52 protein-coding genes, 3 tRNA genes and 1 riboswitch (1 of these 56 only partly in view) are annotated in these 55,569 nt (G+C 66.6%); of the genes, 18 read left to right on the forward strand and 37 right to left on the reverse strand.

Annotated elements, in window-relative coordinates; genetic code table 11:
• The 4 genes from aspS to clsB all read left to right on the forward strand — a co-directional run.
• On the forward strand, window positions 1-1,796 hold a 1,796-nt coding region (gene aspS / locus WAQ08_RS04015; RefSeq protein ID WP_422189348.1), incomplete at its 5' end, for an aspartate--tRNA ligase.
• Window positions 1,797-1,912: 116 nt separating this feature from the next.
• Window positions 1,913-2,404, forward strand: a complete 492-nt coding sequence (gene nudB, locus WAQ08_RS04020; protein ID WP_422189349.1) for a dihydroneopterin triphosphate diphosphatase — start codon at window positions 1,913-1,915, stop codon at window positions 2,402-2,404.
• Between the two features lie 110 nt (window positions 2,405-2,514).
• On the forward strand, window positions 2,515-3,327 hold the full coding sequence (locus tag WAQ08_RS04025; protein ID WP_422189463.1) for an endonuclease/exonuclease/phosphatase family protein: 813 nt from the start codon (window positions 2,515-2,517) through the stop codon (window positions 3,325-3,327).
• Entirely contained in the window at window positions 3,327-4,661 is a 1,335-nt protein-coding gene (gene clsB / locus WAQ08_RS04030; RefSeq protein ID WP_422189350.1) for a cardiolipin synthase ClsB, read from the forward strand. The genes WAQ08_RS04025 and clsB overlap by 1 nt, the downstream gene beginning before the upstream one ends.
• Window positions 4,662-4,711: 50 nt before the next feature.
• On the opposite strand, the gene WAQ08_RS04035 is transcribed toward clsB, so the two are convergent.
• Genes WAQ08_RS04035 through WAQ08_RS04080 form a run of 10 tightly spaced genes read right to left on the reverse strand, consistent with a single transcriptional unit; the run spans window position 4,712 to window position 14,619 of the window.
• Window positions 4,712-5,278: a histidine phosphatase family protein gene (locus WAQ08_RS04035; protein ID WP_422189351.1), complete on the reverse strand. Its 567-nt coding sequence runs from the start codon at window positions 5,276-5,278 to the stop codon at window positions 4,712-4,714.
• Window positions 5,278-6,171, reverse strand: coding sequence for an adenosylcobinamide-GDP ribazoletransferase (locus tag WAQ08_RS04040; RefSeq protein WP_422189352.1), 894 nt, complete (start codon window positions 6,169-6,171; stop codon window positions 5,278-5,280). Before WAQ08_RS04040 ends, WAQ08_RS04035 begins: the two co-directional genes overlap by 1 nt.
• A gap of 23 nt (window positions 6,172-6,194) precedes the next feature.
• A complete protein-coding gene (gene cobT / locus WAQ08_RS04045) occupies window positions 6,195-7,247 on the reverse strand; it encodes a nicotinate-nucleotide--dimethylbenzimidazole phosphoribosyltransferase (protein ID WP_422189353.1) in 1,053 nt (350 codons plus the stop codon).
• Between the two features lie 34 nt (window positions 7,248-7,281).
• Complete coding sequence (locus WAQ08_RS04050) at window positions 7,282-8,814, reverse strand: cobyric acid synthase (RefSeq protein ID WP_422189354.1); 1,533 nt, start codon at window positions 8,812-8,814, stop codon at window positions 7,282-7,284.
• A gap of 15 nt (window positions 8,815-8,829) precedes the next feature.
• Window positions 8,830-9,399 (reverse strand): cob(I)yrinic acid a,c-diamide adenosyltransferase, encoded by a 570-nt coding sequence (gene cobO / locus WAQ08_RS04055; RefSeq protein ID WP_422189355.1) that lies wholly within the window; start codon window positions 9,397-9,399, stop codon window positions 8,830-8,832.
• Between the two features lie 42 nt (window positions 9,400-9,441).
• A complete protein-coding gene (locus tag WAQ08_RS04060) occupies window positions 9,442-10,233 on the reverse strand; it encodes an ABC transporter ATP-binding protein (protein ID WP_422189356.1) in 792 nt (263 codons plus the stop codon).
• A complete protein-coding gene (locus WAQ08_RS04065; protein WP_422189357.1) occupies window positions 10,230-11,225 on the reverse strand; it encodes a FecCD family ABC transporter permease in 996 nt (331 codons plus the stop codon). The genes WAQ08_RS04060 and WAQ08_RS04065 overlap by 4 nt, the downstream gene beginning before the upstream one ends.
• Window positions 11,225-12,106, reverse strand: a complete 882-nt coding sequence (locus tag WAQ08_RS04070) for an ABC transporter substrate-binding protein (RefSeq protein ID WP_422189358.1) — start codon at window positions 12,104-12,106, stop codon at window positions 11,225-11,227. The genes WAQ08_RS04065 and WAQ08_RS04070 overlap by 1 nt, the downstream gene beginning before the upstream one ends.
• Window positions 12,103-12,684 carry a bifunctional adenosylcobinamide kinase/adenosylcobinamide-phosphate guanylyltransferase gene (cobU, locus tag WAQ08_RS04075; protein WP_422189359.1) on the reverse strand — a complete coding sequence of 194 codons (582 nt, stop codon included), beginning with the start codon at window positions 12,682-12,684 and terminating at the stop codon, window positions 12,103-12,105. Before cobU ends, WAQ08_RS04070 begins: the two co-directional genes overlap by 4 nt.
• Before the next feature lie 9 nt (window positions 12,685-12,693).
• Window positions 12,694-14,619 (reverse strand): TonB-dependent receptor, encoded by a 1,926-nt coding sequence (locus WAQ08_RS04080; RefSeq protein ID WP_422189464.1) that lies wholly within the window; start codon window positions 14,617-14,619, stop codon window positions 12,694-12,696.
• A gap of 107 nt (window positions 14,620-14,726) precedes the next feature.
• Window positions 14,727-14,966, reverse strand: a riboswitch (cobalamin riboswitch).
• Window positions 14,967-15,087: 121 nt separating this feature from the next.
• Here WAQ08_RS04080 and WAQ08_RS04085 point away from each other — a divergent pair.
• A complete protein-coding gene (locus tag WAQ08_RS04085) occupies window positions 15,088-15,330 on the forward strand; it encodes a DUF904 domain-containing protein (protein WP_422189360.1) in 243 nt (80 codons plus the stop codon).
• On the forward strand, window positions 15,327-15,659 hold the full coding sequence (locus tag WAQ08_RS04090) for a cell division protein ZapA (RefSeq protein WP_422189361.1): 333 nt from the start codon (window positions 15,327-15,329) through the stop codon (window positions 15,657-15,659). Before WAQ08_RS04085 ends, WAQ08_RS04090 begins: the two co-directional genes overlap by 4 nt.
• A 372-nt stretch (window positions 15,660-16,031) precedes the next feature.
• On the opposite strand, the gene WAQ08_RS04095 is transcribed toward WAQ08_RS04090, so the two are convergent.
• Window positions 16,032-17,027, reverse strand: coding sequence for a GGDEF domain-containing protein (locus WAQ08_RS04095; protein ID WP_422189362.1), 996 nt, complete (start codon window positions 17,025-17,027; stop codon window positions 16,032-16,034).
• 169 nt (window positions 17,028-17,196) lie between these two features.
• Here WAQ08_RS04095 and WAQ08_RS04100 point away from each other — a divergent pair, with 169 nt between their 5' ends.
• On the forward strand, window positions 17,197-18,090 hold the full coding sequence (locus WAQ08_RS04100) for an NAD(P)-dependent oxidoreductase (protein WP_422189363.1): 894 nt from the start codon (window positions 17,197-17,199) through the stop codon (window positions 18,088-18,090).
• A 58-nt stretch (window positions 18,091-18,148) separates the two neighbouring features.
• Window positions 18,149-18,224 (forward strand) — tRNA-Ala (locus WAQ08_RS04105).
• A gap of 91 nt (window positions 18,225-18,315) precedes the next feature.
• Here WAQ08_RS04105 and WAQ08_RS04110 read toward each other — a convergent pair.
• From WAQ08_RS04110 to WAQ08_RS04120, 3 genes are all read right to left on the reverse strand, one after another.
• Window positions 18,316-18,672 (reverse strand): hypothetical protein, encoded by a 357-nt coding sequence (locus tag WAQ08_RS04110; protein ID WP_422189364.1) that lies wholly within the window; start codon window positions 18,670-18,672, stop codon window positions 18,316-18,318.
• A gap of 15 nt (window positions 18,673-18,687) precedes the next feature.
• Entirely contained in the window at window positions 18,688-19,284 is a 597-nt protein-coding gene (locus WAQ08_RS04115) for an Hsp20/alpha crystallin family protein (protein WP_422189365.1), read from the reverse strand.
• A gap of 63 nt (window positions 19,285-19,347) precedes the next feature.
• On the reverse strand, window positions 19,348-19,683 hold the full coding sequence (locus WAQ08_RS04120) for a four-helix bundle copper-binding protein (protein WP_422189366.1): 336 nt from the start codon (window positions 19,681-19,683) through the stop codon (window positions 19,348-19,350).
• Between the two features lie 168 nt (window positions 19,684-19,851).
• Between WAQ08_RS04120 and WAQ08_RS04125 the strand changes: the two genes are divergently transcribed.
• Together WAQ08_RS04125 and WAQ08_RS04130 are read left to right on the forward strand one after the other, a co-directional pair.
• Window positions 19,852-20,256 (forward strand): hypothetical protein, encoded by a 405-nt coding sequence (locus WAQ08_RS04125; RefSeq protein WP_422189367.1) that lies wholly within the window; start codon window positions 19,852-19,854, stop codon window positions 20,254-20,256.
• A gap of 106 nt (window positions 20,257-20,362) precedes the next feature.
• Window positions 20,363-20,821 carry a hypothetical protein gene (locus WAQ08_RS04130; protein ID WP_422189368.1) on the forward strand — a complete coding sequence of 153 codons (459 nt, stop codon included), beginning with the start codon at window positions 20,363-20,365 and terminating at the stop codon, window positions 20,819-20,821.
• A 14-nt stretch (window positions 20,822-20,835) separates the two neighbouring features.
• Here WAQ08_RS04130 and WAQ08_RS04135 read toward each other — a convergent pair whose 3' ends face one another.
• Together WAQ08_RS04135 and WAQ08_RS04140 are read right to left on the reverse strand one after the other, a co-directional pair.
• Window positions 20,836-21,639: a DUF4142 domain-containing protein gene (locus WAQ08_RS04135; protein ID WP_422189369.1), complete on the reverse strand. Its 804-nt coding sequence runs from the start codon at window positions 21,637-21,639 to the stop codon at window positions 20,836-20,838.
• Window positions 21,640-21,660: 21 nt separating this feature from the next.
• Window positions 21,661-22,281, reverse strand: coding sequence for a hemerythrin domain-containing protein (locus WAQ08_RS04140; protein ID WP_422189370.1), 621 nt, complete (start codon window positions 22,279-22,281; stop codon window positions 21,661-21,663).
• Window positions 22,282-22,711: 430 nt separating this feature from the next.
• On the opposite strand from WAQ08_RS04140, the gene WAQ08_RS04145 reads away from it, so the two are divergent.
• Complete coding sequence (locus WAQ08_RS04145) at window positions 22,712-24,181, forward strand: RNA polymerase factor sigma-54 (RefSeq protein WP_422189371.1); 1,470 nt, start codon at window positions 22,712-22,714, stop codon at window positions 24,179-24,181.
• Window positions 24,182-24,424: 243 nt separating this feature from the next.
• Here WAQ08_RS04145 and WAQ08_RS04150 read toward each other — a convergent pair whose 3' ends face one another.
• The 8 genes from WAQ08_RS04150 to WAQ08_RS04185 form a co-directional block, all read right to left on the reverse strand.
• Entirely contained in the window at window positions 24,425-25,822 is a 1,398-nt protein-coding gene (locus WAQ08_RS04150) for a sigma-54-dependent transcriptional regulator (protein WP_422189372.1), read from the reverse strand.
• Window positions 25,823-25,988: 166 nt separating this feature from the next.
• Window positions 25,989-26,408: a hypothetical protein gene (locus WAQ08_RS04155; protein ID WP_422189373.1), complete on the reverse strand. Its 420-nt coding sequence runs from the start codon at window positions 26,406-26,408 to the stop codon at window positions 25,989-25,991.
• A 149-nt stretch (window positions 26,409-26,557) separates the two neighbouring features.
• The gene (locus WAQ08_RS04160; protein ID WP_422189374.1) at window positions 26,558-29,746 is read right to left on the reverse strand and encodes a diguanylate cyclase domain-containing protein; all 3,189 of its coding nucleotides are present in this window, start codon (window positions 29,744-29,746) and stop codon (window positions 26,558-26,560) included.
• A 205-nt stretch (window positions 29,747-29,951) separates the two neighbouring features.
• Window positions 29,952-31,160 (reverse strand): alanine transaminase, encoded by a 1,209-nt coding sequence (alaC, locus tag WAQ08_RS04165; protein WP_422189375.1) that lies wholly within the window; start codon window positions 31,158-31,160, stop codon window positions 29,952-29,954.
• A 96-nt stretch (window positions 31,161-31,256) separates the two neighbouring features.
• Window positions 31,257-31,988: a glutamine amidotransferase gene (locus tag WAQ08_RS04170; protein WP_422189376.1), complete on the reverse strand. Its 732-nt coding sequence runs from the start codon at window positions 31,986-31,988 to the stop codon at window positions 31,257-31,259.
• 21 nt (window positions 31,989-32,009) lie between these two features.
• Window positions 32,010-32,414, reverse strand: a complete 405-nt coding sequence (locus WAQ08_RS04175; protein WP_422189377.1) for a response regulator — start codon at window positions 32,412-32,414, stop codon at window positions 32,010-32,012.
• Entirely contained in the window at window positions 32,404-32,931 is a 528-nt protein-coding gene (locus WAQ08_RS04180; protein WP_422189378.1) for a GAF domain-containing protein, read from the reverse strand. The genes WAQ08_RS04175 and WAQ08_RS04180 overlap by 11 nt, the downstream gene beginning before the upstream one ends.
• A 98-nt stretch (window positions 32,932-33,029) precedes the next feature.
• A complete protein-coding gene (locus tag WAQ08_RS04185) occupies window positions 33,030-33,938 on the reverse strand; it encodes a LysR family transcriptional regulator (RefSeq protein ID WP_422189379.1) in 909 nt (302 codons plus the stop codon).
• 99 nt (window positions 33,939-34,037) lie between these two features.
• Here WAQ08_RS04185 and WAQ08_RS04190 point away from each other — a divergent pair, with 99 nt between their 5' ends.
• The 4 genes from WAQ08_RS04190 to WAQ08_RS04205 all read left to right on the forward strand — a co-directional run bounded on the left by WAQ08_RS04190 (window position 34,038) and on the right by WAQ08_RS04205 (window position 40,920).
• Window positions 34,038-34,862, forward strand: a complete 825-nt coding sequence (locus WAQ08_RS04190; protein ID WP_422189380.1) for an alpha/beta hydrolase — start codon at window positions 34,038-34,040, stop codon at window positions 34,860-34,862.
• A 153-nt stretch (window positions 34,863-35,015) separates the two neighbouring features.
• A complete protein-coding gene (locus WAQ08_RS04195) occupies window positions 35,016-36,203 on the forward strand; it encodes an efflux RND transporter periplasmic adaptor subunit (RefSeq protein ID WP_422189381.1) in 1,188 nt (395 codons plus the stop codon).
• 18 nt (window positions 36,204-36,221) lie between these two features.
• Complete coding sequence (locus WAQ08_RS04200; RefSeq protein WP_422189382.1) at window positions 36,222-39,413, forward strand: efflux RND transporter permease subunit; 3,192 nt, start codon at window positions 36,222-36,224, stop codon at window positions 39,411-39,413.
• A 4-nt stretch (window positions 39,414-39,417) separates the two neighbouring features.
• The gene (locus tag WAQ08_RS04205; protein ID WP_422189383.1) at window positions 39,418-40,920 is read left to right on the forward strand and encodes an efflux transporter outer membrane subunit; all 1,503 of its coding nucleotides are present in this window, start codon (window positions 39,418-39,420) and stop codon (window positions 40,918-40,920) included.
• A gap of 130 nt (window positions 40,921-41,050) precedes the next feature.
• On the opposite strand, the gene WAQ08_RS04210 is transcribed toward WAQ08_RS04205, so the two are convergent.
• The 8 genes from WAQ08_RS04210 to uvrC form a co-directional block, all read right to left on the reverse strand.
• Window positions 41,051-41,374, reverse strand: coding sequence for a DUF6538 domain-containing protein (locus WAQ08_RS04210; RefSeq protein WP_422189384.1), 324 nt, complete (start codon window positions 41,372-41,374; stop codon window positions 41,051-41,053).
• A 127-nt stretch (window positions 41,375-41,501) separates the two neighbouring features.
• A tRNA-His gene (locus tag WAQ08_RS04215) sits at window positions 41,502-41,577 on the reverse strand.
• Window positions 41,578-41,615: 38 nt separating this feature from the next.
• Window positions 41,616-43,541 (reverse strand): peptidylprolyl isomerase, encoded by a 1,926-nt coding sequence (locus tag WAQ08_RS04220; protein ID WP_422189385.1) that lies wholly within the window; start codon window positions 43,539-43,541, stop codon window positions 41,616-41,618.
• A gap of 153 nt (window positions 43,542-43,694) precedes the next feature.
• Window positions 43,695-43,770, reverse strand: a tRNA-Val gene (locus tag WAQ08_RS04225).
• A gap of 25 nt (window positions 43,771-43,795) precedes the next feature.
• Window positions 43,796-44,068 (reverse strand): HU family DNA-binding protein, encoded by a 273-nt coding sequence (locus tag WAQ08_RS04230; protein WP_422189386.1) that lies wholly within the window; start codon window positions 44,066-44,068, stop codon window positions 43,796-43,798.
• A 210-nt stretch (window positions 44,069-44,278) separates the two neighbouring features.
• On the reverse strand, window positions 44,279-44,848 hold the full coding sequence (gene pgsA / locus WAQ08_RS04235) for a CDP-diacylglycerol--glycerol-3-phosphate 3-phosphatidyltransferase (protein ID WP_422189387.1): 570 nt from the start codon (window positions 44,846-44,848) through the stop codon (window positions 44,279-44,281).
• Window positions 44,849-44,881: 33 nt separating this feature from the next.
• Window positions 44,882-45,460: a hypothetical protein gene (locus tag WAQ08_RS04240; protein WP_422189388.1), complete on the reverse strand. Its 579-nt coding sequence runs from the start codon at window positions 45,458-45,460 to the stop codon at window positions 44,882-44,884.
• A complete protein-coding gene (gene uvrC, locus WAQ08_RS04245) occupies window positions 45,447-47,438 on the reverse strand; it encodes an excinuclease ABC subunit UvrC (RefSeq protein ID WP_422189389.1) in 1,992 nt (663 codons plus the stop codon). Before uvrC ends, WAQ08_RS04240 begins: the two co-directional genes overlap by 14 nt.
• Window positions 47,439-47,459: 21 nt before the next feature.
• Between uvrC and earP the strand changes: the two genes are divergently transcribed.
• From earP to WAQ08_RS04260, 3 genes are all read left to right on the forward strand, one after another.
• On the forward strand, window positions 47,460-48,602 hold the full coding sequence (gene earP, locus WAQ08_RS04250; protein WP_422189390.1) for an elongation factor P maturation arginine rhamnosyltransferase EarP: 1,143 nt from the start codon (window positions 47,460-47,462) through the stop codon (window positions 48,600-48,602).
• Between the two features lie 57 nt (window positions 48,603-48,659).
• Window positions 48,660-49,214, forward strand: coding sequence for an elongation factor P (gene efp, locus WAQ08_RS04255; protein WP_422189391.1), 555 nt, complete (start codon window positions 48,660-48,662; stop codon window positions 49,212-49,214).
• Between the two features lie 175 nt (window positions 49,215-49,389).
• Window positions 49,390-50,406, forward strand: a complete 1,017-nt coding sequence (locus WAQ08_RS04260; protein ID WP_422189392.1) for a GGDEF domain-containing response regulator — start codon at window positions 49,390-49,392, stop codon at window positions 50,404-50,406.
• 58 nt (window positions 50,407-50,464) lie between these two features.
• Here WAQ08_RS04260 and WAQ08_RS04265 read toward each other — a convergent pair whose 3' ends face one another.
• The 5 genes from WAQ08_RS04265 to WAQ08_RS04285 all read right to left on the reverse strand — a co-directional run.
• Window positions 50,465-51,109 (reverse strand): hypothetical protein, encoded by a 645-nt coding sequence (locus WAQ08_RS04265; RefSeq protein WP_422189393.1) that lies wholly within the window; start codon window positions 51,107-51,109, stop codon window positions 50,465-50,467.
• 74 nt (window positions 51,110-51,183) lie between these two features.
• A complete protein-coding gene (locus WAQ08_RS04270) occupies window positions 51,184-51,552 on the reverse strand; it encodes a VOC family protein (protein ID WP_422189394.1) in 369 nt (122 codons plus the stop codon).
• Window positions 51,553-51,649: 97 nt separating this feature from the next.
• Entirely contained in the window at window positions 51,650-52,705 is a 1,056-nt protein-coding gene (dusA, locus tag WAQ08_RS04275; protein WP_422189395.1) for a tRNA dihydrouridine(20/20a) synthase DusA, read from the reverse strand.
• Between the two features lie 68 nt (window positions 52,706-52,773).
• On the reverse strand, window positions 52,774-53,904 hold the full coding sequence (locus tag WAQ08_RS04280) for an enoyl-CoA hydratase/isomerase family protein (protein WP_422189396.1): 1,131 nt from the start codon (window positions 53,902-53,904) through the stop codon (window positions 52,774-52,776).
• A gap of 120 nt (window positions 53,905-54,024) precedes the next feature.
• Window positions 54,025-55,569 carry the 3' portion of a GMC oxidoreductase gene (locus WAQ08_RS04285; protein WP_422189397.1) on the reverse strand. It continues 120 nt past the right edge of the window, so the window shows 1,545 of its 1,665 coding nt (coding positions 121-1,665); its start codon lies off the right edge, out of view; it ends in the stop codon at window positions 54,025-54,027.

The following is a 55,569-nucleotide window of genomic DNA, read 5'->3' on the forward strand; positions in this document are numbered from 1 at the left end:
CTTACTGTGGTCTGGTCAGCGAAGCGCTGATGGGCCAGACCGTGACGCTGATGGGCTGGGCCCACCGTCGCCGCGACCACGGCGGCGTGATCTTCATCGACCTGCGTGACCGCGAAGGCCTGGTGCAGGTGGTGTTCGACCCCGACCGCGCCGACACCTTCAAGACCGCCGAAGAGGTGCGCAACGAGTTCTGCGTGAAGATCACTGGCGTGGTGCGTGCCCGCCCGGCTGGCACCGAGAACGCCACCCTGACCAGCGGCAAGATCGAAGTGCTGGCGCACACGCTGGAGGTGCTCAACGCCTCGGTGACGCCGCCCTTCCCGCTCGACGACGAGAACCTGTCCGAGACGACTCGCCTGACGCACCGCGTGCTGGACCTGCGCCGCCCGTACATGCAGCGCAACCTGATGCTGCGCTACCGCGTGGCCATGGAAGCCCGCAAGTTCCTCGATGAGCACGGCTTCGTCGACATCGAAACCCCGATGCTGACCAAGAGCACGCCCGAAGGCGCGCGCGACTACCTCGTGCCCTCGCGTGTGCACGACGGCCACTTCTTCGCGCTGCCGCAATCGCCCCAGCTGTTCAAGCAGCTGCTGATGGTGGCCGGTTTCGACCGCTACTACCAGATCACCAAGTGCTTCCGTGACGAAGACTTGCGCGCTGACCGCCAGCCCGAATTCACCCAGATCGATATTGAAACGAGCTTCCTGCGCGAGCAGGAAATCCGCGACATGTTCGAAGGCATGATCCGCCACGTGTTCATGAAGGCACTGAACGTGGACCTGGGCGTGTACCCGGTCATGACGTATGCCGATGCCATGTTCCTGTACGGCTCGGACAAGCCCGACCTGCGCGTCAAGCTGCAGTTCACCGAACTGACCGAGGTGATGAAGGACGTGGACTTCAAGGTGTTCTCCACCCCCGCCACGACCAAGGGCGGCCGCGTGGTGGCCCTGAACGTGCCCGGCGGCGGTGCGATGTCGCGCGGCGAGATCGACGCCTACACCGAGTTCGTCAAGATCTACGGCGCCAAGGGCCTGGCCTGGATCAAGGTCAACGAAGTGGCCAAGGGCCGTGACGGCCTGCAATCGCCCATCGTCAAGAACCTGCACGACGCGGCCATCGCCGAGATCCTCAAGCGCACGGGCGCCAAGGACGGCGACCTGATCTTCTTCGGTGCCGACAAGGAAAAGGTCGTCAACGACGCGATCGGCGCGCTGCGCCTGAAGGTCGGCCACAGCGATTTCGGCAAGAAGAGCGGCCTGTTCGAAGACCGCTGGGCCCCGCTGTGGGTGGTCGATTTCCCGATGTTCGAGTACGACGACGAAGCCGACCGCTGGAATGCCGTGCACCACCCGTTCACCGCCCCGAAGGACGGCCACGAGGACTACATGGACACGGACCCGGGCAAGTGCATTGCCAAGGCCTACGACATGGTGCTCAACGGCTGGGAACTGGGTGGCGGCTCGATCCGTATCCACCGCGCCGAAGTGCAGAGCAAGGTGTTCACCGCGCTCAACATCAGCGACGAGGATGCCAAGGTGAAGTTCGGCTTCCTGCTGGACGCGCTGCAATACGGCGCACCGCCGCACGGTGGCCTGGCCTTCGGCCTGGACCGCCTGGTGACGCTGATGACCAAGGCCGAGTCCATCCGCGACGTGATCGCCTTCCCGAAGACGCAGCGCGCCCAGTGCCTGCTGACCGGCGCACCGTCGAACGTGGACGAGAAGCAGCTGCGCGAACTGCACATCCGTCTGCGCAATGCGCAGGTGGCGGCGGGCAACGCACAGGCCTAACGCTTGCGTGATGCCAGCGTGGCCCCCTGCCAGGGCCTGCCTTCTGAAAACCGCCCCCCTGGGGGCGGTTTTTGTTTGTGGGCGTGTGTTTTCGCCCATGCAACACTCTTGAATCCATGACGACGCCCCAGACAGTGTCCACCGACTCGCCCGACAAGATCCCGCAATCCGTGCTGGTCGTGATCCACACACCGGCGCTGGACGTGCTGCTGATCGAGCGCGCCAAGCAGCCCGGCTTCTGGCAGAGCGTGACAGGCTCGAAGGACACGCAAGACGAGGATTGGCGCACCACAGCCATCCGCGAAGTACATGAGGAAACCGGCATCCTGGTGGGCAGCGCGGGCATCCCTGACGAGGCCCTCACCGACTGGGCCATCGAGAACATCTACGAGATCTACCCCGTGTGGCGCCACCGCTACGCCCCGGGCGTCACCCACAACCTGGAGCGGGTCTTCGGGCTGTGCGTGCCGGCGGGCACACCCGTCACCCTGGCGCCACGCGAGCACACGGCGTACGCCTGGCTGCCGCTGCGCGAGGCGGCCGACCGCTGCTTCTCGCCCTCCAACGCCGAGGCGATCCTGCAGTTGCCGACAATCGGTAGCCGATGACACCCCGATGAAGACCAATAATGGACCACGTTCCACGGGTTGACGCGCGACAGGGGACATCCCAAACGCGCTAAGGTAGCGATCAGCATGACCACCGAGACACCGACGTGCTGAACCCGTTTCACTCGACCCTGCTGCCGCCGGCCGCCACCACCCTGTCCGCCAAGGGGCTGCGGGTGGCCACTTACAACATCCACAAGGGTGTGCGCGGCATGGGGCCCACCAAGCGCCTGGAGATCCACAACCTGGGCCTGGCCGTCGAGGCGCTGGACGCCGACATCGTCTGCCTGCAGGAGGTGCGCAGCTTCAACCACCAGGAGGCGCGCAAGTTCTCCGTGACGCAGTTCGGGCACGGCTGCTGGCCCGACAAACCCCAGGCTGATTACCTGGCGCCCGAAGGCTACGACGTGGCCTACCGCACCAATGCCACCACCAAGCACGGCGAGCATGGCAACGCCCTGCTCTCGCGCTGGCCCATCGGCAGCATCGGCCACCATGATGTGTCCGACCACCGCTTCGAGCAGCGCGGCCTGCTGCACGTGCCGGTGCAGTGGAATGGCATCGAGGTGCACGTGGTGGTGCTGCACCTGGGCCTGATCCACTCCAGCCGCGTGCGCCAGACCTCGCGTGTGGCCAAGCTGGTGGCCGAGCACCTGCCGCCCGATGCCCCGGTGGTCGTCGCCGGCGATTTCAACGACTGGAACGAGGCGCTGGACCACATCCTGATCGACGCCGGCCTGACACGCGCGCGCACGCTGATGGCCGAGCGCGTGCCCACCTACCCCTCGCGCGTGCCGGTGCTGGCACTGGACCGCGTCTACACCCGCGGGCTGCAGTGCCAATCCATCCTGGTGCCGCGCGGCACGGCCTGGGCCCGGCTGTCGGACCACCTGCCCCTGGTGGCGGAGTTCGAGCTGGCGTGATGCAAGGCCCCCCAAGGCATCTGAGCTTCGGCGACGGTGCCACGCAGTCCCTCTCGCTGGCCTGGTACGCCCAGCGCAGGCCGGTATTCACCGGCGGCAACCGCGTGGCCTTGCTGCGAGGCGGCGACGAGCTGTTCCCGGCGATGGTGCAGGCCATCGACGCCGCGCAAGAGAGCGTCTGGCTGGCCAACTACCTGACAGGCACCGGCGGCCAGGCCGATCTGGTATTTGAAGCACTGGCACGCGCGGTACGCCGCGGCGTGACCGTGCAGGTGGTGATGGACGGCGTGGGCTCACGCGAGGTGCCCGAGGCCTTCTGGCAAAGCCTGCGCCACCAAGGCATCCAGCTGGCCATCTACCGCCCAGTGGCAGGGCTGCTGTCGGCGCTCAACAGCCGCAACTGGCGGCGCATGCACCTCAAGCTGTGCGTGGTCGACGAGGACCTGGGCTTCGTGGGCGGCATCAATCTGATCGACGACCGCCATGACCTGGTGCATGGCTGGACCAGCCAGCCGCGCCTGGACTACGCCGTGCAGGTGCAGGGCCCCACCGCCCTGCCCGTGCAGCACACCATCCGGGCCATGTGGACACGCGCCACGCTGGGCCGCGACTGGCGCGACGACCTGATCGATTGGATGAAGGTGCCCGGCCGCATGAAGCGGCTGCGACGGGTGTGGCAGCAGGCTCGCCTGCGCTTGCCACCGGTAGAGCAAGGCCAGATCAGTGCCAGCGCGGGCATCCGCCTGCCGATGCGGGCCGCCTTCGTGCTGCGCGACAACCTGCGCCAGCGCCGCACCATCGAGCGGGCATCCTTGCAGGCCATCCAGCAGGCGCGCTCGAACGTGGACATCGTCACGCCCTATTTCTACCCCGGCCGGGCGCTGCGCCGCGCGCTCAAGCACGCTGCCGATCGGGGCGTGCGTGTGCGCTTGCTGCTGCAAGGCAAGGTGGATTACAAGATCGCCGCCATCGCCGCACGCGCCCTGTACGACGAGCTGCAGGCCCATGGTGTGCGCATCTTCGAATACCAGCCCTCGTGGCTGCATGCCAAGGTGCTGTGCGTGGACGACGAGTGGGCCACGGTGGGGTCTTCCAACCTGGATCCCCTGTCGATGCTGGTCAACCTGGAAGGCAACTTGATCGTGCGTGACCGGGGCTTTGCCAAGACGCTGGGCGCCGCGCTGGCCCGTGACTTTGCCGACAGCGCGGAAGTGCCACGGGTGAGCGATGTGACGCAGCCTCGATCGACACGCTGGATGCGCGGGGCGCTGAACTGGGCGGCAAAGCTGTACCTGCGGCTGGCGGGTGTGCGGCGACGGGATTGGCGCGACTGAGGCGCGAGATCGCCCCCTATGGGCCAGCGGATTCAGGCGCTCGACTCAGGTCATCGGCCCGCCACGCAGAGCCGCCAGCACTGCCCGTGGCGAGGCGGCGCCGGCCATTGCGCGGCAGAGGCGGGGCATTGTTCAGCGTCGTGCTGTGTCACCCATCGGCGTGCCAGCATCCAGCCCCCATGGGCCACCAGCGCCCCGGCTGCTGCAGGCGGCACCCATGCGGCAGCACGCGCCAGCACCTGGCGCAGGCTTTCGCCGCCACCCGGCGGGTGATCGGCGAAATCCATGCACCAGGCGTCCACTGGAGCCTGGCCAATGGCGGCCCACAGGCGGCCATCCCAATCACCGAAGTCAGCCTCGCGCAGTTCAGGCATCACCACATGGCGCCAGCCCCAACGGCGCAGCAGGCGGCCGACATCACGGCAGCGGCGCAGCTCCGAGGTGCACACCACCTTGGGTATGCCATGGCGTGCGGCCTCATGGCGAATGCGCCTTGCCAGTCTGCGGGCCTTGCGCGGGTCCAGGGCGAGATCGGTGTGGCCGATACAGCGGCCTTCGGCACCTTGGGCCCTGGGGTGGCGCCAGGCCCACCAGCCCGCGTCCGCGCAGGCACTCATCAGCGCACCCACGTGACCGGGTGCACCACCGCCAGCCAGGCCAGCAGGCTCAGCACCTCGGTGACCTGCTGGGCCGCGCCCAAGGTGTCACCCGTGTAGCCCCCCAGGCGCTTGCGCAGCCAGCGCACCAGCCACCCGGTTCCCAGCAGCACCGCCAGCGTGGCCCAGCCCATGGCTTGCCACAAGGTGGGCACCGGCCAGCCGATGTGCCCCACCCAGGCCACCAGGGCCAGGCTGACCAATGCCCAAGCCGTCACGGCCCCCAGCACACCGCCCCAGGAGACACCCGTGGCCAGCGGCTTGGCCTTGGCGTGCTCGACATCGCCCGCATAGGGCAGCAAGCGGATCAGCAGCACCGGCGTCAGGCGCGAGGTGGTGTGGCTCCAGACCAGGGCCATCAGCGTCCAGCCCAGCAGCACCTGGTGCACATGGCTGCTCTGGGCCTCGCTGAGTTCACCCAGCACCGGAGCCAGCAGGTTGGTCAACACGGCGGCCTTGAGCCCCAGCATCAGCCCCAGGCCCAGGGCGCCGTAGCTGCCCAGGCGCGAATCCTTCATGATGGTCAGCGCCCGCTCACGGTTCACGGCGCCGCCCAGGCCGTCACAGGTGTCGGCCCAGCCATCTTCATGGAAGCCGCCGGTCATCCACACCGTGGCCGCCATGCTCAGCAGCACGGCCACCAGAGGCGGCCAGGCCAGGCTGGCGGCGGCCAGCACCAGGGCCCCGAGCACGCCCACGCAGGCCCCCACCAGCGGGAAGTAGCGCGCGCAGGCCTGCAGCCATGCAGGCTTGAAGCCTACCCAGCTTGGCACCGGCACACGCGTGAAGAACTGCAGCGCGATGAAGAACAGACGCAGTTCCAGAAGCAGACGTGACGTGATCGAGCGGAGCATGGCTGATGCAAAAGGTGCTGGACTCAGGCCTGCCGCTCGCTCACCCCGGCATCGGCGAAGCTGGCCATCTCGCGCAGGATACGGCACGCTGACGCCAGCAGGGGCCAGGCCAGGGCCGCGCCAGAGCCTTCGCCCAGGCGCAAGCCCAGGTGCAGCAGCGGCTCGGCGCCCAACCAAGCCAGCAGGCGCGCATGGCCGGATTCATCGGACTGGTGGGCGAATACGCAGCGCTGCAGCACCAGTGGCTGCAAGGCCTGAGCCACCAGCACGGCGCTGGTGGTGATGAAGCCATCGACCACGATCACACGGTTCTGCGCGGCGGCTTCGAGCACGGCGCCGCACATCATCGCCACCTCGAAGCCGCCCAGGGCGGCCAGGGCCTGCAGGGGCTGTGTGGCGCCAGCATTGGCCTGCAGCGCCTGGCGCAGCACGGACAGCTTGCGTTTCATGCCGGCATCGTCCAGACCGGTGCCACGGCCCACGCACTGGGGCAACGGCGTGCCCGTCAGACGGCTCATCAGCAAGGCCGCCGCAGAGGTGTTGCCAATGCCCATCTCGCCCAGCAGCAGGGCATTGCCGGGCAATTGCCTGACCACGTCTGCACCCGCAGCCAATGCCGCGTGGCACTGTGCCAGGGTCATGGCCGGCCCCTGGGATGCGTCCGCCGTACCGGGCGCGATCTTGCGGATCTGCAGACCCTCACGCGGGGCGATGTCGCGCGCCACACCAGCATCGACCACGGTGAGCGCCAGGCCATGCTGACGCGCCAGCACGCTGATGGCCGCGCCACCGGCCAGGAAGTTCTCGACCATCTGCCAGGTCACATCACTGGGAAAGGCCGATACGCCGTGCGCCGCCAGGCCGTGATCACCCGCGAACACCACCGCCTGGGCATGCGACAAGGTGGGGGCCTCGCTGCCCAGAATCAACCCGAGCTGCAGCGCCAAGGATTCCAGCCGACCCAGCGAGCCCAGGGGCTTGGTCTTGGTGTCGATGCGATGGCGCAGGTGCTGGGCCAGATCGGCATCGCGCAAATCGCGGACGGGAGGCAGGGAAAAGGCAGAAGGCTCGGACATGGCAGGAAAGCGGGGAGAAAAGGTAGGAAGGGGCTCAGGCCCCGTCGATCAGACTGGCCAGGGCGCCGGGGGCGAAATGTTGATCGATGTAATCGGCCAAGCCGTCCATGACACGGTCAAGCGACGGTGCTTGCGCACCAAACAGGGCGCGCATCACGGCGGCGTCTTCGAACAGGCCATGCAGGTACAGGCCCAGCACCTGGCCCTTGCACCAGCCGAGCGGGTGCCCTTCGCCATCGTGCAGGACAGCCTGGGTGCGCCTGAGCAAGGGAGCCGCCTGCGTCGCCACGGGCTGGGCATCGGTACGGCCATGGTGGATCTCGTAGCCGAGCGCACACACACCCGCCAGCGCCTGCCATGGGCTGGCAGACGCATCGAGCGCGGCGAAGGTCTCCGCATTGCTGAAAGTGGCGCCGGTTTCCCGCAGCAGCTTGTGCGCGTCGAAACGAGTGTGCAGGTCCAGCAGGCCCAGCCCTTCCACCACGGCACCGGCATGGCCCTCCACCCCATCGGGATCGCTCAGACTGTGCCCCAGCATCTGCAGGCCGCCGCAGATGCCAAGCACAGCCCCACCCCGCCGCGCATGCTCGATCACGGCGCGGTCCAGCCCATGGGTCCGCAGCCAGGCCAGATCAGCCCTGGTGTGCTTGGAGCCCGGCAGGATCACCCAGTCGGCGCCATCCAGATCACGCGGATGCCTGGCCCACACCAGGCGCACACCAGGCGCGCTGCGCAGCGGCTGGAACTCGTCGAGGTTGCTGATGCGTGGGCAGGCCAGCACGGCGATGCGGCGCACGCTGGCATCGTTGACGATGGGGCCAGTGGCGCGGTCATCGAACACGCCGTCTTCCTCGGGCAGGCCGTGGCCGCGCCACATGGGCAGCACGGCCAGCGTGGGCACGCCGGTCAAAGCCTGCAATTGATCGGGCCCGGGCGCGAGCAAGCTGGCATCGCCCCGGAAGCGGTTGAGCACGAAGCCCTTGATCAAGGCACGCTCGTGCTCAGGCAGTAACTGGTGCGTGCCGTAAAGATGGGCGAAGGCACCGCCCCGGTCGATGTCGGTGACCAGCAGGCAACGGGCTTGGGCATGCAGCGCCGTGCGCATGTTGACGTAGTCGCTGGCGTGCAGGTTGATCTCGGCGGGTGAGCCGGCACCTTCGATCACGACCACATCCTGCGTGGCCATGAGCTCATCAAGCGCGGCACGCGCATGCGGCCACACATGGTTGCTGCGCTCGCGCCAGGGCACGTGACGCAGTTCGTCATGCACCTGCCCCATCACGATGACCTGGCTGGCCGTGTCCTGCTCGGGCTTGAGCAGCACGGGGTTCATGCGCACGTCGGGCCGCACGCGGGCAGCCTGGGCTTGAAAGTACTGTGCGCTGCCAATCTCGCCCAAATGGCCATCCAGGCCAGGCACGACACGCGCGTTGTTGCTCATGTTCTGCGCCTTGAAGGGCGCCACGCGCAGGCCCTGCCGCGCATACCAGCGGCACAGGGCCGTGGCCAGCCAGCTCTTGCCGGCACCACTGGTGGTGCCCAGCACCATCACCGCACGGGCGATCATGAGCGCGTCCGCCCCTCAGTCCTCGATGCCCCGCTGCGCGGGGATGCCCGCCTCATAGGCATGCTTGACCTTGCGCATCTCCGTGACGGTGTCCGCGATGGCCACGATCTCCGGCGGGCAATCGCGGCCAGTCAAGACCACGTGCACATCGCGTGGCCGCTGGCTCAGCGTCTGCACCACTTCGTCCAGCGGCAGCCAGCCGTAGATCAAGGGGTAGGTGATTTCATCCAGCACGACCAGGAAGTGTTCGCCAGCATTGATGAGCGCAGCGGCACGGGCCCAGCCCTGACGGGCCAGTTCGGCCGAGTGCTCCAGATCCTTGCTCTTCCAGCTGAAGCCATCGCCCAGCCCTTCGACCGGCAAGCCCAGCGCCTCGAAGGCACGGTGCTCGCCAAAGCGAGCACTGGGCACCTTCATGAACTGGTAGACCTTGACGGCCTTGCCTCGGCCATGCGCGCGCAGCGCCAGGCCGAAGGCGGCCGTGCTCTTGCCTTTGCCATCACCCGTGTTGACGATGAGCAGGCCACGCCGCTCGGTGCGCTCGGGCTGTTGCGGGGCTTCGGTGGGCGGGGATTGCAGGTCCATGAGGGTCTCGACAGTATGAGTGAGATGCGCGCCGGCTGGCGCTTAAAACCGTGGCAAAGCGGTCCAGCGGCCATCGTGCAGTGTCACGGCCACGGCCCGGTCGAACACGTCCTCCAGCACGCGGTGCACGGCAGGATCATCGGTGCGCCCTTCGGCCAGCAGACGCCCTTGCTTCATCACCGCCAGGCGATCGGCGGCCAGGGCCAGCGGCAGCTCGTGCAGCACGCTGATGATGCACCGGCCTTGTGCGGCCTCGCGGCGCAGCACCTGGGCTACCAGGCGCTGATGAGGCACATCCAGGTGGGACACCGGCTCGTCGAGCAGCAGCACCGGGGCCTGCACAGCCAGTGCGCGCGCCAGCATCACCCGCTGGCGTTCACCACCGGACAGGGCGCCCAGCGGACGGCTGCGCGCCCAGGCCATGTCGGTATCGGCCAGGGCTTGGTCCACCGCCGCGCGATCCCGCGCATCAGCCCCTTGCCAGCCCAGCCAGCCTTGGTAGGGCAGACGGCCCAGCGCCACCACATCGGCCACCGCCATGGCTGGATCGCCCGCCACATCCTGCCCCAGCCATGCCAGCTGGCGCGCGCGCTCGGCGGCAGGCATGTCCAACCAAGGGTGGCCCTGCAGATGCGCCTGGCCAGCCGTCAGCGGCATCAGCCCTGCGAGGCAGCGCAGCAAGGTCGACTTGCCTGCGCCATTGGGCCCCACGATGGCCAGCCACTGGCCGGCGTGGGCGGACAGGCTCACATCGTGCAGCACGGGCTGGCGGCCATGGGCGGCACCCAAGCCTTTGGCCTGCAGCGCGATGACGGGGGCAGCAGCGATGCTCATGCGCGCCTCCGGTGCAGCAGCACCAGCAGGTAGACACCGCCGAGCACCGCCGTCAATACACCCACCGGCAGCTCTTGCGGGGCGATCAGCCAACGCGCCAGCACATCCGCCGCCATCATCAGCCCGCCGCCCATCGCCGTGGCGGCCACCAGCATGTGCGCATGCCGGGCCCCTGCCCAGGGCCGCACCAGGTGCGGTGCCACCAGGCCCACAAAAGCGATCAAGCCCGCCTGGGCCACGGCCGCGGCGGTGGCCAGCGCCAGCATCCCCACCAGCACCGCGCGGGTCAAACCCAGCGGGATGCCCAGCGTACGGGCTGTGTCCTCGCCCAGGCTGAGCGCATCAAGCACCTTGGCCAGGCCCTGCGCCACGGGCCATGCCAACAACAGCACGGCCGCCATCACGCCACAGGCCTGCCAGCCCAGCAGCGCCGTGCTGCCCAGCATGAAGGCCTGCATCACGCGCCAGGCCTCGGCAGACCACACCATCAGCAATTGCGTCATCGCGCCCAGCACCACGCCCACCACCACACCGGCCAGCAGCAGGCGCATGGTGTGGCCCGCTCCGCGAGACATCAGCAAGGTCAGCATCACCCCACCGACCGATCCGACGAAGGCGGCGCCCGTCAGGCCCACGCGCGCCCACCAGTCCTGGCCGGCCAGCCACGGCACGCCCAGCGTCAACACCACGGCCATGCACAAGGCCGCGCCGGCAGCACTGCCCAGCAGGTAGGGCTCGGCCAGCGGGTTGCGAAACAGGCCCTGGGCAATGGCGCCCGCCAGGCCCAGCAGCGCACCCACCAGCCAGGCCCCCAGGGTGCGCGGCGCACGGATGTCCCAGAGGATCCGGGCCAGCGTGCCATCAGGGTCTGGCGCCCAGGGCGCCTGCCAGCCGATGCTGCCCGTGCCCAGGCCCAGCACGGCCATGGAGATGGTCAGCGCCAGGATGATCGACAGACCGCCCCAGCGTGCTGTTGCATGCCCGGAGCTCATCAGCGAGGGCCCCTGGGGGCCGTGTCCTTGAGGCACTGCGCCAGAAAACGGGCAGCCTGCCCCAGCCGCGGGCCGGGCCGTGACAGCACATCGTAGGCTTCGGCAGGCACAGCGCACACGCGCCCGGCCTGAATGGCCTGCAGCCGGTTCCAGCCTGGGCGCCGGGGCAGCCCTGGGGCGTCCTCCGCCGCCAGGATGATCACATCGGGGTCCACACGCACGATGAACTCCGGCCCCAGGCGGGGAAAAGGCCCCAGCGCCGCGGGCACCACATTGCGGGCGCCCAGCCGCGCCAGCAACTCACCGATGTACGACGACTCGCCCGCTGCGTACAGCGTGTTGCTGATCTCGAAATACACACGCGAGCCCCGCGCCGCAGCCGGCACCAGCACATGGGCCTCGCGAACCTCCGCCTGCAAGGCCTGCCAGTGCCGCTCGCCCAGAGCCGGCTGTCCAAGCAGCGCCGCCACGGTGTTGAGCAGTTGATGCAGCTGGGCCAGGTTCTGCGCGTCCAGTTCGGCCACGGTCAGGCCCAGCCCTCGCAGCCGCTGGGCCAGACGCGACGACGCAGACAACAGCACCAGATCGGGCCGCTGCGCCACCACCATCTCCACATTGGCATCGTCCAGCCCACCCGCCTTGGGCAGGCGTTGAACCGACGCGGGCCAGTTGGACCAGCGATCCGTCGCCACCAGCTTGTCGCACGCGCCCAGCACACACACGGCCTCGGTCAGCGAGGGCAGCAGGCTGACGATGCGTTGGGGCGGTGCGGCCAGCGTGACCACCATGCCGTGCTGGTCCGTGATGCGAATGGGCTCGGCCCATGCGTGAGCGGCCCACAACAGTGCCGCGGCCAGCAAGCTTCGCAGACAAACGGTCACGCCCAGCGCTCCACGGCACGTGTCCAGGGCTGACCAGCAGCCATCAGGGTAATGTGACCGCAGCACTGCGCCACATCCTGGTTCAAGCGCCCCAGTTCATCCACGAACTGACGCACCACGGCGCCCATCGGGATCACACCCCAGCCGATTTCGTTGGACACCAGCACGACGGGGCCGGGCAGGCTTGGCAGCACAGACAGCAACTCCGACCGCAATGCCTCCCAGGAGCGGCCTGGCGCATGGCCCGCATCGCCGTGTACGGCGGGCATCAGCACATTGGTCAGCCACAAGGTCAGGCAATCGACCACCACCAGACGCTCAGGCAAAGATGCCTGGCGCAGCGCGTGCCCCAGTTCATGGGGCTCCTCGACCGTGATGAAGCCGGCTGGCCGATCCTGCCGATGGCGTTCGATGCGCGCTTGCATCTCGTCATCCGACGGCAAGGCCGTGGCCAGCACGGCCACCTCACGCCCCGCAGCGCCGTTCAGCCAGGCCTGCGCCAGGCGTTCGGCCTGGCGTGACTTGCCACTGCGCTGGCCGCCGAGGATGAGGTGGTGCTGAGGAGCGGATGCCTGCATGGCCTGTGGTCAGAAGCGTCGAGACACGGTAGCACGCCAGGCGCGGCCAGTTTCCGGGTACAACGAACCGCTGGTGCACGAGTAGGCCATGTTATAGGTGTCTCGGTCCGCCAGGTTGGTCACGCCCACCGAGGCGGTCCACAGCTTGTCTGTCCATTGGTAGCGGGCATCCAGCAAGGTGGATGATGGGATCCGGCGTGCACAGTTGTTGTAGACGTCGTTGTTGAAGCGGATCGACGACAGGTACTGTGCACCACCATCCACGCGGTGCTGCTCATTGAACTGATAGCCCACACGCCACGTCAGCGAACGGTTGGCCACCAGTGGCACCTGTTTGCCATCGAGCGGGCCACCCGTGAAGCGCGCGGTCAGCGCCTGCGCCGTCACCTGCGTAGACCAGCCATTGACCCAAGCCCAACGCGTGTCCACTTCCACGCCCTGACGGCGCAGCGGCGCCAGGTTCGCATTGGCACCGTTGATGGGGTCGTAGTCGATCTCGTCGCGTGTGTTCTGGCGGAACACACGCAAGGTGGCCGACTGTCCGCCCTGGAGCCACTTGATGCCGGCCTCCCAGTCGCGGTTGATCTGCGGGCGCAGCGGCTGGCTCATGACAGCATAGCCATACTCGTCAGCAGTAGGCAGGCGATAGGAACGCGCCGTGCGGGCGTACACATCGATCGAGGGCAACACGGTCTGGCTCACACCGACATCCCAGGCCTTGAGCGTGTCGTTGCGGTCGTAGCTGGTGAAGCCGCTGTAGGCCGTGACGTTGCCGGCATGCTCATGCCGCGCGCCCACCGACAGGCGGGTCTTGCTGGGCAGGCTCAGGTTGAGCTGGCCGAACCAGGCGCGCGTGGTCTGCTCGCTGTCCTGACCATAGCCCGTGTTGGCCAACGTCCAGCGCTGCCAGTCCAGGCCCACGACGCCTTGCAGCGACAGGTCCTGCGCCCAACGCACTGTGTGCTCGGCCGTGGCGGTAGCCTGGTCCGTGTGGCTACGCCAAAAGCGCTCCGAACCATACTGATAGAAGCGCGAAGCCCGCTCGCGCGAGGCCGCATCGAACTTCACCACCGTGGCGCCCTGCGCCCACCGCACACCTGCGGCGCGGTTGGTCTCGTCCGTCTGGCCCCAGTCATCCGGCGTAAGGGTCTGACGGGGATCAGCACTGAACTGCGCGAATGACAGAGAGCCCGGCAGACCCGAGGTCTGGTGCTCCTGCTGCAAGCGCCCGTGCAGCGTGAACGCGCCGAGCTTGACGGAGCCCTGGATACCGCCCACGTCCTGCCGGTAGTCGCCGTTGTCACGATAGCCATCGGTCGACAGGCGTTTCACATCGGCATCGATCCACCAATCCTTGCCGCCATGGGACACATTGCCGGACACCTCGTGCCCATCGAAAGACTCCACCGATGCCGCGACCCGGCCATGCCAGCCCGGTGCGCGCTCGTCCTTGAGAATCACGTTGATCACGCCCGCCGAGGCACCCGCCCCCCACTGCACGCTCTGGCCACCACGCACGATCTCGATGCGTTCGATCTGATCCACGGGGATGGCCGTCAGGCGAGGCGAGACCATCTGGGCCTCGTTCGTGCGGATGCCGTTGATCAGCACGACCTGGTTCAGATCGGCCGTGGCACCAAAGCCGCGCAGGCTCAAGCTGTTGTCACGCCCACCGAACAAGTCCGTGCGGCCAGGCACGCCGCCCAGCCGACGGATGGCTTCGTTGGCATCTCGCACGCCGGCACGCTGCATATCCTCGGCCGTGATCACGGTAGCGCCCACAGGGGCATGCTGCAGAGGCATTTCGGCGCGCGAAGCGGTCACCACCACCGGCTCGAGCGGGGTCTTGGACTCCGCCTGGGCCAGTGCGCCACCAGCGGTCATGGACAACACCGCGACGGCCACGGCCGAACGCACCCAAGGCGCAGTACGCACCGAGTTCAAGCGCAACATGATTGAAAAACACACAGGACAAAAGCCCCGCCGGCATCCCCGCCAGGCATGAGGCGACATGGCGCGACAGCACGGCCCCAGGCCCTGTGCCATCACACCCCCTGCTGGCCGGTATCCGGGCTGGGCGGTTCGACCCGTGAAGCCTTCCCAGATGCGTGAACACCCAGTGGCTGTAAAACACGAGCGAAGCCCCTTGCAGGGCTTGACCGCCGACCGTTGCGGGGGCAGCGCAAGTCGGGCTGGCACCGGTGGTGCGTCAGACCCTCTTGCTTCCCGTTTAACTGCGCCGAGTGAACCCCGGCGCGAGCACCAACGGGCGGCATTGTAAGGCGAGTGACCAAAGCGCGTAAGGGAACGTAAGGGCGCGCCCCAGCCTGCGCGCCGGTTTCGCCGCCTACAATCCGGGTTCCGCCTCCGCAGAGGCCACCATGGGAGCGAGGGCCCACCCTCATGTCCAGGATCGAAGACCTGACCGACCGCGTCGAGCGCCTGCTGCTGCGCCACGAGGAACTGCAGCGCACCAACGCCCTGCTGCAGCAGCAACTGCAGGTGACCACGCAAGAGCGTGATTCGCTGCGCGCGCGCCTGTCGGCCGCCCGTGCCCGCATCGACACCCTGATCGACAAATTGCCCGCCCCCGCCTCGGCCACCGCCGGCGAGGACGACGAGCTCCCGCCTGACGACCGCGCATGAAACAGATCGAAGTCTCCATCATGGGGCAGAGCTACCTGCTGGGCTGCCCCGACGGCGGCGAGCCGCAACTGCGTCAGGCCGTCAGCCACGTGGACCGCGAGATGTGTGCCATCCGCGACGCCGGCAAGCTCAAGGCGCGCGAGCGCATCGCCGTGCTGGCCGCCCTGAACCTGGCCTACGAGCTGGCCTCGATGCCGCCCCCCAGCGCCGCCACGCCCTCCGCAGAAGCGTCCGCCCAATCCGGCGACAACGCCGTGTCCAAGGAATACCTGGACACCCTGATCACACGGCTGGACGCCACGCTCAACGACGACGGCCACCTGCTGTAAACCCGCAGCGCGTCTGTTGTCGATCTGTCAACTAAACCCGCAAGCCACACGCAGCTTAGGGTTTGCGGTTCAGGGCTCGGGCCTACAATGAAGGTGTTCGTCGCGTTCGCGGAAGCCAATATTTCCTTGAACCGATGCTCATTGAGCCAGGGCCTGGAACATTGCTTGGCTGGTGCGATCGTCTCGCGTCAGATGAACCCGAAGTCAAGCTGACCTCGCCCACCTGAATCCCCTGGGTTCAGGAGTGCGGTGACTGGTTCGCGGCGGACACCTATTCAACAAAAAACCGGCCGGTGCTTTGAAGCCCGTGCCGGTTTTTTCTTGGGCGCTGCGCCCTGCAGCGGGGCAGTGACAGCAGCCAGGTGATTCAGTTCAGCCCGCGGGCACGAACTGGATGCTGGCCAGCGTGAGGTGGTTGCCGCCCTTCTCGCGCGAGATGCCCATGGCGCGGTCGGCGCTGCGCATCAACTCTTCAACCGAGCCGGCCGTATGCGGGAAGCTGGCGATGCCCATGCTGACGGTGAAGGGGATCTGCTGGCCGTTGTAGGCCACGATGTGCTGCGAGCACTGCTTGCGCAGGTGCTCCATGCGCGAGTGCGCCGTGGCCAGGCCCACGCCCGACAGCAGCACCACGAAGCGGTCGCCGCCAAGGCGGCAGGGGGAATCCATCGCGCGGGTGTTGGCGCGCAACAGGCGGCCCAGGGCCTCGACCACGCGCTCGCAGCTGTCGGCCCCGTAGGTCTGGCGGATCTCGTCCATGCCATCGACCGACACGGACACGATGGCGAACTCACGCTGCTCGCGGCTGGACAGGTCAGCCTCGCGGCGCAGTTGTTCTTCGAAGTGGGCGCGGTGGTACAGGCCCGACACGTTGTCGCGGACCTGGTTGTCCTCCATCTCGCGGCGCAACTCGGCATTGGCCAGTTGCTGCTGCTCGAGCTGCTTGAACGCGGCCTGCAACTGCTGCTCGCGCTTGCGCTGCTCGGTGATGTCCTGCCAACTGCTCAGCACACGCGAAGGCTGGCCTGATTCATCACGCAGGGACTGGCGCCACACCAGGTATTCACGGCGCTCGCCCTGGCGCTCCAGGCGGTGCTCGGCGGCAAAACCATTGCTCAGGGCCACGGCCTGCTGATCGGCCGCGCGCAGGGCCACGGCCTGCACGGCATCGAACAGTTCAGCGTCTGTTGCGCCCAGGGGATCACGTGCCCCGGCCCACAGGGTGCGAGCGGCAGCACTGGCGTATTCATAGCGGCCGGTGCCCAGGTGCTTGATCAGCACGCCCGCGCCCAACTGCTCCAGGCTGTGGACCAAGGCGTCCTCCAGCCCGTTCAGTCGCGGGGCCACCGTCGCGAGAGAATCGGCCATGTCGTTCATTGCTGTCGTTGTCTCAACCGGGGGGAGCGAAAATCCCGAACATGCGCTATGTTGGCGCAAATTCAAGGCAGCGGCTGTCCTTCAAACAAGGGATCAACATGGCCTTTGCCTCGTTTGACGGACATTTTGCTCATCAATGAGCGGATTAGCGAGTTTCAAGATGCGACGAATCAGCCTGCTGGGCTGCGGCTTGATGGGTGCGCCCATGGCGCGGCGCTTGGCGACAGCGGGTTTTCCCTTGACTTTGTGGAACCGGACACGGGCCAAGGCCCAAGCGCTGGCCGACACCGGCGCCCGGATCGCCGACACCCCGGCCCAGGCCGTGGCCGACGCGGACATCGTCATCACCATGCTGGAACATGGTGGCGTGGTGGCCGAGGTGCTGTTCGGCGGCCTTGGCCTGCCCGCGCAGGAGGCAGCCGCGGCCGGCCTGCAGCCCGGCGCCCTGGTGGTGGACATGAGCTCCATCCTGCCCGAGCAGGCGCGTGACCATGCCCAGCGCTTGGCGACCATGGGCTGCGCCGCACTGGACGCACCGGTGTCCGGCGGCACCCTGGGGGCGGAAGCCGGCACCCTGGCCATCATGGCCGGCGGTGAGGCAGCCGATGTGGAACGCGCCCGCGAGGCCCTGCAGGCCATGGGCCGGCCCGTGCACGTGGGCCCTGCCGGCAGCGGGCAGCTGGCCAAGCTGGCCAACCAGATGATCGTGGGCATCACCATCGGCGCGGTGGCCGAGGCCTTGCTGCTGGCCGAGCGTGGCGGCGCCGACCCAGCCAAGGTGCGCGAAGCCCTGCGCGGCGGCTTCGCCGAAAGCCGGATCCTGGAGGTGCACGGGCAGCGCATGGTGCAAGGCGATTTCGCCAAACGCGGGGCCCTGGCCATCCAGCTCAAGGACATGCGCAATGCGCTGCATACGGCAGCCGGCATGGGCTTTGATGCGCCCATCACCAATGCACTGACCGCGCTGTACGCCTCTGCGGCCGATCACGGCTTGGCCGATCTGGATCAAGCAGCACTGTTCAAGGAACTGCAGCACCGCCAGGACAAGGCTTGATCCAAGCCAAGAGCAGGCGCCCTGGCAAGGCTGCCATTTTTGCTAGACTGGTGCGCAAGGGCCGATAGCTCAGCTGGGAGAGCGCTGCGTTCGCAATGCAGAGGTCGGGAGTTCGATCCTCCTTCGGTCCACCATCAGCCCATGTGCACCACTTGCCTGCTTCGAGCAATCTCGCGCAAGCACGACCAAGCACAACGGCCCGAGCAGGCAACGCGCCGCAACACCCTATCGCGGCTTGGCCTTCGCGGCCGGCGCCACCTTGGCAGGCGCAGAAGCTGCGCTGGTTATCTCGGCCTTCTTCCTGGCGCTGGCAGATGCAGGCTGCGCAGACACCGGCCCGCTGGCTGGTGGCGCCTGCTCAACCGTGTCACGTCGCAAGGGCTTGGGCGTCCAGGTGCCGCTGTTGGTCCCCGTGGTGCCTGCTGCGCCTGATCCAGGCTGCAGCACGCCTGTGGCATCACGGAACTGGGGCGCACCGCCCGGCGCATCACCGGGGATCTGGGCGTTGGCACCGGCACACAAGGCCAGTCCCAGCACCGTGCCGACGGCCATTGCTCTCAGCGGAAAAGGATGTGGGTTCATGGTCGTACTCCTCGTTCAATGCGCGGGCTCATCGCCCATCTTGAGCTCGCTTTCCGGGCCCGCAGGCATGCGCTGCTGATCGTGCAGATAGGCCTTGGCACGCCCTGGGTCCAGCTCGGCCGGCGCCCCTTGGCGCACTGCGATGCGACCACTGCGGGCAGCCTGCACGGGCTTGGGCAGGCGCACCGTCAACACGCCCAGGTCAAAGTGGGCCTCCACAGCCTGCGGCTCCGGCGAAAACGGCAAGGCGATGGCCCGCCTGAACTGGCCAAAGCTGCGCTCCATCACGTGGTAGCTGCTGGTGTGGCCTGCGGCGAGTGCCTTCTTCTCGCCCGAGATGGTCAGCACATCGTCATCGACGCGCACATCGACATCGGCCGCATCGACCCCGGGCAGTTCAGCAAAGACACGGATCTCGGCCTCGTCCTCCTGCACATCCAGGCGCGGCAGGGACACCAGGTCCGCGGCGCGGGCAGGCAAGCCCATCAAGCTGCCGGCCCCCGGGAAAAAGTTACCGAACAGGCGGCTCATTTCCTGGGTCAGGTCATCGAAGGGATCGAAGCGCCGCAGTTCGCGTGGACCGACAAAAGGAATGGGGAACTGGGATGCCATGGTGGACTCCTGTGGTTGCTGCCATGTGGAAGGGCAAGGTGCATGCCCAGGCACAACACGGCCTCACAAGGGTTGGCTCATGCGCTCGCATTCGCGGGCGCAGCGCATGCACGCTTCGGCACAGGCGCGGCAATGGGCCATGGGGTGCTGGGCACACTCCTGCGCGCAGGCCTTGCACACCACGGCGCACAACTGGCAGATGGAATGCAGGAACTGGCTCTGCCGCGCCAACATGGCCGCGGCCAAGCGGCACATGTCGGCGCAATCCATGTTCAGGGCGATACAGCGCGCCATGGCCTTGGGATCATGCTCGGCCAGGCAGGCGGCAGCACACCGGTCGCAGGCATCCGCGCAGGCCTGGCATGCCTGGATACAGCCGTCGATGGCAAGAGGGGACATGGCGAAGGCTCCGGGCTGTGGGGATGCTGGCCGCAGGCAAACGATGCGCCCACGGCACACATCTCAGCGGGGCGGCAAGCAGGGAGGCACGCCGGTTGCCCAGCCTGAGCAGGCAGCGTCTGGCGCTGTCGGTTGTCACACCTCAACCACCGACTGAAAGATCCGACCATGAACCAATACATCCGTCAACGACTCTCCCTGATCGCCTCCGCGGCCCTTCTGGCCAGCGGCGCGGCAATGGCTCAGAGTTCCAGCCTGGAACAAGGCACGCCCTCCAATCCCGCAGGCGCCGTGAACGGCTCGTCCGGCACATCAGGCTTGCCCGGCAACGCCGCAGGCAGCCTGCCCCAGCAGCAGGATCCGAACCTGGCGCCCGCCGCCCCCTCCGTGGACTACAACGCCGCGCCTCCGACCGCCGCCGGCACCACACCGGAGGCCGGCGCCAGCAAGCCTCACAAGAAGGACCACGCTACCAAGAAGGCCAAGCGCCCCCACGATGCGGCCAAGAACCCCAGCGTGATCGACGACCCGCACCGTGCGGGCGGCGGCAGCGGCAACAGCCAGGTCCGCTGATCGACACGGCCCGGCGCGGCAACCGAGGAGGGGAACCTCATGGGCCGCGCCGTGTCTCAAGGGCATTGATCACGGCATTGACACCCCAGGAGGCCAGCACGACATCATGGCAAGCCCATTCAACAATGTCTCTCGCGGCAAGCACTGGCCTGCATGGCTGGTGGCCTTGTGTTGCTCGGCACCGGTCTGGGCCCTGGCCCAGGATGCCGGGGACAAGCAAGCCCTGGCACAGGCCCGCACGGAAGCCGGCCAGCAGTACCAGGCCGCGCTGGCCCAGTGCGGCAGGCTGCCTGTGCGCGACAAGGATGTCTGCCAGTGGACGGCCAAGGCCGAGCGAACCAAGCGTGAGCAACGCGCCGAAGCCCGCTACCAGGGCACGCCACAGGCGGCCCATGTGGCGCGGCTCTCCATCGCCCAAGCCGATCTGGAGGTGAACCTGCGTGTGTGCGGTCAGCGCAGCGGCACCGTGACGCGCACCTGCAAGCTCGAAGCACGCGAGCAGTTCAATCGGGCCAAGGCCGATGCCGAGCAGGCCATGCGCGATGGGCGGGTCGAACTGCCCTGACCTGACCTACAGCCTCACCCCTTGACCTGCAGTTTGCGGGCCGCGTCCAGGTGAGACCTCAGCGTAGGCAGCGTCGACTGCACATAGTCCTTCACAGCAGGGTTCTGCGCATCGTTGCTGGCCTGCTCGAAAACGGCCACGTTCTTTTCGTGCTCGTTGACGCCTACGGTCTGCAGATATTGCTTGTCGAAAGCAGCACCCTGGGCCTGCTGCAAGGCCGCGAGCGTCTTGCGGTCCTGCGCATTGAGCGACGGCGTCAACTCAACACCATGGCCAGCCGCGAGGCGCTTGAGTTCCTCGTCAGCACCCTTGTGGTCGGCCGCGACCATGGCCGCGTAGGACTTGAGGGCCGGGTCCGTGGCCTTGTCCGCCGCCAACTCCGACACGAGGATTTCGAACTGGCTCTTCTCGCTCGCACGGGCAATGAACAGCCGCTCGGCGTTGTTGAGCGTGGCGGCGGTGGATGGCGCCATCGCGTCACCACCGGCGATGGCAGTGCCCGCCTGATGCTGCTGCACCTGGGTGCTGCTGGGCAGGCCCGCGCTGGTGGGGTTGTCGCGGGTCATGGTCTCGAAGCTGCCGCCGTCCGAGGTGGCCACGGTGGTCGAATCCGTGCCCAGGCGGGGAGAGGCGTCGCCCTGGGCGGTAGAGATCGGTGGTGCCTGGGTGATGTCATTGCTGCCCATCTTCGGAGGCGTGATCTCGCGCTCGCAGGCACTGAGCAAGGCCACCGCCATCAGCGCCGACAAGGTGGCGCCTGCCACCGTCTTGCGCCGCGAGGGTTGGGCGTGATGAACATCGCGTCGCGTGAAGTTCATGATCGTTCTCCGCAATGGGTCTCAGGGATGGCGCCCCACGCGTACATAGGGCACATCGAACGACGGCTGCAGGCCGATGGCCTCGCCGGGCTCGAGCATGGTGATGTGAAGGGGCTCGTCCACCTCGGCCAGCAGTTGGTGGCGCCGCGCCCGCATGTCCTCGTGCAGGCGGACCCAATCGAGCCGGGCGTGCGAGATCTGCCGGAACATCTCGCCCTCTTCTTCCTTGATGTGGTGCCGCACGTATTCGCCCAGCACACGGAAGGTGGCTGCCTGCCGGGCATCGCCAGGGCGCAGCTTGCGCACCTGATCGAGCAGCATGAGCATGGTCTGGTGCTCTACCTCGGCGTCATCGATCAGTTCGGCGTGGGCCAGGGCCTCGCGCACGGTGGGATAGAAGAGTTCTTCCTCCAGCCTCGTGTGCACTTCCAGCTCCATGCAGGTCTGGCGGATGATGTTTTCGCACACCTCCGCCTCGGCCTGGGCGTCCAGGCGCTCGAACTCTCTGAAGGCTGTCTTGGCGATGCGGTGATCTTCCTTGAGCATGCGCAGAACCTCCGCGCGGGCGTGCGTGTGGGCACGAGGGCCACGGCTCGCCTGCCGTGGCGGGGCGAGCTCGGCTTGCATGGCGTCGGTGCGCATGGGGTCTCCTGTCTGCAGAGGTGTCCAGCCCAGGGGCAAGGCGCGTGCCTTGCCTTCAGGCGCGCTGCCATGGGCCGCAGTCAGCCATGGGCGCGGCCATGCCTGCCTCGATCGGCAAACCTTGCAGCAATCCTTGCACCCCAACGGCCAGATCGACTGGCCCGCACGGGTGCGCACGGGCGGCATCCAGCCTGACCCTGGCCGTGACAGCAAGGTGTGCCATGGCCTTTTGAAGGCATCCACTGACAACACGCCACCACCTACGCCTTGTTCTGCCCGCTGCTGCACCGAGCACGCGGCAAATCGCGGCAACATCGAGCCGGTATCAGGTCTGGCTGTCACCTTGTCCTACATGCGGTGCGATTGCTTACACGCATCGGCATGCTTGTTGCGGCACAGGCCATGGGTCCACAACACAGAGAGACACGCCATGCCCATGCCGACACCCGTCCTTCGCCAGGAACACCGCCAGCATCAAGCCCTCACGCCGCGCCTACAGCAAGCGGTGCGCCTGCTGCAGCTGTCATCGCTGGACTTCGCGCAGGAAGTACGAGATGCCCTGGGGCGTAACCCTTTTCTGGAGCCCGATGAAGCCCAGGACGAGCCGTCGTCAGCACCTGAGGCAGACGCATCCTCAACGCACGCGGCAGACCCTCAGCCCACGGAGGCCAGCCCGCCATCCGTGGCCGACACCAGCAGCGCCGAAGACCCAGCACTGGGCGCCGATGCCTGGGATCCCAACCCGTGGTCGGCCAGCACGACCCCACGCTCCCCGCGCCACGATGGTGATGTGAGCACCATCGACCTGATGGCCGCCGACGAAGGCCTGCGCCCTCACCTGCACCGCCAGATCAACACCCGCCCGCTGTCGGACCGGGATCGCACGCTGGTGGGCTGCGTGATCGAATCGCTGGACGATGACGGCTACCTGCGCACCGATCTGTCCGAACTGGCCGCGTTGTGCGAGCTGGAGCCCGCCGTGGACATGGCCGAGATGAACATGGCCCTCAAGCTGGTTCAATCGCTCGAACCCGTGGGCGTCGGCGCCCGCAGCGTGGCCGAGTGCCTGCTGCTGCAGCTGCCCGAGATCGAAGACGAAGCGCTGCGCGCGTTGACGGCCGAGATCATCGAAGGGCACATGGACAAACTGGCCCAGCACGATGTGGCCGCCCTGGCACGCCGCCTGGTACGCGAGCCCGCCGAGATCGAAGCCGCCTGCGACCGGATCCGCCGGCTCAACCCCCGTCCCGGCTGGCAGTTGGGCAGCGCCGACATCCGCTACATCACCCCCGACGTGGTCGTGCGCAAGATCAAGGACCAGTGGGTGGCCGCACTCAACCCGGCCATCATGCCCAAGGTGCGCCTGAACCAGCGCTACGCGGAGCTGTTCCGCCAGCACCGCGATGGCCGCCACGGAGAACTCGCCGCCCATCTGCAGGAAGCCCGCTGGACGATGCGCAATGTGGAGCAGCGCTTTTCCACCATCCTGTCGGTGGCTCAGGCCATCCTCAACCGGCAACGACAGTTCCTGGAGCATGGCCCGCTGGCGATGAAGCCCATGGCCCTGCGCGAGATCGCGGATGAGGTGGGCCTGCATGAATCCACCGTCTCACGGGTGACGAACAACAAGTACATGGCCACCCCGGCCGGCGTCTTCGAGCTGAAGTTCTTCTTCTCGCGGCCGATGCCGACGGCCAATGGTGGTGCCTGCTCGGCCACCGCCATACGTGGCGTGATCAAGGACATGCTGGATGCGGAAGACCCGGTCCAGCCGCTGTCTGACGCGGAGATCGCCCGCCGGCTGGCCCGCCAGGGTTTGACTGTGGCACGGCGCACCGTCACCAAGTACCGACAGCTGATGAAGATCCCGGCGGTGGAGCAGCGACGCCGGGTGGGCTGAGTTCAAGGCTTGGCGGGTTTGCGGGCAGGGCCGGTACTTTTGGCCTTGTCTGCCTTGTTGCGCCCACCGAAACAATAGCCCGCATCGTGGCCCTGCACTTCACCCTAGTCGCCATAAGGGCCTGGCTCGCCTGGCCTCACCGCGCCATGCAAACCAGCCTCGCTTTGCTGCTTCTGCCAGGCCTCGTGCTCACGTCGCTGCTGCCCGGCGACCGGCAAGGCCGCCCGGGCATTCAAGCCGCCATCACGTGCGCGGGGCACTGCCCCCATCACTACCATCAACATCCTGCTCGGGCACGGTGGCGTACTCCTTGAGGCGGTTATAGAGCGTCTTGAGGCTCACGCCCAGGGTGGCGGCCGTGCGCTCCTTGTGGCGGCCGCAATGCGCCAGCGTGGCCAGCGTGAGCTGACGCTCGGCCTCGGCCAGCGGCGTGCCCACGCGGATCTGCAGCACAGGCGCGCCATCGAGCCCCTGCACCGGCGCATCCGGCGAGGCAGGCAGGCACTCATCCACGATGATCGAGTCAGGCGCCATCACATAGGCCCGCTGCACGATGTTGCGCAACTCGCGCACGTTGCCCGGCCAATGGTAGGCCCCCAGCCGCTGCAGGGCCTGCGGCGCGAAGCGCTTGACCTGGCCCTCACGGCGCGAGATATCGTCCAGAAAGTGCTCCGCGATGAGCGGGACATCGTCCAGCCGGTCACGCAGCGGCGACAGGTGGATGGGGAACACATTGAGGCGGTACAGCAGATCCTCGCGCAACTTGCCAGTGGCCACTGCCTCCTGGGGGGGGCGGTTGGTGGCCGCGATGATGCGCACATCCGTCTCTTGCACCTGGGTGGAGCCCACGCGCATGAAGGTGCCGCTTTCCAGCACACGCAGCAGCTTGACCTGCAGGTCCAGCGGCATCTCGGTGATTTCGTCGAGGAAGAGCGTTCCGCCACAGGCCCGTTCGAAGAAGCCCTGGTGCTGGCGGTCCGCCCCGGTGAAGCTGCCCTTCTCGTGCCCGAAGATCTCGCTTTCCATCAGGTGCGGCGAGATGGCCCCGCAGTTCACTGCCAGGAAGGGCTGGTTACGGCGCCGGCTGAGGTCGTGCACCGTGCTGGCCACCACCTCTTTGCCGCAGCCGCTCTCGCCGGTGATGAACACCGTCACGCCGGTGCCGGACACACGCAGTATCTGCTCATAGACCCGGCGCATGGGCGCGGATCGCCCCCACAGCTGGCCGAAGTGGCCTTCGCGCTCCAGGCCTGCCATCAGATCGGAGGCCTCTGCCTGCAAGGCCGAGGGCTTGATCAGGCGGGACAGGATGCCACTGAGCTGCTTGAGGTTGATCGGCTTGACCAGGTAATCCGCCGCGCCCAGGCGCAGGGCCTGGATCGAGGTGTCCAGGCTCGCATGGCCCGTGATCAGCACCACCTCGGTATTGCCCAGGGCCTTGGCATCTTCGACCAGTTGCATGCCACTGCCATCGGGCAGCACCAGATCGAGCAGCACCACATCGGGCTCCTGCAGCGCGAGCTGCCTGCGCGCATCCTTGAGCGAGCCCGCCGTGGCCACGGTGAAGCCTTCCGTCGCGATCAGCGCAGCCATCATCTCGGCCGCGTCCGCCTCGTCATCCACCACCAATGCATGCGCCATCTCTGACCTTTCTACAAATGATTCCCGGCTCCGATGCAATGGCAAAAAAAGAAGGCCATCGCGAGCCATGTCTGGAATCTTTACAGGTCAGCGCACATGCTGCAGCCCAGCCCCCACGTACAGTGAGGCCTTGAGGCAGCATGAAAAAGTCGTTGATGCGGCGGTGCTAGGCAAGCAGCGTGCCGTCTGCCTGCCGCTTGGCCGCATGCGTCATCGACACAGAGGTTGTCAAGGCCATGGGCGGTGGCATGTAGGGCGGCTCATGGACCGGCACGGGGTTCTCCACAGGGGGCGGATCCTCGATCTCCGGCGGCGGTGGCTCGGGTTGGGGCAACGGCTCTGGAGGCCGCGCCGGCTCTGGGATCGGAGGGCTTGGCGGCATTGGCGCGGGCGCAGGCCCGGCCCGCCGCAGCAGCGTGTCAAGGTCTTCAGAAAACAGCAGAAACACCGCACCCGGCGCTTGCATCTGCGCGCATGGATTTGCAAATGGTTTCATGGACTTCAGGTGATCGAGGGTGTGAAAACGGCCCAAAAGGACGCTGTCGGCATCCAGTTGGGTGAGTGTCTTCAACAGGGCAAACGGCATGCCCCAGCCACTTGTGGCCATCCATCCAAGCCGCCGTCAGACAAGCCGCGCCATGAAAACAGCACGCACCCACAGACAGACTCTGCTTGCCTGACAGCGGTTTTCGCGTTCACCTACAGGGTCAGCCCTGATGGGCCGGGCCTGCGTGCTCAACCCAGCCGCGATGCCATCCGGAAGGTGTTGCGCCCTGCAGCCTTGGCCTCGTACAAGGCCTCATCAGCCCGCGCCAGCAAGCGGGCCGGCGACACATCGTCGCCCCCCTCGTAGAGCACGATGCCCAGGCTGGTTGACACTGCCAGCGGATGCCCCAGCACCCGGAACTCACCGCCGATGGTGGCAATGATCTTGCGCGCCACGAACTGCGGCTCGTCGATGGAATTGAGCCCCTCCAGGATCACCACGAACTCATCCCCCGCCAGCCGCGCCACCGTGTCCGTCTTGCGCACACAGGCCACCAGGCGGTGCCCGAACTCCTTGAGCACCTCGTCACCCGCCGAATGGCCCAGTGTGTCGTTGATGGTCTTGAACTTGTCGACATCCAGGAACATCAGCGCCATGGGCCGGCGCGAGCGCGCGCAGCGGGCCATGGCTTCCGGCAGCTTCTCTTCGAACTGCAGGCGGTTGGGCAGGCCGGTCAGCGTGTCGTAGCGCGCCAGTTGCCGCATCTGCTGCTCGGCGGTCTTGAGCACGGTCACATCGGTGCTCAGCGTGTAGATGCCGGACACACTGCCGTCTGGCCTGCGGTCCGGCAGGTACGAGGTCTGCAGGTGGCGCGGCACGCCCTGGGTGGTCGATTGCACCTCGAAATCCACCCGCTCGCCCGCCAGGGCACGATCGATGTTGATGCGGCGCTCTTCATACAGGGCCGGGCCCACCATGTCCAGAACACGCTGGCCGACGAGTGACGAGGGATCCAGCCCCAGCCAGTCGCGGTAGGTGCCGTTGGCGAACTGGAAGCGGTGCTCGCGGTCGATGTAGGCGATCAGCACGGGCAGGTTGTCGGTGATGGTGCGCAGGCGATCCTCACCAGCCGCCAGGGCGTTCTGGTACTCCTTGAGCGGTGTCACGTCGAAGGTCATCAGGTAGAAGCCACGCACGCCGCCCATGCGGTCGCGGTCAGGCACCATGTGCGCCTGGTAGAACACCGGGCGGCCGTTCAAGGACGATTCGCCCTCGACGCTGGCATAGCGGCCCGCCAGCGCCTCACGCACACCGGGCTCGTGCTGCTGGTATTGCGCCTCACCCAACGCCTGGCGCAAGGTGATCCCGGGCACCTGCTCGCGCGACACGCCCAGCGCCTTGAGCCCGCGGTCATTGGCGAAGGTGCAGACCTCGTTGACATCGAAGTGGCCGATCATGGCCGGGATGTTGTTGGTCACGTCGCGCAGGCGTTTTTCCTTGTCGGCCAACAGGGCCTGGTCAGCCAGCCGCTCGGAGATGTCATGCATGAAGGCCGCGAAGCTGTGCGACTCCTGGCCACCCGTGCGGCTGATGCTGATCTCGATCGGGAACTCGCGCCCATTCTTGTGCTGGGCCACCAGTTCCAGCCGGCGGTTGACGGCCGCCGGCTGTACCCCGCCGCCGCCCATGAAATCCTCCATGGAGCCGACCACCCGCAGCCGCTCGGGGATGATCAGCGACTGCATCGTGCGGCCCAGCGCCTCATCGCGCGTCCAGCCGAAGGTGCGCTCGGCTTCGGCGTTCCACTCGGACACCAGGCCTTGCCCATCGACAGCCACGAACGCCTCGTGCGAGGTGGCCAGCACCGCGCGCATGCGGCGCTGATCCGCCACCACGCGCTCGGCCAGCGGGTGCACGCGCGTGCGCAGCAGCCAGGCGCCCAGCACCACGAACATCACGACCACGCCGAACACGACGTTCAGGCGGGCCTTGAGCGGCGCGTACAGCTCGCTCAGGTCGGTCTTGACCTCCATGCCCAGGTTGAATGTGCCCAGTTGGGCATAGCCGGACTGCACCTGCGTACCGCGCAAGTCCCTCACGATATCGCTGCCAGACTCGCCCGCCAGCGCGCGGGCAATGGGTTGCTGTACCAGGCCCTGGCCGACCAGATCGATGTGCTTGTTGGCCGGGTAGAAACGCGACGGCAGGCAGGCCGCACGGTCTCCGACACGGCTGCACAATACAAGGTCATCGGTGCGCCCATCGCTCTGCAGGGCCTGCATCAGATCGGTCAGGGTGTTGAGCCGCATCTCGCTGACCAGCACCCCCACGGTACGGCCCTGGTGGATCACATCGGTGCGGGTGCGCAGCAGCAGGCCGTTGTCCCACAGCAGCCAGGTGAACTCACCCTCGATGGGCAGACGCGCCTGGGCATAGCCCATGCGCAGGTCACCCATGTCCATCAGGGAGTAGCCGTTGCTGAGGTAGACGGACACGGCAGAGAAATCATGGACGCTGAAGCTGTCGACCACCTCGCCCAGCTCGGCCAGGGCCTGAGCGTCATGCGGGGCCTGCTCCAGACGCGCCATCACCCTGCGCAGGTCCAACTGGCGGGCCACGTCCCGTGCGGACTCGATGCTGCGCTCCAGGCTGTGCTCGAAGGCGATGGCCTGGCCCCGGGCCTTGTCGCCAGCCTCCTCCGCCACCGACTCCTTGAAGCCGGCCTGCAGCACCGCGAAGGTGGTCATGCCGGACAGCACGGCCACCACGCTGAGCACGGTGGCGGCCACGGCCGTGATGCGGTTTTCCTGCAGCTCATACAACCGCGAGGGCTCGCGGCGCATCATGGCCACCCACAGCGTCGCCCCCACGATCAGCAGCACCACCGAGGACAGGATGGACATCTTGTTGAAGCCCATCACGCGGTAGAGCACCTCCAGGTCCAGCAGGTAGCCGGCCAGGGCGGACAAGCCCAGCAGGAAGCCCCCCGCCATCAGCGTGAAGATCAGGCCGCGCACCCAGCGCCCCGCAGGCCTGTCGTGCAGCAAGGCCACCGCCGCGCCATAGCAGATGAAGGCGGCGCAGGTATTGGGTGCCAGGCGCCCGGGGTTGGTCACATCACCGAAGGTCTGGTGAAGGCCGCGTTCATCCAGGCCCAGGTCGATGCCGAACACCGTCTGGGCCAGCACTGCAGCCGGCAGCACCACCAGCGCCAGGGCGGCCAGCCGGGTGCCCAGGTTCGGACGGCGATGAGAATCTCGCACCAGCCGTGCGCTGAGCAGGAACAGCACGCCCACGTTGAACACCGGCGGCGACGAACTGGGCAACAGGCGCAACCAAGCCTGGTGCCCCGTCAACACGGACCCCATGACCACCAAGCCTGCCACCGCGCAGAAGAACGCGGCCAACTGGCGCCCCGAGACATGCAAGCTTCTCATCGGCAAGTTCATCTCTGAAGATCCACCTGGCCCTGTCAGACACGCAGACAGGCGGGCGGGACGACCCGATCACCATCGCCTCAGGCACAGCGTAGCGGGTCATGCATCATTCGGCCACAGCCTGCAGCACCGAGAAGCGTGGAAAACCGGGCAGAAGGGGCGCCTTCCGCATGGTCGTCACCCCCTCCTCGGCGTCAGGCCGCCATCATGGCGCCGTGATGCCATCCTGCTTGAACATGGCCTTGATGCCCCGAACCGCCTGTCGGATACGGGATTCGTTCTCGATCAGGGCAAACCGGACATGGTCGTCGCCATGGTCGCCAAAGCCGATGCCCGGTGACACGCAGACCTTGGCCTTGTCCAGCAACTGGCGGGCAAACTCCAGCGAACCCAGGTGCCGGTAGCGCTCCGGAATGCGGGCCCAGATGTACATCGAAGCTTTGGGGCAATCGACCTCCCAGCCCGCCTCGGTCAGGCCCTTGAACAGCACGTCGCGCCGCTTCTGGTACTGCGCGGCGATGTCCTTCACGCACTGCTGATCACCCTCCAGCGCGGCGATGGCCGCCACCTGCAGCGGCGTGAAGGTGCCGTAGTCGTGGTAGCTCTTGATGCGGGCCAGCGCGGCCACCAGCTCGGGGTTGCCCACCATGAAGCCCACGCGCCAGCCAGCCATGTTGTAGCTCTTGCTCAGCGTGAAGAACTCGACCGCGATGTCCTTGGCGCCAGGCACCTGCATGATCGACGGCGCCTTCCAGCCGTCGAACACGATGTCGGCGTAGGCCAGGTCATGCACCACGAAGATATCGTGCTTGCGCGCCAACGCGATCACGCGCTCGAAGAAGTCCAGCTCCACGCACTGCGCGGTCGGGTTGCTGGGAAAGCCCAGCACCATCATCTTGGGCTTGGGGTAGCTGCCGCGGATGGCCTTTTCCAGTTCGGCGAAGAAGTCCACGCCGGGCACCAGCGGCACGGAGCGGATGTCCGCCCCGGCGATCACGGCACCATAGATGTGGATGGGGTAGCTGGGGTCGGGCACCAGCACGGTGTCGCCACGGTCCAGCGTGGCCAGCATCAGGTGGGCCAGCCCTTCCTTGGAGCCGATGGTGACGATGGCTTCCTTGTCGGCGTCGATGTCGACGTCGTAGCGAGCCTTGTACCAGTGCGAGATGGCGCGCCGCAGCCGGGGGATGCCCTTGGAGGCCGAGTAGCCGTGGGTATCGGGGCGCTGGGCCACTTCGGTGAGCTTGGCGACGATGTGCGGCGGCGTGGCCCCATCGGGATTGCCCATGCTCATGTCGATGATGTCTTCACCGCGTCGGCGGGCGGCCAGCTTGAGTTCGGCCGTGATGTTGAAGACGTACGGGGGCAGGCGATCAATGCGCGCAAAGCGGCGCTTGCCTGGGGAAGCAGACATGTGGTTTCCAATCAACGTGAGCGCCCGGAACCGTCCGAGCGACGCTGGCGGCGGATGATGCCGCCGGAAACCATCATAGCGTCATCGTGCGCGGCATCAAGACCAGTTCACGCCCCCGAGCCAGTCGGTGAGCAGGCGGGCACCGGCTTCTTCCAAGCCCCGGCCCAGCAGCACGTTGTCGGCCCGCAGCGCCGGGATGTCGATGCCGGCCTTGGCCAGCTCGCAGGCATGACCGATCAGCCAGCGCTCGAAGCGCGCGGCCTCGGATTCGGGGTGGAACTGCAGGCCCAGCACATTGCCCCCCACCGAGAAGGCCTGGTTGGGGTAATGCACCGTGGACGCGAGCCGCTTGGCACCCTCGGGCAGATCGAAGGTGTCGCCATGCCAGTGCAGCACGGGTGTACCCGCCAGGTGCTTGAGCGGCGACTTCATGCCCTCTGGGCTGTAGGTCAGCTCCGAGAAGCCGATCTCCTTGAACTCGCCCGGGTAGACACGTGCCCCCAGGGCCTTGGCGATCAATTGCGCGCCCAGGCAGATGCCCAGCGTGGGGCGCCCTGCGCGCAGGCGTGCACCCAGCGCGGCCACTTCATCGACCAGGAAAGGATAGGCCTGCGCTTCATACACCCCGATGGGGCCGCCCAGCACCACCAGCAGGTCGGCACTGGCCACGCTGCTGCCCAGTTCATCGACACCGGCCTGGCGGTAGCGCACATCGAAGCCCAAGTCATCCAGCACGGGGGCGAAGGAGCCCAGATCCTCGAAGGACAGGTGCTGCACCACGGTGACGGTCTTGCCCTCCCAAGGGCGTGCAGAGGTGTTTGTGCTCATGCCGACATCATCAAGGAGAAATCAACCTGCCACGGCCTGGTGCTCAAGCTGGGCCAGGGCCTGGATGGTCTCGAGCACATCCTTGACCTTGAAGGGCTTGAGCAGGATGCGACGCACCTTCAGTTCTTTGAATGCCAGGATGGCGCGCTCATCGCAGAACTCGGCCATGACCACCACGGCGGCATCGCTTGGGCTGCGGCCTGTGCCTGCGCGGATGGCGTTGATCAGCTTGAGGCCCTCGCCGTCGGGGCCTACCGCGATCACGAAGGCATCGAAGCGGCGGGCCATCAGCATCTGCGATGCGGCCTCGCGGCTGGGGGCGGCGTGGATCTCGCCCAGGTTCAGGCTGCGCGCCACCGAGGTGACCGTGCTGCGCAGCACGAAGTGCGGCTCGACCAGCAGCAGGTTGAAGCGGTCAGACGCCATGCAGACTCCCTTCCTCGACGGCATCGGCCGTGGCCTGGCCCTGCAGCTCGGACACCACCAGGTCGCGCAGCGAACCCAGGATGGCCAGATCCAGGGCATCGACCTGCCGGGGTTTGGTGTCGATGACGCACAGCGTGCCGGCCACGAAGCCCGATGCCAGCACGAGCGGCGCGCCCGCATAGAAACGGATGTGGGGCTCGCCGGTGACGAGCGGGTTGTCGTGGAAGCGCTCGTCCAGGCGGGCATCCTCGATCAGCAGCACATCGGATTGTTCGAGCGCATGGCCGCAGAAGGACACATCGCGCGGGGTCTCGCAGACATCCACCCCCACCCTGGATTTGAACCACTGGCGGTTCTCGTCGACCAGGCTGATCACGCAGATCGGCACGTCGAACTCCGCGGCGGCGAAGGCGACCACCCGGTCGAAGCGCTCTTCGGGGGGCGTGTCGAGGATCAGCAGTTCGCGCAAGGCCTGCAGGCGCTGAAGGTCGTCGCTTGGGATGGGTGCGAGCTTCATGGGCTGTCGGTCACGGGAGTGATGAGCCCCAAGCATCCCGGCATGCCTCGCATTTGTCAATGCGCAAGGCGGTCGATCCGTGCGGGCATTGCCAGGATCTAGACGCGCCGCAGGCCCGGGGTCTTCTCGAAGAACTCGGCCATCCACTCCACAAAGGCCTGCACCTTGGTCGACAGGTGCCGGTTCGATGGGAACAGCACGTACACCGGCAGCGGGTCGGTCGTCCAGTCGGGCAACACGGCCACCAGCACGCCCGCACGGCAGGCGCATTCGAAGGTGAAGCTGGGCAACTGGCCAATGCCCAGGCCGGCGAGCACCGCGTCCTCGTACACGTTCGAATCATTGACCGACAGGCCACCTTCCGGCTGCAGCTCGATGCGCTGGCCGTCCTTGGCGAAATCCCAGGTGGCCGCCACGCGCCCGGGCATGAAGTAGTTGACCCAGCGATGGCTGCGCAGATCATCAGGATGGCCGGGCAGGCCGTGGGCATCCACATAGCTGCGCGCCGCACAGGTCTTGAACTGCATGGAGCCGATGCGGCGCGCCACCAGCGTGGGATCGCTGACATCGCCCACGCGAATCACGCAGTCCACGCCCTCGGTGACCATGTTGACCACCCGGTCGCTGCACCCCATCTCAAGGCTGATGTCCGGGTAGCGCGTGAGGAAGTCGCTCATGCCCGTGAACATCAGGAAACTGGCCATGCTGGTGGGCACGTCCACGCGCAGGCGTCCGCTGGGCAAGCCCTGGCGGGACGACACGGATTCATCCGCCTCGCGCAGGTCGTCCAGGATGCGACGGCAGCGCTCGTAGTAGGCCGCGCCATCGGCAGTGACCGTGACCTTGCGCGTGGTGCGGTGCAGCAATCGGACACCGAGCTGGGTTTCCAGTTCCTGAACCAGGGTCGAGATGGTGGCCTTGGGCGCGCTGAGCAGCTCCGCCGCGCGGGTAAACCCGCCCGTATCCACCACCGCCACGAAGGTTTCGAGCGCCTTGATCTTGTCCATTGTTCGAATTCCTGAACAGTCAATTCCGTTAAAGGTAGTTTATTGACAATCGAGCAATCAATAAAGTGGCAAGCCTCGAATCCCCTTGTTGCCTCCTCCATGTCCGATCTTCTTGATCCATCCGGCGCCGACGAATCGTTCGACTGGCCCGGCCATGCCGGCCAGGTGCACGTGCGCCTGTTCAGGGGTGCCCCGCGCAAGAAGGCGAACGAGACGCTGGTGGTGTTCTTCCACCCCGGTGGCTTCGTGGTGGACGACACCGAAGCCTCCGACCCGTGCCTGCGCGTGCTGGCCGACGCTTGCGAGATCAACATCCTGGCCCCCTGCTACCCCCTGGCGCCCGAGCGCCCCTTCCCTGCTGCGGTCGAGGACGCCCACGCGGTGCTGACCCAGGCCGTGCGCCATCGCACGAAACTGGGCTGGAAGGGGACGCACCTGTTCGTCGGTGGGGTGGAAGCAGGGGGCAACCTGGCGGCCGTGTCGGCCCTGGTGTGCCGTGATCGCCAGGGGCCCGAGCTGGCCGGCCAGATCCTGGTCACGCCCATGCTGGACGCCAACCTGCACTGCCCCTCCATGCGCTGCGCCGCCGACGAGAACGCCACCCGCAAGCTGGCGCGTGATGTGGAGCGCAGCTACCGGCTGTACCTGCCCAACCCGGCTGACCGCCTGCACCCCTATGCCAGCCCGCTGCATGCCAGCCGCCTGGGCAACCTGCCCCCGACGCTGATCGTGCACACCGAGGGTGATCCGTTCTCGGACGAAGGCCGCGCCTATGCCGAGAAGCTGCTCCAGGCCGGCAACGAGGTCGCACAGATCACCCTCCCCCCCCCCGAAGACATCCTCGACAACAAGGAGCGATGTTCGCTGGCCGCTGACGACCCCTGTGTCACCGCGATGAGGCAGTTCCTCATCGACAACCAGTGAAGCCCAAGCGAACCCACGCCCCAGCCTCCACAAGAAGAAGCGCGCACAACAACAAGAACACCCCCCAGAACAAGAAGCATCGACCACAACCCCATGCAGCACCCTCGTCTTCACACCCTCGTCCAATCCCTTTCGACCCCGGGAGCGATCTCCATGAAATCCGTCCAACCCCGTTTTGTCCTGAGCATGAGCGCCCTTGCTGCCGCGCTCGCCCTCGGCACCCTTGCCGGCTGTGGTGAAGGGCAGAGCGCCCAGGCCGCCCCCGGTGGCGCACCGCCAGCCGCGCCCGTCTCCGTCGCTGAAGTGATCACCCGCCAGGTGTCCGAGCAGCGCGAGTTCTCCGGCCTGGTCGAAGCGATCGACCGTGCCCAGTTGCGCCCACGCGTGTCTGGCTACATCGACCGCGTGCAGCTCAAGCCCGGCGCATTGGTCAAGAAGGGCGATGTGCTCTTCGTGATCGACCAGCGCCCCTACCAGGCTGAAGTGGCCCGCGCCGAAGCCGCCGCCGCCAGCTCGCAGGCCAAGCTGGAGCTGGCCCGCACCGAGCAGGCCCGCTCCAAGCGCCTGCTGGCCGAGAACGCCATCGCCCAGCGCGACTACGACGAGCGCACCTCCACCGTGAGCCAGCTTGATGCCGGTGCCCGCGCCGACCAGGCCGCGCTGCAGACCGCCCGCCTGAACCTGGAATGGACCACCATCCGCGCGCCCTTCGACGGCCGCGTCGGCAAGGCCGAGGTCACCGTGGGCAACCTGGTGGACGGCACCACCGTGCTGACCTCCCTGGTGTCGGCCAACCCGATGTACGTGAGCTTCAACAGCGATGAAGCCACCTACCTGCAGGTGGGCAAGCTGGCCCGCAGCAACCCCGCCGCGCTGAAGGTGCGGATCGGCCTGGCCAACGAACAGGGCGTGCCGCACGAAGGCCGCCTGGAGTTCGTCGACAACCAGATCGACCCGCAGGCCGGCAGCGTGCGCATGCGCGCCGTGATCGACAACAAGGACGGTCTGCTGACCCCGGGGCTGTTCGCCAAGGTGCAGGTGGGTGCTGATGCATCGACCGGTGCGGCATCGACCCTGGTGGCCGAACGTGCCATCGGCACCGATCAGAACCGCAAGTTCGTCTACGTGGTGGCGGCCAACAACATCCCCGAGTACCGCCCCGTGCAACTGGGCACCACGGTGGGCCCGCTGCGCGTGGTCTCGTCGGGCCTGAAGGCCGGTGACAAGGTGGTGGTCGATGGCCTGCAGCGCGTGCGCCCTGGTGCGCCCGTGGCCCCGCAGGTCGTGCCGATGGAAGCGCCACAAGGTGGCGCCTCGGCCGCTGCTGCCGCCAAGCAATAAACCAGCGAGGACTCTCCCATGAACATTTCACGATTCTTCGTGAACAGGCCGATCTTTGCCGCGGTGCTGTCCATCCTGGTCTTCATCGCGGGTGCGATCTCCATCTTCAAGCTGCCCATCTCGGAATACCCCGAGGTGGTGCCGCCCTCGGTGGTGGTGCGTGCCCAGTTCCCCGGCGCCAACCCCACGGTGATCGCCGAAACCGTGGCCGCCCCGCTGGAGGAGCAGATCAACGGCGTCGAGAACATGCTCTACATGTCCTCGCAGGCCACGACCGACGGCGTGCTCACGCTGACCGTCACGTTCAAGATCGGCACCAACGTCGAGCAGGCCGAAACCCAGGTGCAGAACCGCGTGCAGCGCGCCCTGCCCCGCCTGCCGGAAGAAGTGCGCCGGTTCGGCGTGACGACCGTCAAGGCCTCGCCCAACCTGACGCTGGTGGTCCACCTGCTGTCGCCCAAGGGCAGCTATGACGACGTCTACCTGCGCAACTACGCCACCTTGAACATCAAGAATCGCCTGGCCCGCCTGAACGGCATGGGCGATGTGCAGATCTTCGGTGCCGGCGACTACGCTATGCGCGTGTGGCTGGATCCGCAGAAGGTGGCGCAGCGCGGCATGACGGCCTCCGACGTGGTGGCCGCCATCCGCGAACAGAACGTGCAGGTGGCTGCCGGTGTGGTCGGTGCACCGCCCGACACCAAGACGCCCTTCCAGCTCTCCGTCAACGCCTCCGGGCGCCTGAGCACGGAAGAAGAGTTCGGCAACATCATCGTCAAGACCAACACCGATGGCGGCATCACGCACCTGCGTGACGTGGCGCGCATCGAGCTGGGCTCCAACGGTTATGCGCTACGCTCGCTGCTCAACAACAAGCCGGCCGTCGGCATGGGCATCTTCGAGGCGCCCAACTCCAACGCGTTGCAGCTGTCGACCGACGTGCGCGCCGCGATGGACGAGCTCAAGAAGGACTTCCCGGCCGACGTCGATTACGCCATCGTCTACGACCCGACGCAGTTCGTTCGTGATTCGATCAAGGCCGTGATCATGACGCTGCTGGAGGCCGTGGCCCTGGTGGTGCTGGTGGTGATCGTGTTCCTGCAGACCTGGCGCGCGTCCATCATCCCGCTGCTGGCCGTGCCCGTGTCCATCGTGGGTACCTTCGCGGTGCTGCTGGGCTTCGGCTTCTCGATCAACACGCTGTCGCTGTTCGGCCTGGTGCTGGCCATCGGCATCGTGGTAGACGACGCCATCGTGGTGGTCGAGAACGTGGAGCGCAACATCGCCAACGGGCTGAACCCGCGCGCGGCCACCATCCAGGCCATGAAGGAGGTCTCGGGGCCCATCATCGCGATTGCGCTGGTGCTGTGTGCGGTGTTCATCCCCATCGCCTACGTGGCGGGCCTGACGGGCCAGTTCTACAAGCAGTTCGCGCTAACCATCGCCATCTCGACAGTGATCTCGGCCTTCAACTCTCTGACGCTGTCACCTGCCCTGGCCGCCGTGCTGCTCAAGCCGCACGATGCGCCCAAGGACCGTCTGTCGCGTGCGATGGACTGGGCGCTGGGTGGCTTCTTCAAGCGCTTCAACCGCGTGTTCGACCGTGCCTCGCACCGCTACCAGGGTGGCGTGGGTGGCACGCTGAACCACAAGGCCGTCACCATGGGCGTGTACCTGGTGCTGTGCGTGGCCGCGTTCTTCGTGTTCAAGGCCGTGCCCGCGGGCTTCGTGCCGGCGCAGGACAAGCAGTACCTGGTGGGCTTCGCCCAGCTGCCTGACGCCGCCTCGCTGGAGCGCACCGACGCCGTGATCCGCCGCATGTCGGACATCGCCAAGTCGGTGCCTGGTGTCGCTGAGTCGGTGGCCTTCCCTGGCCTGTCGATCAACGGCTTCACCAACGCGCCCAATGCCGGCATCGTGTTCTACACGCTGGACGACTTCCACAAGCGCAAGGGTGACCCTGCCCTCACGGGCGACGCCATCGCGGCCGAGGTCAACAAGCGCCTGGGGGCGATTCAAGATGCTTTCATCATGGTGTTCCCGCCGCCCGCGGTGAACGGCATGGGCGCCATCGGCGGCTTCAAGCTCTTCATCGAAGACCGCGGCAACGTGGGCTACGACGAGCTGTACAAGGCCACCATGGCCCTGCAGATGAAGGCCTGGCAGACGCCGCAGTTGGCCGGTGTGTTCAGCAGCTACCAGATCAACGTGCCGCAGCTGTTCGCCGACGTGGACCGCGTCAAGGCCAAGCAGATGGGTGTGCCTTTGAGCAGCATCTTCGACACGCTGCAGATCAACCTGGGCTCGCTGTACGTCAACGACTTCAACAAGTTCGGCCGCACCTTCCAGGTGATGGCCCAGGCCGACGCGCCCTTCCGCAGCAGCCCGGAGTCGATCTCGCAGCTCAAGGTGCGCAGCAACAGCGGCGAGATGGTGCCACTGGGCAGCCTGCTGAAGATCTCCGACAGCTACGGCCCCGACCGCGTGCAGCGCTACAACGCCTACGTGGCCGCCGACATCAACGGTGGCGCCGCCCCCGGCGTGTCATCGGGCCAGGCCAAGGAGATCATGGAGAAGATCGCCTTTGAGACCCTGCCCAAGGGCGTGGGCTTCGAGTGGACCGACCTGACCTACCAGGAGATCCTGGCCGGCAACACCATGATCTACGTGTTCCCGCTGTGCGTGCTGCTGGTCTTCCTGGTGCTGGCCGCCCAGTACGAAAGCTGGACACTGCCGCTGGCCGTGATCCTGATCGTGCCGATGTCGATGCTGTGCGCGTTGGCCGGGGTGTACATCACCAAGGGCGACAACAACATCTTCACGCAGATCGCGCTGTTCGTGCTGGTGGGGCTGTCGGCCAAGAACGCCATCCTGATCGTGGAGTTCGCCCGTGAACTGGAACACCATGGCCGCAGCATCGTCGATGCCGCCCTGGAAGCCAGCCGCCTGCGTCTGCGCCCCATCCTGATGACGTCCGTCGCCTTCATCATGGGCGTGGTGCCCCTGGTCTTCTCCAGCGGTGCCGGATCGGAAATGCGCCATGCCATGGGTGTGGCCGTGTTCGCCGGCATGCTGGGCGTGACCCTGTTCGGCCTGTTCCTCACGCCAGTGTTCTACGTGCTGCTGCGCTTCCTGGCCGTGCGCCTGGAAGGCCGCCGCACCGACGAGCCCCAGACCCCATCTCAAGACCCCGTCATCCAGGAGGCTTGATCACATGATTGCCCTTCGACACACCTTCACCCCGCTGATGCTGGCGCTGGTGCTGGCCGGGTGCGCCACCGCACCCGAGCCGCGCGATGCCCAGCTCAGCGTGCCAGCCGGCTTCAAGGAAGCCGCCACCACCGACGCCAGCGCGGCCAACCAGGGCCACTGGAAGACGGCCCAGCCCTCGGAAGCCGCGCCACGCGGCGCCTGGTGGCAGGCCTTCGACGACGCCACGCTCAACGAACTGCAACAGCAGGCCGAAGCCGCCAACCCCAGCCTTGCGGTCGCCGCGGCCCGGGTCAAGGCCGCCCGAGCCTCGCTGGGCAGTGCCCAGGCCGACCGTCTGCCCCAGGTGGGCATCAACGCCGGCGTGGCACGCCAGAAGTACGCCCCCGCCCAGCAAGGCGCGGCCGAAGGCACCAACCTCCCACCGGGCACGGTGTGGAGCGCAGGCCTGACCGCCAGCTACGAGGTGGACCTGTTCAGCCGCGTGGCCAACAGCGTGAACGCCGCCCAGGCCGACGCGCAGGCCAGCGAAGCCACCTACCGCTCGGTGCTGCTGGCCTTGCAGGCCGACGTGGCCCAGGCCTACTTCCAACTGCGCACGCTGGATGCCGACGTGGCCGTGCTGGAGCGCACGCTGGGCCTGCGCCAGGAAACCGCCAACCTGATCGGCAAGCGCCGTGACGCCGGTGATGTGTCCGAGCTGGACGTGGCCCGTGCCCGCACCGAGCTGGCCACCACGCGTGCCGAACTGCAAGGCGTGCGCGGCCAGCGTGCCCAGGTGGAGCACGCACTGGCCTTGCTGCTGGGCAAGGCCCCGGCCAACTTCGACCTGACGCCCAAGCCCTTGACGGTGGAAGCCAAGGTGCCGGTGGTACCCGCCGGCCTGCCCTCGGCCCTGCTGGAGCGACGCCCCGACGTGGCAGCCGCCCAGGCTCAGCTGATGGCGGCCACCGCCCGCGTGGGGCAAGCCCGCTCGGCCGTGTTCCCGGCCCTGATGCTGACGGCCAATGGCGGCAACGCCTCGTACGAACTGCGTGATCTGTTCGACTGGAGCGCCCGCGCCTGGCTGGTCAACGCCGTGCTGTCCATGCCCCTGTTCGATGGCGGCCGCAACAAGGCCAACATCACGCGGGCCGAGGCCGCGCTGGACGAATCGGTGGCCAGCTACCGCCAGACCGTGCTGGCAGCCTTCGGCGATGTCGAGGACAAGCTCTCGGGCCTGAGCGCCGTGCGCGGCCAGACCGAGTCGCTCGATGAAGCCCTGTTGGCTGCGCGCCGCTCGGCCGAGCTGGCCGACAAGCGCTACCGCGCGGGCGAAGACAGCTACCTCACGCTGATCGACACCCAGCGTAGCCTGCTCGCGATCGAGCGCCAGGCCGTGCAGGTACGCGGTGCCTGGGCCTCCACGACGGTGGGGCTGATCCGGGCGCTGGGCGGCAGTTGGGGTGAGCCCGCGCCGGCTCAGGCTTCAGCAGCGCCAGCCAGCCAAGGCACCAGACCGCTCTGAGCCACGAGCTAACCAGCACACGCAAGGGCCGCTTCACAGCGGCCCCTTTTTTTCATGGCAGGACCGAACCATGCAGCCCGCGCCCCCGGGCTGACACCAAGTGACGTCATCTGGGCTGCCGACAAAAATATCAATTCTTGTTTAACGAAACCCAAGTTTGGGCAAGGGCCTCGACTTGCTTACCCGATAGTGAGGACAGACGCTGGGCCGAACGCTGCAAGCGTTTCGTCTCGTGAGCGAGCAGGCGCTGCTGCTTCAGGTCGAAATCTTTGTAGATGTTTGCGAGCTCAACGACGAGCCGACGCCTGCCTTCGGCAACGTCGGACGTGCCAAGCGACCGCAGGATTTCAGCGGTTTGCCCGTAGGCACTGCGGAGCTTTTTGGGGACGCGTACGCGGCAATAGAGCTTGCCGGATTTTCCGCGAGAGAAGAGATGTTCTGCGACTTGTTTCATGGAGCCTGTAACACGTTTGTGTGTAGCAGGCTGTGTAGCAAGTGCAGTTATATCGCTGAAGCTAAGTGCTTGATTTTGCTTCTATCCCTAGAAGAATCAAGCACTTAGCGCAGACTTGGAAGACGGGTGGGGTGGCTGATGGGACTCGAACCCACGACAACCAGAATCACAATCTGGGACTCTACCAACTGAGCTACAGCCACCATCGAAAGACCAAGAGTATAGCGCGCTTTCGGATCGTTCAACCGCCCGCGGCGGATTTTCCCTCTGCCTTGGTTGCCTCAGCCCGCTGAGGCTTGAGGATCTTGACCTTGTACTCGCGCTGCAGGGCACGCAGATAGGCCTCGGCCTCGGCGCGGGCCCAGTAGTTGGTGAACTGCGCCTGGGTGGCCTTCTCTTCTTCCGGCACGATCTGCAGCGGCAGCACCTTGTTGACCTTGATCAGCGCGACCCCCTCATCACCCAGATCCACCACCTGCCAGGCCGGCAGTTGCTTTTCGGGGATGCGCAGGGCGGCATCCAGCACGGCCGGCGGCTGCGAGAACACCAGGCGGCGCGACATCTGCACCGAGGCAGGCAGGTCGGCCTTGTCGGGCGTTTGCTTCCAGGCGGCCAGCTTCTGCTCGGCATCCTTGCGGGCTGCAGCGGTGGCTTCGCGGGCGATCCAGCGCTCACGCACCTTGGCTTCCACCTGCTCGAACGGCGGCTTGGCATCGGGGTAGTACTTCACGATGCGGGCCGAGATCAGCTTGCTGGGGCCCACTTCGATGGCTTCGGTGTTGCGGTTCTTGCTGCGGTTAGCCGGATCGAACAGGGCCTGCAGCAGGCGGGTGTTGCCCAGCACGCCCTGATCCTTGGCACCAGGGTTGCGCAGCACGTTGGAAGCGCTTTGTACCTGCAGCTTGAGTTCATCGGCCACGGGCTTGAGGCTATCGGCCTGCTCGTAGACGGTGTTGGTGAACTTGTCAGCCGCGTCTGCGTACAGGCGCTGGGCCAGCTGCTTGCGGGCGTCGTCTTCGATCTGTGCACGCACGGCCTCGAAGGGCTGTGCCTGACCGCCGCGCACATCGGTTACTTCGATGACGTGGAAGCCGAAATCGGACTCGACCACATCGCTGATCTGGCCCTTCTTGAGCGAGAACACGGCATCTTCGAAGGGCTTGGTCATGGCGCCACGGCCGAAGAACTCCAGGTCGCCCCCGTTGGCGGCAGAGCCCGGGTCTTCCGAGTTCTTGCGCGCCAGTTCGGCGAACTGGGCGGGGCTCTTCTTGAGCTCGGCCAGCAGCTTCTCGGCCTTGGCCTTGGCAGCCTGACGCTCGGCGGCCGAGGCGCTCTTCTCGGCCTTGATCAGGATGTGGCTGGCGCGGCGCTCTTCGGGCTGCGTGTAGTTGACGATGTTCTGCTTGTAGGAAGCGCGCAGATCATCTTCAGAAACCGTCACGCGGGATTTCAGGCTGTCCAGGTCCAGCAGCACGTACTGCACGTCAGCGTGTTCGGGCTCGCGGAACACCGAGGCCATGGCAGGCTCGTCGTAGAACTTGCGCAGTTGCTCCACGCTGGGGTTGAGTTGAGCTGCGTAGTCCTTGGGCTCGAATTTGCGCCACTGCACATCACGCACCTGGAACAAGGCCTCGACCGCCAGGCGGTTGGCCGTCTTGGAGACGGTGCCCGTGCCTTCAACGCCGCCAACCACCTGACTGGTGGTGATCTGCTGGCGCAGGCGCTCAGCGAACTGCGCCGAGGAGATACCTTGGGCTTCGAGCAACTGGGTATTGATCGTGCCGTTGGCGTTGCGGAACGGCGCGAAATCAGGCGAGGTGGCGAAGATGCGCTGCAGGCGCGCATCAGAGGCGCGCACGCGCTGATCGTAGGCTGCAGCGCTGATGGTGTAGTCGTGCACCAGGGCATCAAGAGCGCGCTGCTTGAACTCGGGCGCGTCGAACTGGGCGGCATCCGTCTCGGGCTGCTGCGAGCGCACGCGATCGGCCATGGTGCGAACAGCGTTGTCCAGTTCGGCCTGCGAGATCTTCTGGCGGCCGACCTTGGCCACGACATCGCCTGACGGGTTGTCGAAACTTTGCACCCCCACCAGGATGAAGGAGGGCAAGATCAGCACGACCAGGATGATCTGGAAGAGCTTGGTGTACTTGCGGACAAAATCGAACATCGCGGGCCTTTGAGGTCCTGTGAAAGCCTGGTGCTTGGCCCTGGGCCGCACCTGTTGTTATGGGCATGGTGCCCAACAGAACAAAGGCGAACCGAGGTCCGCCTTTGCAACGTCTGACTCAAGCGTCTGACACGTTCGTCGCGTACTGCCGTGTGGTGGGTGCTGAGGGGTTCGAACCCCCGACCTACGCCTTGTAAGGGCGCCGCTCTACCAACTGAGCTAAGCACCCGGCAGTTTGAGGAAAGCTTTGTATTTTAGTTCAAAGCATCCTTGAGAGCCTTGCCCGGCCGGAATTTCGGCAGCTTGGCCTTCTTGATTTTGATGGTTTCACCGGTGCGCGGGTTGCGGCCGGTGCGTGCCGCACGCGTGGTGACGGCGAACGTGCCAAAGCCCACCAGCGACACGGTGCCGCCTTTTTTCAGGGTGGTGCGTACGCCGCCGATCACGGCCTCGAGTGCGCGGCCAGCAGCAGCCTTGGAAATATCAGCCTGCTTGGCAATGTGATCAATCAACTCGGACTTGTTCACGAAAAATCCCCTCTGGAAGGTGCCAAAAAACGAGCCTGGTGATGTCTTCGCGGCGCCGGATATATGTGATCGGGCGCCATGCGCGAGACCAACGGGAGAACCCCGCCCTGCCGAACCATTCTATGCTCAATCTTTGGGCACCCCCAGCACCTCAAGGCCGTGGATGCACGCTTGACATGCGGCGCACATTCTGTCTGTGGCCGCCCTGCCTTACTTGGCCTTGGCCACGATGTCCGGAATGGAGCGCTTGAGGTAGTAGGCCATCGACCAGATCGTCAGGCCGCAGGCGATGTAGATCAGCCAGGTGCCGACAGTGCGCGCATGGATGTGCAGAAAGCCGAAATCGCCGTCGTACAGCAGCAGCATGATGGCGACCATCTGGGCGGCGGTCTTGAGCTTGCCCAGCATGTGCACCGCCACGCTGCGCGAGGCGCCGATCTGCGCCATCCATTCACGCAGCGCCGAGATCGCGATCTCGCGACCGATGATGATGAGCGCGACCACGGCGTTGACCCGCCCCAGCTCCAGCAGGATCAGCAGCGAGGCACAGACCAGGAACTTGTCGGCCACCGGATCCAAGAAGGCGCCGAAGGACGAGGTCTGGTTGAGCTTGCGCGCCAGCCAGCCATCGAGCCAGTCGGTGAAGGCCACCACGGCGAACAGGCCGCAGGCCCACAGGTTGATGTCGGCCGAGGGGAGCGGCAGGTAGAACAAACCCACGATCAGCGGGATCGCCACGATCCGCGCCCAGGTGAGCAATGTGGGCAAATTCCAGAACATCCCGGGATTGTGCCTGCAAGCGGCGGTCCGCGCTCAGCGGTCCAGCGTCATCGGCTTGAACTTTCGCTGGTCGTTGAAAAGGAAGGTCTCGTTGAACTTCCAGGGTTTGGGCAGCCGAGAGACATCACCGAACGGTGCAGCGCGGCGCACGGCGGCGATGGCCGTGTCGACCGTGTCCTTGGCCTGACGCGGGTAGCGCATCACCTCGATGCGGCGGATGGAGCCATCGGCGTTGAGCTCGATGGTGAGCACGGGGATGGCCAGCAGGATGTCGGGCGGCTTGCCGGTGTAGGTGCCTTGCGGGTTGGCGGCCACCAGGCGGCGGGCAGCCTGCTGGCGCACCTCGGCCATGCTGCGTGATGGGGTGGGCGCGCCCAACGTGCGGGCCTGGCCCAGGCCATCCTTGGCGGCCTCGCGGTCGACCTGCGCATTGGCCGAGCTGCTGGTGGGCGTGCCGCCCGGGGCGGTGTCGGAGCGACCGGTGTTCAGGGTGTCGCAACCGGTCGCGGCCACCGCCAGGCTGGCGCCGAACAGGCCGCGCAGCCAGCGCCCCAAGCGGGTGTGGCGGCGGGCGACATCTTGCGATCCGGCAAGTTTGTCAGCGAAGGGCACGGTAGATCTCCTCGGCCAGTTCTTGTGAGATGCCATCGACGGAGGCCAGGTCATCGACGCTGGCCTGGGCCACGCCGCGCACGCCACCGAAGCGTTGCAGCAATTTTGCCCGGCGCTTGGGGCCCACGCCAGGGATGTCTTCCAGCTTGCTGCCACCGGTGCGCACGCTGGCACGCTTGGCGCGCATGCCGGTGATGGCGAAGCGGTGCGCCTCGTCACGGATCTGCGCCACCAGCATCAGCGCGGCGGAACTGGGCGCCAGTTGCAGCTTGGGGCGGCCATCGGCGAAGACCAGCTCTTCCAGGCCCACCTTGCGGCCCTCGCCCTTCTCCACGCCCACCAGCAGGGACAGGTCCAGGCCCAGCGATTCGAACACCTCGCGGGCCATGGCCACCTGCCCCTTGCCGCCATCGATCAGCACCAGATCAGGCATGCGTTCGAGCTTGCCACCACCGTAGCGGCGCAACAGCACCTGCTTCATCGCGGCATAGTCGTCGCCGCCGGTGATGTCGTTGATGTTGTAGCGCCGGTATTGCGAGGGCTGCATCTTGTGCCCTTCGTAGACGACGCAGGAGGCCTGCGTGGCCTCGCCCGCGGTGTGGCTGATGTCGAAGCATTCCATGCGCAGGGTGGCCAGGGCATCGCCCTCGGCCTGCGCGTCCACGGCCAGGTCAAGTGCCTCGACCAGGGCACGGGTGCGTGACTGCTGCGAGCCCTCCTCGCTGAGCAGGCGGCTCAGGGCCAGTTCGGCGCCCTTGAGCGCCATGTCTAGCCAGGCACGGCGCTCTTCGCGCGGCTGGCTGACCACATTGATGCGGCGCCCGGCCTGCTGGGACAAGGCCTCCACCAGGGCCGGGTCCACCGCATGGCTGAGCACCAGCAGGGCTGGCGCGCCGCCATCCAGGTAGTGTTGGGCCATGAAGGCCTCCAGCACACGCACCTCGGTGGCCAGGGCCAGGTCGGCCGGGGTGGCGTGGGCCTCGTCCAGCGCGGCGGCTTCATCGGGGGCCAGCACGTGGTCCTGCACGTGCACGGGGAAGTGGGCACGGTCACCCAGGTGGCGGCCACCACGCACCATGGCCAGGTTCACGCAGGCGCGGCCGCCTTCCACGCGCACGGCCAGGATGTCCACGTCTTTCTCAAGCCCCGTGTCCACCGACTGCTGGTGCAGCACCTTGGACAGGGCCGCGATCTGGTTGCGAATCTCGGCCGCCTTCTCGAACTCCAGCCGGTCAGCGTGTTCCATCATCTGCGCCTGCATGATGTCGAGCACCTCCTGCTGCTCGCCCAGCAGGAAGCGTTCGGCCTGGCCCACGTCACGGCGGTAATCATCAGGGGTGATGAAGTTGACGCAGGGGCCGCTGCAGCGCTTGATCTGGTAAAGCAGGCAGGGGCGCGTGCGGTGGTTGAAGACGGCGTCTTCGCAGGTGCGCAGCAGGAACACCTTCTGCAACAACTGAATCGTTTCCTTCACCGCCCAGGCGTTCGGGTACGGCCCGAAGTAGCGGTGCTTCTTGTCGACGCCGCCCCGGTAGTAGGCCAGGCGCGGGAACTCGTGCGAGGCGATCTTCAGGTAGGGGTAGCTCTTGTCGTCGCGGAACAGGATGTTGAAGCGCGGCTTCAGCATCTTGATCAGGTTGTTTTCCAGCAGCAGGGCCTCGGCCTCGCTGCGCACCACGGTGGTCTCCATGCGCGAAATGCGCGAGACCATGTGCCCGATGCGCGTGCCGCCGTGGTTCTTCTGGAAATAGCTGGAGACACGCTTCTTCAGGTCGCGCGCCTTGCCGACGTAGAGCACCTCGCCCTGGGCATCGAAGTAGCGGTAGACGCCGGGCAGGCCGGGCAGCGCGGCGACCTCGCCGAGCAGGCGCTCCCAGATGGCCTCGCGGTTGTCCACTGGTGGTGCATCGGGCTGGGCGTCGGGCAGAGAATCGGGTGCGTCGGCGGGCATGCCGTCGCTGGCGGAGACCTGGGTCATGGCCGCGAGGATAATCCAGCCATGCGCTGGGACATCTTCTGCAAGGTCATCGACAACCACGGCGACCTGGGGGTGTGCTGGCGGCTGTCACGCGACCTGGCCGCGCGCGGGCACACCGTGCGCCTGTGGCTGGACGATGCCGCGGCCCTGCACTGGATGGCACCGGAAGCCGCGCCTGAGGGCCCGGGGCACCCCGGCATCACCGTGCTGGACTGGCCTGCCAGCGATGCGTCGCCATCCCAAGCCTGGCCAGAACCCGGCGACGTGGTCATTGAGGCCTTCGGCTGTGACGTGCCCGCCGGCATCCTGGCCCGCATGCAGCGCCCTGCCCCGCCCCACTGGATCAACCTCGAATACCTGAGCGCGGAAAGCTATGTGGAGCGCAGTCATGGCCTGCGCTCGCCGGTGTTCAGCGGGCCCGGTGCCGGGCTGCTCAAGCACTTTTTCTACCCTGGCTTCACCGGGCGCACCGGCGGGTTGCTGCAGGAGCCGGGGCTGGCCGGCCCGCGTGATGCCATTCAAGACAACACCGCGGCACGCGCCCAGGCACTCGCAACCTTGGGCGTGCCCTGGCAACCTGGTGAGCGTGTGGTCTCGGTGTTCTGCTATCCGGGCGCACCTGTACAGGCCCTGTTGCGGCAGCTTGGCCAGTTGTCGCAGGCCTCGGGCCCGGTCAACACGCATGTGCTGCTGACCCCAGGCGCCGCAACGCGGGAAGCCCAGGCCTTGCCAACCGCCCCCGAGGGCCTGCGCCTGCACCCACTGCCCTACCTGCCCCAACCGGCCTACGACACCCTGCTGTGGGCCTGCGACATGAACGTCGTGCGAGGTGAGGATTCCGCCGTGCGTGCCCTGTGGGCCGGCCGCCCACACGTCTGGCACATCTACCCGCAGGACGACGGCGTGCACGAGGGCAAGCTGCAAGCCTTCATGGACCGCTGGATGGCGTCGTGGCCCCCAGCCCTTGCCACCGATGTGCAGACGCTGTGGCGCGCCTGGAACGGCCTGCCCACACCAGGCGCCGGCTTGAACGCCCTGGACGCGCTCTGGCCGCCCCCCGCCTGGGCGCTCTGGCAGACGCAGAGCCTGCAATCCCGCGAGGAATTAGCGCGTCAGCCCGACTTGGTGACCCAACTACTTCAATTCGTCACCGCGCCGGGTTAAAATCGAAGGCTGTTCGCACTTTTGGTGCGCCAAACCTATGCTTTCGGGAACCCACCCATGAAACTCGCTCAAGAAATCCGCGCCGGCAACGTGATCATGCAGGGCAAGGACCCGATGGTCGTCCTCAAGACCGAATACAGCCGTGGTGGCCGTGGCGCCGCCACCGTGCGCATCAAGATGAAGAACCTGCTGAACGGCGCTGGCGCCGAACTGGTCTTCAAGGCCGACGACAAGATGGACCAGATCGTGCTGGACAAGAAGGAGTGCACCTACTCCTACTTCGCCGACCCCATGTACGCCTTCATGGACGCCGAGTACAACCAGTTCGAGATCGAAGCCGAAAACATGGGCGACGCGATCAACTACCTGCAAGACGGCATGGAAGCCGAAGTGGTGTTCTACGACGGCAAGGCCATCTCGGTCGAACTGCCCACCACCATCGTGCGCGAAATCGAGACCGAGCCCGCCGTCAAGGGCGACACCTCCGGCAAGGTCATGAAGCCCGCCCGCGTGGTCGGCACCGGCTTCGAGATCCCCGTGCCCCTGTTCGTGGAATCGGGCGACAAGATCGAAATCGACACCCGCACGCACGAATACAAGAAGCGCGTGTGAGCGTTAATTTCCCATGATGAGAAAAGGCCACCCTGCGGTGGCCTTTTTTTGTGCACTGCAGCACATTTGCGACAATCTCGCGCACACCACCTAAAACATGGCATTCCATGGGCCGAGTGGCGCATGGTACGGTGGTGATTCGAGAGGGAGAACACACTGAATGCAGGACGCCTCGATGACCATTTTGCTGGCAGAAGACCAGCAGGGTTCGCAGTCTGGACTGGGTCAAGCGCTCAGCCAACTGGGCCACCGCGTGCTTGAGGCGAGCACGGCTCGTGAAGCCCTCACCCTGTTCCAGACACAGCGCCCGGACCTCGTGCTGGTCGACGTCGGCCTGCCCGGCGGCGAAGACGGCTATTGGCTGGCCCGCCAGGTGCGCGATGCCGAAGGCAGCCGTTGGACACCGATCATTTTCGTCTCCGGCCAGGAGCATGAGCTCAGCCTCTGGGAAGGCATCGAGGCCGGCGGTGACGACTACCTGATCAAGCCAATCTCGCCCGTGGTGCTGCGCGCCAAGCTGCATGCCATGCACCGCCTGCTGCACATGCGCAACCAGTTGATCGCCGCCACGGAAGAGTTGCGCGCCGCCAACGAGCGACTGTCGCACCTGAGCTTCCATGACGACCTGACCGGCCTGGGCAACCGCCGCAGCTTCAACGAGCGCCTGCACACCCAGTTGGGCCAGTGCCGGCGCGAGCACAAGCCGCTCACACTGATCCTGTGCGACGTGGACCACTTCAAGCGCTTCAACGACAGCATTGGCCACGTCGAAGGTGACCAGTGCCTGCAGAACATCGCGCGCCTGATGCGCCTGGTCTGCCGGCGCCCGACCGACTTCGTGGCCCGCTATGGCGGCGAAGAGTTCGGCATCATCCTGCCCAACACGCCCAAGGCTGGCGCCATGACTTTCGCGCGTGCGCTGCAGAGCCTGGTGCGCACACGCGGCCTGCCGCACCCTGATTCACCCGTCTCCGAGCACGTGACGCTATCAGGCGGCATCACCACCGTGATGCCGGACGACGACACCACCGTGCAGAGCCTGATCATGCGCGCCGACGAAGCGCTCTACGCCGCCAAGGTGCAGGGGCGCAACCGCTTCTTCAGCTTCGAGATGCAGTTGGACACCAACGAGCACCTGCAGCAAGGGCTGTGGGCGGTGAACAGCGGGCTGGGGCGCCTGACCGAGGCCTGATCGGGGCTCAGTCAAGGCGCCAGGGCTTGAGGCCCGGCGCCCTGCCCCTCATCCATCATCAAGGCGCCGATGCCGCCGACGCCGCGCTCGCGGCTTTCGCCGCCGGTGCTGCTACAGCCGGCGCCGTGGCAGGGCAACCTTGCGCACGGGCATAGCCCTTCAGGTAAGCACGGCGCAGCGAGCCGGCCGTGATGGCCGCCGCCACGCGCTTGGAGTGGCGCTCTGCGCCCGTCAGGCGACGCACCCAGCCGCGGAAAGGCACGATGCCGGTGGTGGTGTCGCTGATCATATTGATGGACGCCTTGCCCGCCTGGTCCAGCAGGCTGGCCTCATTGCCGGTCTTTGGGGCGTCCAGATCGGCGCCCAACGCGGCATCGAGCGCCTGAATGCGCTCGGTCAGAGCAGCGCATTCGCGCGCGGGCGGCTCGGCATAGGGCGACACCAGCGCTTCCTTCAACGCATCGGGGATCTTGGCGCGCATCAGGTTCAGGTCACCCAGGGGCGCGATGACGGCATCCCCCGCCTGGTTGATGTAGGCCCGTGTCGGCTGCGATGCGCTGCTGGCAGGTGTGGCCCGCGTTGATGCCGCGGCCTCAGGTGCGGCTGCGCTGTCAGCAGGCTGTGATGCCGGTTGCGCGATGGCAGAGGTGGCCAGGCAAGCCAGGGCCACCAGCGAAAACGAGGTGAGATACTTGATGGTCATGTGTTGTTTGGAAAGATCGGCGCAAACACGGAACAGCGACGCGGCTCGACAACTGGGCTGACCCGTTTCGGGGTTCAGTCCGTGTTCTGGGCGATGCGCCAGAGCACGCCGGAAGGATCGAACAGGATGAAATCACGCATGCGCCAGGGCCGCGCCTCGATCGGTGTCAGCTTCACGCCGTAGCGGCCAGCGATATCGGCCCGTTGCAGGCGGGCGTGCCAGGCATCCACGTCCTCGACCAGCAGGTGCATCATCAGGTTCTCGGCCAGTTCCTTCACGTAGAACTGCTGCAGCAGGAAACTGACGTTCTCGTGGTGGAAGTAGCCGATGCCATCGCTGTCCGAGGCCATCGTGAAACCGATGTCCTGGTAGAAGCGCTTGGACTGCTCGAAATCCTTGGCTGGCACAAAGGCCTTGAGTTCCACGGTGCGCAGGTTTGCCATCCCACCTCCCTGGTGTCGCGATGTCGTTGTGCGCGGGGATTATGGCACCGTGCGATGCCTGATCGCTCCCACCCTGTTGGGGGTGCCTTGGACGAACTCAGGCCGGCCGCTGGTGGGCCATCTGCATGACTTCTGCCGCCGTGTGGTGCTTGAGCTTGTGGTCGGACCACACCTGGCGCCAGCGACGTGCGCCGGGCAGGCCGCTGTACAGGCCCAGCACATGGCGCATCACCTGAGGCCAGCGCACCTCGCCATGCGGCCAGCCGCGCGTGCGCTCGACCTCGGCATCCGCATAGGCGGCGATCGCGGCCTCGACCTGCTCGCGCGTAGGGGCATCCGTGCGCGCGGGCTGGTTGAAGAAACGCTCATCCCACTCGGCCAGCAGCCAGGGCGTGTGGTACGCCGCACGGCCCAGCATCACGCCGTCCAGCGCCACACCGTCGATCACGGCGCCCGGCTGCAACTGCGCCAACGCCTGATCGTTGTCGGCCAAGCCGCCGTTGAGCACGATGATCAGGTGCGGGAAATCCTGCTTGAGACGGTGCACGAACTCGTAGCGCAACGGGGGGATGTCACGGTTCTCTTTCGGGCTCAGGCCCTTGAGCCAGGCATTGCGCGCGTGCACGATGAACACTTGGCAGCCCACGTCGGCGATGGTGCCAACGAAATCGCGCACGAAGTCGTAGCTTTCGATCTTGTCGATGCCAATGCGGTGCTTGACGGTGATGGGCATGCGCGGGTCATTGCCCGTGGCGTCCATCATGGCCTTGATGCAATCGGCCACCAGCGTAGCCTCGTTCATCAGGCAGGCCCCGAAAGCGCCACGCTGCACGCGCTCGCTGGGGCAGCCGCAGTTCAGGTTGACTTCGTCATAGCCACGCGCCAAGGCCAGCTTGGCGCACTCTGCCAGGTCGGCCGGCTCGCTGCCGCCCAGTTGCAGGGCCACCGGGTGCTCGGACTCGTTGTAGTCCAGAAAGCGGAGCATCTTGCCGTGCACCAGCGCACCGGTGGTCAGCATCTCGGTGTACAGGCGCGCGTGCTGGCTGAGCTGACGGTGAAAATAGCGACAGTGAGTGTCAGTCCAGTCGAGCATGGGCGCCACGCAGGCGCGCCAGGGGCTCAGGCCGGTCTTGGGATCGATCAGGGCGCTCATCGGGAAACAACAGACAGCAGCAGGCGGCAGGGAAACTCAAGGCATGAAGCGCCTGCGCGTCAGGTGGATCAGGCGTCCTTCAGATCACGCAGCGGGTGGGCGTGCGCCGGCCAGACCGGATCGAAGAAAGCCTGCACCATCTCGGGCGTGACCTCGGCCAGTGTGGCCGGGCTCCAGCGGGGCTGGTGGTCCTTGTCGACCGCCAGGGCGCGCACGCCCTCCACCGTCTCGCTGGCCGCGTCCTTGCGCAGGTTGAAGCAGTGGCGGACCATATCACGTTCCATGCGGAATTCATCGGCCAGGGCCATGCCGCGCGCACGACGAATCTGCTCAAGCGTGACGCACATCATCAATGGCGAGTGGCCGGCCATCTGCGCCAGGGTGTGGCGGGCCCAGTCGCTGTCGTCCGCCTGCAGCGAGGCGGTGATCGCGGCCACGTCGGGCAGCGAGAAGTGCTTGTCGATCTGCGCATGCAGCCCGGCCAGCGTGGGGGCGTGCAAACCTGGCGCCGGATGGGCCGCCGCGTGGGCGCAGAGGCGTTCGGTGAGTTCGGCGCCGCTCTCAACAGGGCTGGCTTTCAGCCCGTCGAGCAGCTCGCCCAGGCTGGCGGCTTCGGCCTGCATGTCGGCCAGGCCCAGGGCCAGCGCATCGCCCGCGTTGATGTGCGGGCCGACCACGCCCAGGTACTCGCCCACATGGCCCTTGCAGCGCGACAGGAAGTAGCCACCGGCCACGTCGGGGAACAGGCCAATGCGCGTCTCGGGCATGGCCATGCGCACGGTTTCCGTCACCACGCGCAGCGAACAGCCCTGGGCCAGGCCCATGCCGCCGCCCATGGTGATGCCTTCCATCCAGGCCACGAAGGGCTTGGGGTAGACATGGATCAGGTGGTCGAGCGCGTACTCTTCGGTGAAGAAGTCGTCGATGGACAAGTCGCCCGTGGTGGCGGCCTCGTGCATGAAGCGGATGTCACCGCCAGCGCAGAAGTGCGTGGCCGAAGGCTTGCCTTCAACAGGTGCGCGGGCCGAGCCGCGCAGCAGCACGCCGTGCACGGCCTTGTCGTCAGCCCAGGCCAGCAACTGGCCATGCAGGCTGCGCACCATGGACAGGGTCAGCGCGTTGAGCGCCTTGGCGCGGTCCAGGGTGATGATGCCCAGGCCCCCGATGACCTCGGTCTGGATCAAGCTGTTCGATGTCATCGCGCTCCGTACTGCAGTGTGGTGCCGGACGCAGCAGCCCGCCCGGATGGCTGGCAGGAGGATAGCCCAAACGGGGGGACATCGTGCGACGGCCAGGGGGCTGGCCGCCGCCTAAATCGCTCAGATCCGCGCGATGATGCGCTCGATGTTCCGCTCTGCGAACGCAGCCGTCGACAGAGCCGGGTTGGCCACCAGCGAATCGGGGAACAGCGACGAATCCATCACGTACAGGCCCGGGTAGTTCTTGACCTGGCCGATGTCGTCCGTGGCCAGGCCCAGCGGCACGCCGCCCAGCGGGTGGTAGGTGGCGTTGTCGCCCACCGTCTTGCCACCGAACCAGGCCTTGCTGTAGGTGGAGCCGTTGACCTTGTTGATCTTGTCGTACACCGAGCGGGCGCTGGTGACCGGCTCGTCCTTGGCCGTGTTGGACCACTGCAGCACCGCCTGCTGCTTTTGCGCGTCGTAGTTGAAGCGCCCCAGCTCCGGCGTCTGCGTCATCGTGATGTGCGCCGTGGTGAAGGTGTCGATGCCCAGCGGCATGGCGATGTTCATCGAGTAGACCTGGTTGCCGCGGTGGTCGTAGGCATCGATGCCGGTGGCCGGCAGCACCGAGGTCTTGGCGCCCGTCGACGTGAACACGTTGCGCACCGAGAAGATCTCGCCGTTGGAGCTCCAGCGCGTGCCCACGTGTTCATTGAGCTTGGGCAGCGTGCCGGTGGCGCGGGCCTTGACCAGCAGCTGCGTGGTGCCCATGGAGCCGCCGCCCAGGAAGAGCCGGTCGCAGCTGATGGTGCGCGTGGCCAGCACGGTGCCGGACACATCGATCTGCTTGGTGGACACCACATAGCGGCCGTCGCTGGCCTGCGTGATGGACGTGACTTCGGTCAACGGCTGGATGCGCACCAGGCCCGTGCCCACGGCCTCGGCCAGGTAGGTCTTGTCCAGGCTCTTCTTGCCGTAGTTGTTGCCGAAGCCGCCTTCGCTGCCCAGCGCCGACTTGGGCACCAAGCCGGCTTCTTCCTGCTCCATGTAGGCCATGTCGTAGCCCGAATCCAGCGTGCGCCACTGGAAGCCCGCCTTCGCAGCCTGCGCGCAGGCCACGCGGGCGTACTTGTGATAGGCGCTGGCCTGGTAGTAGGCCGGGCGGATCATGTTGGCACCCAGGCCCTTGAGCGCACGCGGGTAGTAGACGTTGTAGAGCTCGTTGATGTCGATGCTGGAAGGCAGGATGCGCTGCAGCGTCTGGCGGTACGGCGTGATCAGCATGGCCAGGTTCACCAGCGAACCACCGCCCACGCCGCGGCCCAGGTAGACCTCCATGTTCGGCGAAGACACCACATCCAGGATGCCGGCCGACACGGGCACCTTCAGCAGGCTGCTGACGGGAATGATGCCGAACACGGTGGAGAACACGGCCGTGATGCGGTCCTTGAACCACATGGCGCGGTCGTCAGGCGAGAACGGCTTGCAGAAGATCTTGCCGTCCTTGCCCGGGGTGTTCCACAGGCGGCCCATCTCCAGCACGGTGACGGGTTGACCAGCCTGAGCCAGACGCAGCGCAGTGACGGCACCGCCGTAACCGGAGCCCACCACCAGGTTGGGCACATGCTCGTTGGCCTGGGCCGCGTAGGCCTCGTCGGTCATCATGCCGGCCAGCATGCCCAC

The organism is Aquabacterium sp. (assembly GCF_049274795.1).
Classification (GTDB): domain Bacteria; phylum Pseudomonadota; class Gammaproteobacteria; order Burkholderiales; family Burkholderiaceae_C; genus Aquabacterium.

What these genes read in the sequence shown, in the direction of transcription:
- nudB (WP_422189349.1), top strand. Translation starts at nt 1,913, where the DNA reads ATGACGACGCCCCAGACAGTGTCCACCGACTCGCCCGACAAGATCCCG.
- clsB (WP_422189350.1), top strand. Translation starts at nt 3,327, where the DNA reads ATGCAAGGCCCCCCAAGGCATCTGAGCTTCGGCGACGGTGCCACGCAG.
- WAQ08_RS04035 (WP_422189351.1), bottom strand. Translation starts at nt 5,278, where the DNA reads ATGAGTGCCTGCGCGGACGCGGGCTGGTGGGCCTGGCGCCACCCCAGG.
- WAQ08_RS04040 (WP_422189352.1), bottom strand. Translation starts at nt 6,171, where the DNA reads ATGCTCCGCTCGATCACGTCACGTCTGCTTCTGGAACTGCGTCTGTTC.
- cobT (WP_422189353.1), bottom strand. Translation starts at nt 7,247, where the DNA reads ATGTCCGAGCCTTCTGCCTTTTCCCTGCCTCCCGTCCGCGATTTGCGC.
- WAQ08_RS04050 (WP_422189354.1), bottom strand. Translation starts at nt 8,814, where the DNA reads ATGATCGCCCGTGCGGTGATGGTGCTGGGCACCACCAGTGGTGCCGGC.
- cobO (WP_422189355.1), bottom strand. Translation starts at nt 9,399, where the DNA reads ATGGACCTGCAATCCCCGCCCACCGAAGCCCCGCAACAGCCCGAGCGC.
- WAQ08_RS04060 (WP_422189356.1), bottom strand. Translation starts at nt 10,233, where the DNA reads ATGAGCATCGCTGCTGCCCCCGTCATCGCGCTGCAGGCCAAAGGCTTG.
- WAQ08_RS04065 (WP_422189357.1), bottom strand. Translation starts at nt 11,225, where the DNA reads ATGAGCTCCGGGCATGCAACAGCACGCTGGGGCGGTCTGTCGATCATC.
- cobU (WP_422189359.1), bottom strand. Translation starts at nt 12,684, where the DNA reads ATGCAGGCATCCGCTCCTCAGCACCACCTCATCCTCGGCGGCCAGCGC.
- WAQ08_RS04085 (WP_422189360.1), top strand. Translation starts at nt 15,088, where the DNA reads ATGTCCAGGATCGAAGACCTGACCGACCGCGTCGAGCGCCTGCTGCTG.
- WAQ08_RS04090 (WP_422189361.1), top strand. Translation starts at nt 15,327, where the DNA reads ATGAAACAGATCGAAGTCTCCATCATGGGGCAGAGCTACCTGCTGGGC.
- WAQ08_RS04095 (WP_422189362.1), bottom strand. Translation starts at nt 17,027, where the DNA reads ATGGCCGATTCTCTCGCGACGGTGGCCCCGCGACTGAACGGGCTGGAG.
- WAQ08_RS04100 (WP_422189363.1), top strand. Translation starts at nt 17,197, where the DNA reads ATGCGACGAATCAGCCTGCTGGGCTGCGGCTTGATGGGTGCGCCCATG.
- WAQ08_RS04110 (WP_422189364.1), bottom strand. Translation starts at nt 18,672, where the DNA reads ATGAACCCACATCCTTTTCCGCTGAGAGCAATGGCCGTCGGCACGGTG.
- WAQ08_RS04115 (WP_422189365.1), bottom strand. Translation starts at nt 19,284, where the DNA reads ATGGCATCCCAGTTCCCCATTCCTTTTGTCGGTCCACGCGAACTGCGG.
- WAQ08_RS04120 (WP_422189366.1), bottom strand. Translation starts at nt 19,683, where the DNA reads ATGTCCCCTCTTGCCATCGACGGCTGTATCCAGGCATGCCAGGCCTGC.
- WAQ08_RS04125 (WP_422189367.1), top strand. Translation starts at nt 19,852, where the DNA reads ATGAACCAATACATCCGTCAACGACTCTCCCTGATCGCCTCCGCGGCC.
- WAQ08_RS04130 (WP_422189368.1), top strand. Translation starts at nt 20,363, where the DNA reads ATGGCAAGCCCATTCAACAATGTCTCTCGCGGCAAGCACTGGCCTGCA.
- WAQ08_RS04135 (WP_422189369.1), bottom strand. Translation starts at nt 21,639, where the DNA reads ATGAACTTCACGCGACGCGATGTTCATCACGCCCAACCCTCGCGGCGC.
- WAQ08_RS04140 (WP_422189370.1), bottom strand. Translation starts at nt 22,281, where the DNA reads ATGCGCACCGACGCCATGCAAGCCGAGCTCGCCCCGCCACGGCAGGCG.
- WAQ08_RS04145 (WP_422189371.1), top strand. Translation starts at nt 22,712, where the DNA reads ATGCCCATGCCGACACCCGTCCTTCGCCAGGAACACCGCCAGCATCAA.
- WAQ08_RS04150 (WP_422189372.1), bottom strand. Translation starts at nt 25,822, where the DNA reads ATGGCGCATGCATTGGTGGTGGATGACGAGGCGGACGCGGCCGAGATG.
- WAQ08_RS04155 (WP_422189373.1), bottom strand. Translation starts at nt 26,408, where the DNA reads ATGCCGTTTGCCCTGTTGAAGACACTCACCCAACTGGATGCCGACAGC.
- WAQ08_RS04160 (WP_422189374.1), bottom strand. Translation starts at nt 29,746, where the DNA reads ATGAGAAGCTTGCATGTCTCGGGGCGCCAGTTGGCCGCGTTCTTCTGC.
- alaC (WP_422189375.1), bottom strand. Translation starts at nt 31,160, where the DNA reads ATGTCTGCTTCCCCAGGCAAGCGCCGCTTTGCGCGCATTGATCGCCTG.
- WAQ08_RS04170 (WP_422189376.1), bottom strand. Translation starts at nt 31,988, where the DNA reads ATGAGCACAAACACCTCTGCACGCCCTTGGGAGGGCAAGACCGTCACC.
- WAQ08_RS04175 (WP_422189377.1), bottom strand. Translation starts at nt 32,414, where the DNA reads ATGGCGTCTGACCGCTTCAACCTGCTGCTGGTCGAGCCGCACTTCGTG.
- WAQ08_RS04180 (WP_422189378.1), bottom strand. Translation starts at nt 32,931, where the DNA reads ATGAAGCTCGCACCCATCCCAAGCGACGACCTTCAGCGCCTGCAGGCC.
- WAQ08_RS04185 (WP_422189379.1), bottom strand. Translation starts at nt 33,938, where the DNA reads ATGGACAAGATCAAGGCGCTCGAAACCTTCGTGGCGGTGGTGGATACG.
- WAQ08_RS04190 (WP_422189380.1), top strand. Translation starts at nt 34,038, where the DNA reads ATGTCCGATCTTCTTGATCCATCCGGCGCCGACGAATCGTTCGACTGG.
- WAQ08_RS04195 (WP_422189381.1), top strand. Translation starts at nt 35,016, where the DNA reads ATGAAATCCGTCCAACCCCGTTTTGTCCTGAGCATGAGCGCCCTTGCT.
- WAQ08_RS04200 (WP_422189382.1), top strand. Translation starts at nt 36,222, where the DNA reads ATGAACATTTCACGATTCTTCGTGAACAGGCCGATCTTTGCCGCGGTG.
- WAQ08_RS04205 (WP_422189383.1), top strand. Translation starts at nt 39,418, where the DNA reads ATGATTGCCCTTCGACACACCTTCACCCCGCTGATGCTGGCGCTGGTG.
- WAQ08_RS04210 (WP_422189384.1), bottom strand. Translation starts at nt 41,374, where the DNA reads ATGAAACAAGTCGCAGAACATCTCTTCTCTCGCGGAAAATCCGGCAAG.
- WAQ08_RS04220 (WP_422189385.1), bottom strand. Translation starts at nt 43,541, where the DNA reads ATGTTCGATTTTGTCCGCAAGTACACCAAGCTCTTCCAGATCATCCTG.
- pgsA (WP_422189387.1), bottom strand. Translation starts at nt 44,848, where the DNA reads ATGTTCTGGAATTTGCCCACATTGCTCACCTGGGCGCGGATCGTGGCG.
- uvrC (WP_422189389.1), bottom strand. Translation starts at nt 47,438, where the DNA reads ATGACCCAGGTCTCCGCCAGCGACGGCATGCCCGCCGACGCACCCGAT.
- earP (WP_422189390.1), top strand. Translation starts at nt 47,460, where the DNA reads ATGCGCTGGGACATCTTCTGCAAGGTCATCGACAACCACGGCGACCTG.
- efp (WP_422189391.1), top strand. Translation starts at nt 48,660, where the DNA reads ATGAAACTCGCTCAAGAAATCCGCGCCGGCAACGTGATCATGCAGGGC.
- WAQ08_RS04260 (WP_422189392.1), top strand. Translation starts at nt 49,390, where the DNA reads ATGACCATTTTGCTGGCAGAAGACCAGCAGGGTTCGCAGTCTGGACTG.
- WAQ08_RS04265 (WP_422189393.1), bottom strand. Translation starts at nt 51,109, where the DNA reads ATGACCATCAAGTATCTCACCTCGTTTTCGCTGGTGGCCCTGGCTTGC.
- WAQ08_RS04270 (WP_422189394.1), bottom strand. Translation starts at nt 51,552, where the DNA reads ATGGCAAACCTGCGCACCGTGGAACTCAAGGCCTTTGTGCCAGCCAAG.
- dusA (WP_422189395.1), bottom strand. Translation starts at nt 52,705, where the DNA reads ATGAGCGCCCTGATCGATCCCAAGACCGGCCTGAGCCCCTGGCGCGCC.
- WAQ08_RS04280 (WP_422189396.1), bottom strand. Translation starts at nt 53,904, where the DNA reads ATGACATCGAACAGCTTGATCCAGACCGAGGTCATCGGGGGCCTGGGC.